This window comes from Mesorhizobium kowhaii (genome assembly GCF_003253745.1).
Lineage (GTDB): Bacteria > Pseudomonadota > Alphaproteobacteria > Rhizobiales > Rhizobiaceae > Mesorhizobium > Mesorhizobium kowhaii.
Genome location: NZ_MZXV01000051.1, coordinates 56862 through 114060, shown reverse-complemented (window position 1 = coordinate 114060; position 57199 = coordinate 56862). Strand labels below are relative to the sequence as shown.

The window sequence follows — 57199 nt, the reverse complement described above, 5'->3', positions numbered from 1 at the left end:
TCTCATACCCGCCCCAACTGACGCCGATGCGGAAATATTTGAGCGCATCGACGAAGACGGGGATGTCGATATCGTCCGTCACCTCGAACGAGAACAGCCCGGCATAGCCGGCCAGCGTCGCCTTGCCCGGGTGGTTCGAATAGGCGGGATGATTGACGCGCTCGACATTGGCATGCGCCTTCAGCCGTTCGGCGATGGTCAGGCCGCTCTTCATGTGGTGCGGCAGGCGCAGCGGTAGCGTGCGCAGGCCGCGCAGCAGCAGCCAGGCCTCGAACGGCGACAGCTTGCCGCCGAGATAGGAGTAGGTCTGCTCGTTGATGTGCTTGATGTGAGCGGCAGAACCCGCGACCACGCCGGCGACGGTGTCGCTGTGACCACCGAGATATTTCGAAGCCGAATGCAGCACCAGGTCGACGCCGTGCGCGATCGGCTTCTGGAACACCGGCGTCGCCCAGGAATTGTCGATGCTGGTGACAATGCCCTGCTCTTTGGCCAACCGCGTCAGATGCGCGATGTCCTGCAGCTCGAACATCATCGAGGTCGGGCTTTCCAGGTAGAGCAGCTTGGCGCCGGGAAGTGCCGCCGCGACCGCATCCGGATCGGAGCCATCGACGTAGTCGACCTTGATGTTGAGCCGCGGAAAAAGCCGCTCGAACAGCCGGTAGGCATCGCCGTAGCAGTTGCGCACCGCCACGATGCGCTCGCCGGCACCGACGAAAGCAAGCACGGTGGCGCTGATCGCAGCCATGCCGCTGGAAAAGCCGCGCGCGGCCTCAGCGCCCTCGAGCGCCGCCACCCGCGCCTCGAACTCCATCACGGTCGGATTGTCGCCGCGCGAATAGATCGGCTGCTTTCGTTTGCCAGCAAAGGTGTCGGCCATCTCGGCGTAGTTGGCGAAGGTGAACAGCGAGGTCTGGTAGATCGGCGGCACCACCGCGCCGCCCGGGAACGGCTCGTCATGGGCCAGCAGCGTTGCCGCCTCAGCGAGATAATCGTGATCGAAACCGGATGGATGCTCGTTCATGTCTGGCTCGAGAGTTTGAGTTTGGCCGCACCGCGCTTCAGATCGTCCTCGACAGTGGCGATCAGCTTGAGCGCCTCGGCGCGGGCGCCCTGCGGGTCGCGCGCGGCGATGCATTCGTAGATGGTGCGGTGATAGGGAAAGCTGGCATGGCCGAAGTCGCGCACGCCGAGCGGATGCTCCCAGAAGCGGTGGAACAACTCGTGCATGGCGGCGATGATTTGCTCGAACAGCGGGTTGCCCGAGACCCGGTAGATCGCCTGGTGGAACTCCCAGTCCTCTTCCGACGACATGCCATCGCGCGTGCGAAACGCCTGCTCCATGATGTCGAGCTTGCGCGCGATCTCGGCGATGTCGGTCTGGCTTGCACGCTCGGCACAGAGTGCGGCGGCCTCTGCTTCCAGCGCGCGGCGGATTTCCAGCGTCTGCATCAGGCTGGTGAAATCATTGCCGCCCGCCAGTGTCAGCGGCATATGCAGCATGTCAGGTGAAACGGCCGCCTTGAGATAGGTACCGCTGCCTTGCCGACGCTCGACGAGACCCAGCCCTTCCCAGCGCGTCAGCGCCTCGCGCACGGTGTTGCGGCTGACCTTCAGCCGCTCAGCCAGAATACGCTCGGTTGGCAGTCTCTCGCCGGGCTGCAAGGCTTCGGCACGAACAAACCCCACCAACGCCTTCAGCACGGCGTCATCGCGCGCCGTCGTCTGAATGGGTGGCAGGCTGTTCTGGTCCACGCTCTCTCCAAGTGGTCCAATGGTCCAACCAATTTCTGCACATGAGAGACATCCTGTCAATCGGTTGTCAGCAGACTGTCCCGCCGCAAGTTGCGGAGGGACGCTTTTCAAGTGGTTACGTGAGCCGCCTCATTGTGTCCGCGGCCCCGCGGCAGGCGGTCCGAACCAGACGGTCAGCGCCTCGGCAAGTCCCAGCTGGGTTCCCTCCCCAACCAGGCCACATAGCCGTCGGGCCGGATCAGAACGGCGGTCGGCGCGGCGACGGAACCAAGCGCAGGAAGCTCCCATGGACCGGGATATGTCGCGTCGATCAGTTGGACCCGATCCGCCCACGGAGCGATGTCGAAGTCGCCAGGTTCTCCGAAGTTGAGGAGCACCGGCCCGGCATCGTGAAGCAGGGCAAAGACCCGCAGCGGGCCATTGGCGGTGAGCAGGTCGAGGTCTGGCATTCGCCGCCCAAACAGAGGATGCCCCTCGCCAAGATCGTAGTGAACGCCCAGACCGGACATCTCCGCGGCCATTCGTCTTCGCGGTTCATCCATGCCGAGCAGTTCAGAGAAGATGTTGCCCATGGCCTTGCTGCGGTCGTCCATGCGCCGAAGGGCAACTTGCGCCATCGTGTTCTGCAAGACACGGGCAGCGACCGGGTAGCGCTCGGCGTGGTACGTGTCGAGCAGCCTTTCCGGTGATATCCGCTTGACCACCTGAGCCAGCTTCCATCCCAGGTTCAGCGCGTCCTGCACGCCGATGTTGAGGCCCTGCCCGCCTATCGGCGGGTGGATGTGCGCGGCGTCACACGCCAGCAGCACGCGCCTGTCGCGGTAAGTCGCGGCTTGCCGCGTCATGTCGGTGAAGCGCGAGAGCCAGGTTGGACTGTGGACCCCGTAGTCCGTGCCGTAGATGGCAATCAGCGCCTCGCTGAGCTCGCGCAGGGTCGGTTCGCCGCGGGCCTCCAGGCGCGGCTCCGTCAGCACGACGCCAACTTTTTTGCCGTCCTCGATCTTACCCAGGGCATGAATTCCAAAGGTGTTGCTGCGAAAGCCCCATTCCGGCTCTTCCGACATCTCGACCTCGGCAATCATCCAGCTCATCGTCAGATCCCATCCGGTGAACTCGATACCAGCTGCCTTACGGATGGTGCTGCGGCCTCCGTCGCAGCCGACCAGATATGTCGTCTTCAGACGGGGGCCGTTGGACAGTTCGACATCGACGCCACTGTCGTCCTGGGCAAACCCCGCAACCTCGTGTCCATGATAGATCGGCACCTTCAACTCGCTGACCCATTCGGCCATGATGCGCTCGATGTGGTTTTGCCGCAGCGCCAACAGATAATTGTGCCGGGTTGGGAAGTCGCTGATGTCCAGGCGGATCATGTGAAAGCCCACGGCTGGGCCCACCTGGCCCTGCGCGAGGAACCGATCGGCAATCCCGCGCTGATCGAGCACCTCGATGGTCCGTGCATGCAGGCCGCCCGCGCGCGCGCCAACAAGCTCCTGGTTGTCGCGCCGCTCGACAATGGCGACGTCAACGCCCGCCAGCGCCAGTTCACCCGCCAGCATCAACTCCGTCGGCCCGCCTCCGGCGATCACCACCGCATGATCGGTCATTACAGGCACTCCCGTCCCGTACCTTTGGTTAGGCCGACGGTTTTACGGGAGGAGCCGGGTCTTGCCGCAAGCCCCTTGTGCGCCATATGTATGAACTGGAGAGAGTACTCTTCCCTTCAGGTCGCCAGCCACGAACAAAGCTTCTCGTGCAGTGGCAGTGTGCGCCATATGACCATCGCCGTTGATCCAAGAGAACGGGATCCGGATTTCAAACGCAAAAAAGCAGAGTCTTCCGTGCCTTGGCACGGAGCTCTGATGTTCTGTCTGGAGAAGGGGGCCGGTCGGCGTTTGGCAGCGGTACGAGGAGGCCACTATGTGCCAGCGCCGGCCGGCCGACCCCACGGACCCAGGAGATGCGGCGGACCTGAGCATCATGGGGTATTTCTAGGGATCGAGCCGGATGTCTGTCCTCGTGCCGGCTTCGTCTTGGCCTGCACACTTGCGCAAGAGCTTATGAAAATCAACCATTTCTTAACCAAAGCTCGGGAATCGCTTGGATTAAGGTAAACGGGTAACCCTGTCGGGTTGACTGGATAATCGGGGCTGGACGGTCACGCCGCCTTGGCGACGACGCGGTTGCGGCCGCCGCTCTTGGCTTCGTAGAGCGCGAGGTCGGCGCGTTTCATCAGCGCCGCCACCGTATCCATCCCCTTTAGCACCGACGACACGCCGACGCTGACCGTGACTTCGATCGTCTTGCCGTCCGGGCCGATGGCAAAAGGCGCCTGGGCGATTTCGGCGCGAATGCGTTCTGCCACCTTCTCGGCCACCGAACCCTCAGTGTCCGGCATCACCACGACGAACTCCTCGCCGCCAAAGCGGCAGGCAAGGTCGATACCGCGGACGTTCTTGCGCAGCCGTCGCGCAAATTCCCGCAACACCTCGTCGCCGCCGTCATGGCCGTGCGCGTCGTTGATCGACTTGAAACGGTCGAGATCGGTGATCATCACCGACAGCGGCCGCCGCCGCGCCACGGCGCGATCGAACAGCGTCTGCAGATGGCTGTCGAGATAGCGGCGGTTGTGCAGCCCGGTCAGCCCGTCGGTCACCGCCATTTCGATGGTTTGGGTGACGCTGGCGCGCAGCTGGTCGTTGTAGCGCTTGCGGCGCACCTGGGTGCGCAACCGTGCCGTCAGTTCCTGCTGGTCGATCGGCCGCATCAGATAGTCGTTGATGCCGAGCTCGAGGCCACGGATGATGCGCTCCTCCTCGCCCGCCTCCGCGAGCAGGATGATCGGGACGAAACGGGTGCGGTCGAGAGACCGCAACTGCGAACAGAGCCGGAGCGGATCGAAATTGGCAAAGGCCGTCGAGATCATCACGCATTCGTAGGACGTCTCGGCGGCCTGGAAGAAGCCGGCATGCGGATCGCTGGTGACGTCGAGGTCGGCGCGGTCGCGCAGCATCTTCTGGATGCGCTCGACCGAGGATATGCGCTCGTCGATCAAAAGCACTTTCGGCGCTGTGTCCTCGGAGGCGAAATTGCGGCTCAGCAGTTCTTCGATGCCGATGTTACGCGTCGTCGAGGCGCGCAGCCGCAACTCATCGGTCAGCGACTTCAGCCGGACCAGGCTCTTGACGCGCGTCATCAACTGCAGGTCGTTGACCGGCTTGGTCAGGAAGTCGTCGGCGCCGGCTTCGAGCCCGCGCACGCGGTCGGAGACCTGGTCGAGCGCGGTGATCATCACCACCGGAATGTGCGACGTTGCCGGGTCGCTCTTCAGCCGCCGGCAGACCTCGAACCCGTCCATGTCGGGCATCATCGCGTCGAGCAGCACGACATCGACCTTGCCATTCTCGCAGGTCTCGATGGCATCCGGCCCGTTGGTGGCGGTCAGCACCTCGAAATATTCGGCCAGCAGCCGGACCTCCAGCAGCCGCACATTGGCAGGGATGTCGTCGACGACGAGGATCCGTGCAGTCATTTCACAAGGCTCCGGCTCGGCTGAGAGGGCACATTACGCATCGCCCAAATAGGATTTGATGGTTTCGATGAAACGCGGCACCGAGATCGGCTTCGAAATATAGGCCTCGCAGCCACCCTGGCGGATGCGTTCCTCGTCACCCTTCATTGCGAAGGCGGTGACCGCGATGACTGGGATGACGTGCAGCTCGTCGTCCTCCTTCAGCCATTTGGTCACCTCCAACCCCGACACTTCAGGCAACTGGATATCCATCAGGATGAGATCCGGCCGGTGCTGGCGCGCCAGATCGAGCGCTTCCAGACCGTTGCGGGTGCGCACGGTCTCGTAGCCGCTCGCTTCGATGAGGTCCCGAAAGAGCTTCATGTTGAGCTCATTGTCCTCGACGATCATGACCTTCTTCGGCATCGATATCCCGTCCCGGCCGTCCTTCCGCTCGAAGGCGACCGTCATGCGTCCATCTCAAAACGCACCAAACCCTGCTTCACTCTACGGCAATATGATTGACGAAACGGAAATCCGTGGGGCAAAAAGCTGTCTGGATTCCACCTCGGGCGCCGCTCTAATGGCTTGCCGCAAGCATCTCTTGCCATTACTGCGGGAGAGACTCATTCCACACACCGAAGGTAGTGATGGCAAACGCAGCGTCAATGCGCGAAGAAGCGGAAAACATTGCCGTGAAGGCTCTGGGCTTCGTCGCTTCCGATCCAGAACTGTTGCCGCGCTTTCTGGCGATCACCGGCATAGAGGCGCATTCGATCCGCAAGGCCGCCGGCGAACCGGGATTCCTGGCCGGTGTCCTGCAGTTCATTCTCGCCCACGAGCCGACGCTGATGCGCTTTGCCGAGGAAACCGGCACGCCACCGGCAGCGGTCGGTAAGGCCTTGCGGGCGCTGCCGCTGGGCGACGACAACCATGAGCATTCCATATGAGCGATGATCCCGAAACCGCACGCCAGATCGAGGAACTGGCGGCCGACGGCCGTCCGCTGCTGGTGCTCGACGTCGACGATGTGGTGCTCGAATTCATCCGCCCCTTCCCGAATTTCCTCAAGGCGCGCGGTTTCGGCCTGACGCTGGCCTCGTTCCGCCTGACCGGCAACATTGCCGAGACGGCGAGCGGTCGCCTGATCGAACAGCCCGAAGTCACAGCACTTCTGGGCGATTTCTTTGATGCCCAAGCCGACTGGCAGAGCATCACCGACGGCGCCGCGGATGCCTTGGCGGGACTGGGCGATCGCGCCGAGATCATTTTGCTGACGGCCATGCCGCACAAGCACCGTGCCGCACGTCGTGCCCATCTCGATGCCCTCGGGCTGAGCTACCCGCTCCTGACCACTGAAATGGCCAAGGGACCGGCAGTGGCCAGGCTTCGCGGCAAGACCGGCCGGCCAGTGGTCTTCGTCGACGACCAGCCGCACAATCTGGCATCGGTGCGGGTATCCGTCGCCGACGCCAGTCTGTTCCATCTAATGGCCGACAATTCGCTGCGCGCATTCCTGCCGCCGGTGCCGGACGACATCATCGTCGTGCAGGATTGGCACGAAGCCGCGCCGAAGATTGCGATCGCGCTGGGGCTCTGAAAGCTAGCCTATCAAGGGCTAAGTTTCGCGCCCGCCCCGCCGTTGGCATTTCCGCCGCTGTCGTCCCCGCTGTCATCGTCGCCGCTGTCACCATCATCGACGCTGTCGTCCACGGCCGGATCGGCCGGCTTGACCATGACACCGTTGACAATAACCGAACCGTCGGCCTTGGCGTTGACGACCCATTCGATGCGTCCATCGGGCAGCGTCTTGCCAAAACCCTTCACCATGAGAGCGGCAGGTACGTACTGCGCCACCTCCGGTTCCGACTTTGCCGCCGTCTGCAGGCCCTCGACGAGCTTGTCGAAACCGGTGACGTCGACCGTCATGTTTGCCTCCGGCTTCTCGCCGGGGAAGGTCATCTCGCCTTCCAGAGCGATCTCCGTATCCTTGTTCTTCACGGTGCTGTGGCCGATGACGACCTTCGGCGTCTTGGCCATGAAGTCGGCTTTAAGCTTGTCGCCGAAATCAGCCGACAGCGGCGGATCCTGATTGAGATCAAAGGCTTCGATCGCCTTCTTCGCCATGCTGTCGAGATCGATGTTGGCGCCGCCGAAGTTCAGGTCGACATCGGTGGGCAGCAGCGCCACGCTCCAGCTTGGCAGAAGCTGTTGCGGCACGGTCAGCCCCGACGCCTTGATGGCATAGGTGATCTTGCCGTTCTGGGCGACGCCGTCGGACCCGAACGCAGTGCTGAGCTGCGTCGCGCCGAAATTGCCGACCGGGCTTTCCACCGTGAAATCCTTGAAGCCGTAGGTTCCCTCGACATGCTCCCAAACCGGCAAGGCTGCGAGTAGAAGCGATTTGAGTTGCGCCTGGTTTGCCTTCAGCTTCGCCTCGTCTCCATTGGCCACGGCAAATGCCTGGAGATCGAGCAGCGGCTTTGTCCGCACCCCCGTGCCGCTGGCCTCGACCGACAGTTCCGGCGATTTGACGTTGACCGGGAATTTCAGCCCGCTTTCGGGATCGTCGAAATTGATCGTTTCGACGAAATCAGACACCTTTTGCGAGGTTGTGAAATCGACGCCGCCGGTCGCGGACTTGGTCGCCGCGATCGTCGCAGTACCGGCGCCGGTGCTCGCTTCCATGTGCTGCTTGGCATCCTTCGATGCCATCGTCATGCCGGCCATCGAGCTGGTGCCGCTGGTGAAGGCCGCCAGGTTGGGGTCATAGACGCCCGAACCCTTGCCGTCCTTGATCGAAAACTGCGTGCTTTGCAGACCCTCAGGCCCGTTGAACTCGAAGGAGGCGCTCTGCGAAAAATCCATCGAGACATCCCAGGATCCGTCGCTGCGCGGCTTGACCATCAGGGCATAGGGCGCAACGTCTAATTTCAGCAGCTTCTGATCGAGCAATGATGCGGCAAGCGCCTTGAAATCAAACGCGATCTTGTAGGCGTCGCCCTCGAGCGAAATCTTCAGAATGCCTTTGTCGAGCGCCTGTTTGCCGACATAGCGGGACAGATCCTCCGACAATTGCTTCGCGCCCTGGCTGTCGACGGTCTGGCCGAAAGCAGGCGCGCTCAATGCAAGAAGGAAAACGAATGGCAGGGCACGGTTCACGCGAATTCTCCGTTTGACCTAATGCATGTCGCCCAAAAGTGGGCCCCGTTTTGGGAGAACGACATGCATAAAAACAAAAACCTAAAGCGCATGCGCTTTTAGAAGGAGCGCCTCGTACGTCTGGTATGAAATTACCGCTACAACCGCAAGGTAAGATCAACAACGCTGCCAAGGCGGAAAGGCTGGTTATAGCACAAGCCGCATCAACGGCCTGCCGGCCTTGCGCTCGACAAGCCGCTCGAAACCGGCCTTCTCGAAGACCCGCGACGAGCCGACGAACAGGCCGATCGAACGCGAATCCCGGGACAGGTCTATCGGACAGGCTTCGACCAGCCGGGCGCCGTTCCTGCGGGCGAAATCGACACCCCCTTCGACCAGGCGATGCGTGATGCCCCTGCCACGCGCCTTGGTGCGGATGAAGAAACAGGAGATCGCCCAGACGGCCGGATCCATGGCGTCAGCGGGATCGACGGGTGCCGAGCCCCTGCCCTGATTGTTCCATTCGGGCACGTCGGCGCGGGGTCCGATCTGCATCCAGCCGACCGCCTTGCCGTCTTCGAATGCCACCAGGCCAGGCGGCGGGCCGGCTTCAATGCGCGCCTTGATGTGGTCCTTGTTGCGTTCCCGGCTGCTTTCGCGGCGCACCGCCGGCGCCAGCCGGAAATGCGTGCACCAGCAGCCATAACAGGCGCCCTGCTTGCCGAAGAGGTCCTCGAAATCCGCCCAGAGTTCGGGCGCCAGCGGCGCTATGGTCGTGCTCATGAGTTCTCCCCAGGCCAGCCTTGTCGCAGGCCCTGCACTGTCGTACCATTGCTTCTGTTCTCTTTATGTTCGCAGCGATGGCGGCCCCTGTCAACAATCCCGATCACGGTTTTTGCCGCGACTGCCTGACGTTTCAGCGCAGCCAGACGCGCCGCTGCGAACGCTGCGGCAGCCCCCGGCTGGCGCGCCATCCCGAGCTCTACCGGCTGCATCTGGCCCATATCGATTGCGACGCCTTCTATGCGGCGATCGAAAAGCGCGACAACCCGGCGCTCAAGGACAAGCCGTTGATCATCGGCGGCGGCAAGCGCGGCGTCGTCTCCACCGCTTGCTACATCGCCCGCATCCAGGGCGTGCGCTCGGCAATGCCGATGTTCAAGGCGCTCGAAGCCTGTCCCGAGGCGGTCGTCATCAGCCCCAATATGGAAAAATACGTACGCGTCGGCCGCGAGGTGCGCGCCATGATGCAGGCGCTGACGCCGCTGGTCGAGCCGCTGTCGATCGACGAGGCGTTTCTCGACCTCGCCGGCACCGAACGGCTGCACGGTCTGCCGCCGGCAGTGGTGCTCGCGCGTTTCGCGCTGGCGGTCGAGAAGGAGATCGGCATCACTGTTTCGGCTGGCCTGTCCTACTGCAAGTTCCTCGCCAAGATGGCGTCGGATTTCCGCAAGCCGCGCGGCTTCTCGATCATCGGCGAGGCCGAGGCGGTCGGCTTCCTGGCAGCGCAGCCGGTGACCATGATCTGGGGTGTCGGCAAGGCGTTCAACGCCACGCTGGAGCGCGACGGTATCCGCACCATCGGTCAGCTGCAGCAGATGGATCGTGGCGACCTGATGCGCCGTTACGGCACGATGGGCGACCGGCTCTACCACCTTTCGCGCGGCGAGGACGTTCGCCGCGTCGATCCCGACCAGGATGCCAAGAGCGTATCGGCCGAAACCACCTTCGACACCGACATCGCCTCGCTCGATGAGCTCGTCGCGGTACTGAGGGGGCTGTCGGAGAAGGTCTCGGCACGGCTGAAGAAATCCGGCATCGCCGGGCGCACCGTGGTGCTGAAGCTGAAGACCCAGGATTTCAAGCTGCGCACGCGCAACCGCCAGCTCGGCGACCCGACCCGGCTCGCCGATCGCATCTTTCAGACCGGGGTGGAGCTTCTGCGCAAGGAAACCGACGGCACGAAATATCGGCTGCTCGGCATCGGCGTCAGCGACCTCTCGGACGACCACAAGGCCGACCCGCCCGATCTTGTCGACGTCCAGTCGCGCAAACGCGCCATGGCCGAAGGCGCCATCGATGCCCTGCGCGACAAGTTCGGCCGCAGGGCGGTGGAAACCGGCTATACATTCGGCAAGGGCCGCGACGCCCACCCGCCGGAGCCTCTCGAGGACTGACCTTGCTGGCCTTGCATATCGGGTGTGTTGAGATTCAGGTCAGGCCGAGCCGAGAATGGCGGTTTTCGAGAACCGGAGCGGAGCGTACTTAAAGTACGTGAACACCGGAAGCGCAGGAAATCACCGTTCGCAGGCCGGCATCACCTGAATATCAACATACCTGTCAGGTGCGCTGCAGATCGATCCGGCTCGTCACCACGCTCTTGCCGGTTTTCGGGTCGGTGTCGGTGACCGTCAGCCGGATGCCGTTCTCGCCCCTCTTCTCGACCGTCATCCGCGCCTTTCGATCACCGTTGACCTCCTTGGCCCAGCCAATGCCGAGATTGATCGCGTTGCCGGAGCGGCTGCCATTCAGCTGTGCCGGCCCGGTGCGAGACCCGACATAGATGCCGTTGTACTTCGCACCTGTGACCTTCAAGTTGGCGCTGATGGCCCGGGTTACCAAGACGAGACCGCGGCAATTGCCATCCAGCGAGAGTGAGGTTGAGGTCGCATTCGACTTGAAGCTGCAGGACACACTAGCGTTCGGCACATCGGTGGTCACCTGGACAGTACCCTTGCCAGCGAAATTGCCATTGAACGACTGGAGAAACTTGGCCTCATCGGCATGTGCGGTGCCTGCTGCAAACAACAGACAGCCGGCAAGCGCGAACTGCGCGAATGGTTTCATGAAACTCTCCTTGTCGATGTTGCAAAGGCAGTTCCGCAGATAGAATATCGGGACTCAACGCCCGTTGCCGTATCAGGTTCCGCCTCGAACAGGACGTTCTGCAACATCCAGCCGTTACGGCTGGCCCAGAAGAATGCAGCGGCTAGCGATTGCGGCAATGGCCCCGGCCTGCGAGATAGCGGGCATGGTACCTACCCCCTCCATCCCCAAGGCCGCGTTCTGGATGGCGCTGTCGATCGCCTCGTTCCTGGCGATGTCGGTCGCCGGCCGCGCCACGACAGCCGAGCTCAACGTCTTCCAGGTGCTGGAACTGCGCTCGGTGATCGGCTTTTTCATCCTTCTGCCGCTGGTGATGATGAGCGGTGGCTTTGCAGCCATGCTCACGCAGCGCCCCGTCGCCCACATCGCCCGCAACGTCATCCATTATACCGGCCAGGCGGCCTGGCTCTACGCGCTGACGCTGATCCCGCTGGCCGTGCTGATCTCGATCGAATTCACCACACCGATCTGGACGGCTATCCTGGCGGTGACTTTTCTTGGCGAAAGGCTGTCCCGGCCACGGCTTGCAGCGATCGTGCTGGGGCTGATCGGCGTCGTGATCATCGTGCGCCCCGGTGTCGGCGCCGTCGATCCGGGACATCTCGTCGTGCTCGGTGCCGCCGTCTGTTTCGGCGTATCGCTGGTGCTGGTCAAGTCGCTGACGCGCACGGACAGCGTCGTGCGCATCATCTTCTGGATGCTGATCATCCAGTCGGCACTCGGCCTCATCCCGGCGCTCTATGAGTGGCGCAACCCGCCGCTGGAGCTGTGGCCCTGGATCCTGCTGATCGCCTTCACTGGCATGTCGTCGCATTTCTGCATGGCCCGTGCGCTTGCCTATGCCGATGCCACCGTCATTTCGCCGATGGATTTCCTGCGCGTGCCGCTGTCGGCGCTGATCGGCTGGCTGCTCTATCAGGAGCAGATCGACGCCTTCACCGCCGGCGGCGCACTGCTGATCCTGATGGGCAATCTGCTCAATCTGCAGCGAAAAGCGCCACAACCGGCGAAGATCGCCGCGTCCTAGACCATGATCCGCTCTGGTAGAGATTGAGTCTAAGAGAATTTCGTGTCCTGATTGGAGGTTGCCGCCTACTAGCTGGGGCGGTGGGATGAGACACTCCTGGAAGATGGTGCAACGATGCCTCTTATGATCGTCGCTGTTTTGCTGATATCGGTGCTGGTAGCCACCGGCGAAGCGAAAGCCGAAGCGGGAACGCATCTTCTCGAGTCGGAGAATCCTATGGCTTCCTACTATAGCCCGACGGTTGTGGCCGACTATTCTGCGTCCATGGCGCATTATCGAACAAGCTTGAGCGCGCATTCCAGGAATGATGGCTTTGTCGGCGATTTCGTTTCCTCGTTGCGCATTCCATGGACCTGGCGTTCCGATGACGGAAGCACGGTTCGGCGCGTCGGGAACAGCTTGTTCTTGCTCACCGAGGGCGATTGCCTGAGCCGAATGTGCCGCGAGATATCCTGCCGACAGACGGAGTGGCCGGTGTTCGACTGCCGCGATGGCCATAAGCGCAAGATGGCAGCTCCCGGCCTGTTGGGCATCAGCTTCGGCGGCATCAACTACAGCCAGATAGGCAGCCCGCAGTTTTGAGCCTCCGGATCGTGGTGCCACGCGGCGGCCGTTCGGGTTAATCTCTCGATTCTGGCGGGATGAACTCCAGCCCGTCAATTGCCGTCGTCGGGTATCTTGAGGAGGTGACCGCAGGCCTTGCAATAGACGGCGTCGGGCTCGTGTCGCTGCAGCCCGCATTGCGGACAGGGAAAGAATACCTTGGTGGGACGGAACAGCGCCTGCGCCAGCCTGACGAACAGCGAAATGCCGATGATCATGGTGGCGATCGCCGTCAACTTGCCTGCTATCCCGGGCAGGACGATGTCGCCGAAGCCGGTCGTGGTCACGGTGGCGACGGTAAAATAGAGCGCGTCGATGTAGCCTTCCAGACCTGCCGCGGTGCGGAAGAAGAAGGTGTAGACGAAGCCGGTGATGACAAACAGGAAGGTCAAGAGATTGATGACCGCCTGGCTCGCTTCGCGCCATTTCTTGACGCCGCGCATCTCGAAATGCCGCCACAGCGAACCGCTACGCGACAGCGACCAGAGCCGCAGGATGCGCAGGAAACCGAGATTGGCGAGTGCCGTCGGCATCAGCAGCGTCAAGAGGATGAAGGCATCGACCCACGATGTCGGCTGCTTCATCAGCCGCAGCATGTCGTTGGAAGCGAGCAACCGGGCAATCATGTCGACGGCGACCAGTGCCGCCACCGCATAGTCGAGCCAGAGGAATGACGGCGTGTCCTGAAGAACCGGCGTCGCGATGAAGAAGGCAATGATGGCGAGGTCGATGACGACAGCCACCAGCTGGAACCGGAAAGCCGCCGGGGTGCGTCCGTGATAGAGCTTGCGCAGCCTGTCGCGCAGCTGCGCCATTGCTGACCTGTCTGGCAATCCGTCCTTGTCCGCCGCATTCATGATTGCGGTGGCGTTCGCGGCAAAAGCCGCCCGGCGGACTGCCGCCAGCCCGCAAGAGCAGGGGTCACACCAGCTCCACTTCGACCACGCCCGGCACGGCACGCATCGCCGAGGCGATCTGCGGCGAGATCCGGTAGCGATTGGGCAGTTCGATCTCGATTTCCCCCTCGCCATCTTCCTTGATCAGCACGAAGCTGACCTGGCCTTCGCCCCTCACCGAAAGCTGGCCGGCCAGCGTGCCGATCGGCGCCGCATTGCGTACGAAAATGCGCAATGCTTTCTGGATGCGGCTTGCCTCGTCCTCCAGCGACTGCACCGTCTGGATGCGCAAATTGACGCCTTCCGGCCTGTCCTCGGCCGCGACGGTGATGACGACGGAACGGCCGGGCTCGAGCAGGTCGCGATACTGCGCCAGGCCTTCGGAAAACAGCACGGCTTCATACTGGCCGGACGTGTCGGAAAACGCGACGACGCCCATCTTGTTGCCGGTGCGCGTCTTGCGCTCCTGCTTGGTGGTGACCGTGCCGGCCAGCCGTCCGGCGGCAGCGCCGCGCTTGACGGCCGCCGAAAACTCAGCCCAGTTCTGCACCCGCATCTTCTGCAAGGCCGCTTTGTACTCGTCGAGCGGATGGGCGGAGAGGTAGAAGCCGACCACCTGGAATTCACGGTGCAGCCGGTCGGCGGCAAGCCATGGATCCGTCGCCGGCAGATTGAGCGCCTGCGACTGGGCGCCGAGCGAGGCGCCGAAGATATCGTGCTGGCCGGAGACCGCGTTCTGCTGCGCCAGCGACGCCAGCCCCATCATGCGCTCGACGCCTGCCATCATCGAAGCACGGTCATGGCCAAAGCAATCGAGCGCGCCGGCCATGATCAGGCTTTCGAAGACGCGCTTGCCGACAATCTTGGGATCGACCCTCTCGCAGAAATCGGCGAGGTTCTTGAACGGCTTTTCGCCACGCTGGGCAACGATATGTTCGACCGCCGCGTCGCCGACGCCTTTGAGCGCGGCCAGCGAATAATAGATACGGTTTTCACCGACTTCGAAGGGACGAAAGCTTGATATCACCGACGGCGCCAGAACCTCGATGCCGAGGCGCAATGCATCCTGGCGGAAATCGGCAAGCTTGTCGGTGTTGCCCATGTCGAGCGTCATCGACGCCGCCAGGAACTCGACCGGATAATGCGCCTTGAGATAGGCGGTCTGGTACGAGACCACCGCGTAGGCGGCGGCGTGCGACTTGTTGAAACCATAGTCGGCGAACTTGGCCAGAAGGTCGAAAATGAAGTCGGCTTGCGGCTTGCCGACGCCTCGCTCGACCGCGCCCGAGACGAAGCGCTCGCGCTGCTTATCCATCTCGGCGCGGATCTTCTTGCCCATGGCGCGGCGCAACAGATCGGCTTCGCCGAGCGAATAACCGGCAAGCTCCTGCGCGATCTGCATCACCTGTTCCTGGTAGACGATGACGCCTTGCGTCTCCTTCACCAGATGGTCGATCTTGGGATGGATCGACGCCATCTCCTCCTCGCCATGCTTTCTGGCGTTGTAGGTCGGGATGTTCTCCATCGGCCCCGGCCGGTACAGCGCGACCAGCGCGATGATGTCCTCGATGCAGTCGGGCCGCATGCCGATCAGCGCCTTGCGCATGCCAGCACTTTCCACCTGGAACACGCCGACCACCTCGCCGCGCGACAGCATGGCGTAGGTCTCGGGATCGTCGAGCGGGATCGTCGCCAGGTCGATTTCGATGCCACGGCGGCGGATCAGTTTGACCGCTGTTTCGAGCACGGTCAGCGTCTTCAGGCCAAGAAAGTCGAACTTCACCAGCCCGGCCTGTTCGACATATTTCATGTTGAACTGGGTGACTGGCATGTCCGAGCGCGGATCGCGGTACATCGGCACCAGCTCCGACAGCGGCCGGTCGCCGATGACGATGCCGGCGGCATGGGTCGAGGCGTGGCGATAAAGGCCCTCCAGCTTCTGCGCCATGTCGAGCAGCGTCTGGACGATCGGTTCCTTCTCGGCCTCTTCGGCAAAGCGCGGCTCGTTGGCGATGGCGTCGGCGAGCTTGACCGGATTGGCCGGGTTCTGCGGCACCATCTTGGAGAGCTTGTCGACCTGGCCGTAGGGCATCTGTAGCACGCGGCCGACGTCGCGCAGCACGGCGCGGGCCTGCAGCGTACCGAAGGTGATGATCTGGCCGACCTGGTCGCGACCGTACTTCTGCTGAACGTAGCGGATCACCTCCTCGCGGCGATCCTGGCAGAAGTCGATGTCGAAGTCGGGCATCGATACGCGGTCGGGGTTGAGGAAGCGCTCGAACAGCAGGGAGAAGCGCAACGGGTCGATGTCGGTGATGGTCGTCGAATAGGCGACCAGCGAGCCTGCGCCCGAACCACGGCCCGGCCCGACCGGAATGCCTTGCGCCTTGGCCCATTTGATGAAGTCGGCAACGATCAGGAAGTAGCCGGGAAACTTCATCTTGGTGATGATGCCAAGCTCGAAATTCAACCGCTCGCGATATTGCTCGACCGTGTAGCCTGGTGTCGGGCCGTGCGCCGCCAGCCGCGCGTTGAGCCCCTCATGCGCCTGGCGAGCCAGCTCGTCGGCTTCCGCCTGCACGGCGGCATCATTGTCGGCGACGTCGCCGCCGGTGAAGCGCGGCAGGATCGGGTTGCGATTCTTCGGATAGTAGGAACAGCGCAGCGCGATCTCGACCGTGTTGTCGATCGCCTCCGGCAGGTCGGCGAACAGCCTGGCCATATCGGCCTGGCTGCGCAGGAAATTGTCCGGCGACAGCCGGCGGCGGTTGTCGGCGGCGACGACCGAGCCCTCGGCAATGGCGATCAGCGCGTCATGCGCGTCATAATCGTCACGCGCCGAGAAGAACGCCTCGTTGGTGGCAACCAGCGGCAGTTCATGGGCATAGGCGAGATCGATCGAGGATTTCTCGATCATGCGATCATAACCGGAAACCCGGTCCAGCTCGACATAGAGTCGGTCGCCGAACATCGTATTGAGGGTCAAAAGCCGTGCCTCGGCCAGATCGCGGCGATCTTCCTTGAGCGCAATACCGATCGGGCCGCGCGGCCCACCACTGAGGCAGATCAGCCCGTCACAATAGCCCGCCATCATTTCGGTGGTCAGGTGCACCGCCTCGCCGGGCGGTGTTTCCAGATAGACGCGGCTGACCAGCCTGACCAGATTGGAATAGCCGGCCTCGGTCGCGGCGATCAGAACCACCGGCCGCATGTCCGGACCTTGCCGCCTGCGGTCGCGCTGGCCGTCGCTGTTCTCGCCGGAAAAGGCGAGCGCGACCTGGCAGCCGATGATCGGCTGGATGCCGTCCTTTACCGCCTTCTGCGCAAATTCCAGCGCGCCGAACAGATTGTTGGTATCGGTGACCGCAATCGCCGGGACTTCGTCCTTGACCGCGTGAGCCACCACCTTGCCGATCTGCAAGGCGCCTTCCAGCAGCGAATAGGCCGAATGCACGCGCAGATGGACGAAGGGCCGCGCCGGCGCCTCAGGCCGCGCAGCCGCTATCGCGGCTTCGCGCATCAGGGGATCGCGTGGAAGTTTTTCGTCGGCCATAATGCTGCGTGAAGGTCCTGAGTCGATGGAGATGTATTGTCCGGGACCCGGCGATGCCAGTCCAGCAGAAACGATCGCCGACCACAGGCTTGCCGTACCCTGCCTGGCTCGCCTTACGCAAACTCCATGATCACCGCATCGACCGCCAGGCTGTCACCCGGCTTGGCGTTGAGTTTCGCCACGATAAGATCGCGTTCGGCGCGCAGCACGTTTTCCATCTTCATCGCCTCGACGACGGCCAGCGTCTCACCGGCCTTGACCTCCTGGCCCTCGGCAACGGCGATCGACACGACAAGGCCGGGCATCGGGCAAAGCAGCAGGTTCGACGTGTCCGGCGCCACTTTCTCCGGCATCAGCCTTTCCAGCTCGGCGGTGCGTGGCAGCATGGCGCGCGCGGTCACCGACATGCCCTTCCAGGCGATGCGAAAGCCATTGGCAACCGGCCTGATCTGAGCGACGACCTTGTGCGTGCCGATCGTGCCACGCCAGATCAGGTCGCCCGGCCCCCAGTCGGAGGCAACGGTCAGCGCCTCGCCGCCCTCGATCGACAGATCGATTTCGATCGGAATGGAAATCATGCCTTCGAGGATGGACGCCGACAGATAATCTTCACCGATCTTCACCACCCAGTCGCGCTTCAGCGCCCCCGAATGCGGCGCCAGGCGCCCGCCCAGCCGGTCGAGCCGGTCGCGGCGCAGCAGTTCCACCGCGGTCGCAATCGACGCCAGCACGGCTTTCTCATCGTTGTTCGGTACGACAGGCGCAAAGCCGTCGGGATATTCCTCGGCGATGAAACCGGTCGATATCAGCCCTTCCCGCCAGCGCGGATGCTGCATCAAGGCAGCCAGGAACGGAATATTGTGCTCGATGCCGTCGACAACAAAGCTGTCGAGCGCTTCCGACATGGCGTCGATGGCTGCGAGCCGCGTTGGCGCCCAGGTGCACAGCTTGGCGAGCATCGGATCGTAGAACATCGAAATCTCGGAGCCTTCGGTGACGCCGGTGTCGTTACGGATGACGACATCGCCGAATTGTCCTTCTTCCGGCGGCCGGTAGCGCGTCAGCCGGCCGATCGAAGGCAGGAAATTGCGGTACGGATCCTCGGCATAGAGCCGGCTTTCCACGGCCCAGCCGTTCAGCTTCACATCGCTTTGCTTCAAGGCGAGCTTTTCGCCGGCGGCGACGCGGATCATTTGTTCGACCAGGTCGATGCCGGTGACGAGCTCTGTCACCGGGTGCTCGACCTGCAATCGTGTATTCATTTCAAGGAAATAGAAGTTCTTGTCCTTGTCGACGATGAACTCGACCGTGCCGGCGCTCTGGTAGTCGACAGCCCTGGCCAGCGCCACCGACTGCTCGCCCATGGCCTTGCGCGTCTTGGCGTCGAGGAATGGCGATGGCGCCTCCTCGACGACCTTCTGGTTGCGGCGCTGGATCGAGCATTCGCGCTCGCCGAGATAGAGCGCGTTGCCATGCGCATCAGCCAGCACCTGGATTTCGATATGACGCGGATCGACGACGAATTTCTCGATGAAGACGCGGTCGTCGCCGAACGAGCTCTTGGCTTCCGAGCGCGCCCGGTCGAAACCGTCGCGCACTTCCGACTGGCTCCAGGCGATGCGCATGCCCTTGCCGCCGCCGCCGGCCGAGGCCTTGATCATCACGGGATAGCCGATCTCACCGGCGATCTTTTCGGCATGGTCGGCATTCTCGATGACGCCGAGCCAGCCGGGCACGGTGGAAACCTTGGCGGCTTTGGCGAATTTCTTCGATTCGATCTTATCGCCCATCGCCTTGATCGCCCTGGGCTTCGGGCCGATGAAGATGATGCCTTCCGCTTCCAGCGCCTCGCAGAAGGCCGCCCGCTCGGACAGAAAGCCGTAACCGGGATGCACCGCCTGCGCACCCGTCTCCTTGCAGGCGGCGATGATCTTCTCCGGCACGAGATAGCTCTGCGCGGCGGGCGAAGGCCCGATATGCACCGCCTCATCGGCCATCTCGACATGCACGGCATCGCGATCGGCATCGGAGTAGACGGCAACCGTGGCGATGCCCATCTTGCGCGCCGTCTTGATGACACGGCAGGCAATCTCGCCACGATTGGCGATGAGGATTTTTGTGAACATGCGGAATGTCATCCCTCGGGTCGGCCGTTCCTTTTATGGCCTGTGCTGGCGCGGTCAAGCCGGCCGGGTCAATCGCGACCTTTCAATCGATTTGGGATTAGAATTCTTCGTATTGGCCCAAGCCTGGAACCAGCTAGCGGTTGATCGGCAAGGCAAAACCTGAAAGCGTGCGCAAAAATCGCCTTTGGAGGAATTGCCCGATGAAAACCCGCGCCGCTGTCGCTGTCGCCGCCGGAAAGCCGCTGGAGATCATGGAGGTCGACCTCGATGGTCCGCGCGATGGCGAGGTGCTGGTCGAGATCAAGGCGACCGGCATCTGCCACACCGACGAGTTCACGCTTTCGGGCGCCGATCCCGAAGGTCTGTTTCCGGCCATCCTCGGCCATGAAGGCGCCGGCGTCGTCATCGATGTCGGCAAGGGCGTCACCTCGGTCAAGAAGGGCGACCACGTCATTCCGCTCTACACGCCGGAATGCCGCCAGTGCCCGTCCTGCCTGTCCAGAAAAACCAATCTGTGCACGGCGATCCGCGCCACGCAGGGCCAGGGCCTGATGCCGGACGGTTCGTCGCGCTTCTCGATCGGCAAGGACAAGATTTTTCACTATATGGGCTGCTCGACCTTCTCCAACTTCACCGTTCTGCCCGAGATCGCGCTGGCCAAGGTCAACCCGGACGCGCCCTTCGACAAGATCTGCTACATCGGCTGCGGCGTCACCACCGGCATCGGTGCGGTCATCAACACCGCCAAGGTCGAGCAAGGCGCCACCGCCGTCGTGTTCGGCCTCGGCGGCATCGGCCTCAATGTCATCCAGGGCCTGAAGCTTGCCGGCGCCGACATGATCATCGGCGTTGATCTCAACAACGACAAGAAGGCCTGGGGCGAGAAGTTCGGCATGACGCATTTCGTCAACCCGAAGGAGATCGACGGCGATGTGGTGCCGCATCTGGTCAACATGACCAAGCGCGGCGCCGACCAGATCGGCGGCGCCGACTACACCTTCGACTGCACCGGTAGCACCAAGGTGATGCGCCAGGCGCTGGAAGCCTCACACCGCGGCTGGGGCAAGTCGGTCGTCATCGGCGTTGCCGGCGCCGGCCAGGAGATCTCGACGCGGCCGTTCCAGTTGGTCACCGGCCGCACCTGGATGGGCACTGCCTTCGGCGGCGCGCGCGGCCGCACCGACGTGCCAAAAATCGTCGATTGGTACATGGACGGCAAGATCCAGATCGACCCGATGATTACCCACACGCTGAAGCTCGAGGACATCAACAAGGGGTTCGACCTCATGCATGCAGGTGAGAGCATTCGTAGCGTCGTGGTTTACTGAGGAGAAAAAGCCGCCGACCAGCAGGCCTGCGACTGCGTTGCAAGGGTTCAACAAGGGAGGAATGAAATGCCTGAGAAATTGCATCCAAAGATCGACAATGGCTTGCCCAAGGAAAGCGCAAGCTTTGCCGGCGGCACGCTAGTCTGCGCCTGCACCAGCAAGCCGGTGAAAGTGAAGGTCAAGGGCCAGATCGCCCACAACCACGCCTGCGGCTGCACCAAATGCTGGAAGCCTGAAGGCGCGATATTCTCAGTCGTTGCCGTGGCCGGCACGGCCGATGTCACCGTCACCGAGAACGGCGACAAGCTCAAGGTCGTCGACCCGAGCGCGCTGATCCAGCGCCACGCCTGCACCGGCTGCGGCGTCCACATGCACGGGCCGGTCGAGCGCGACCATCCGTTCAAGGGCCTGTCCTTCATCCATCCCGAGCGCTTCGAGGAGGACGGCTGGTCGCCGCCGGGCTTCACCGCCTTCGTCTCGTCGATCATCGAGTCCGGTGTCGACCCGAAGCGGATGGACGGCATCCGCGCGCAGCTGAGGACCATCGGGCTGGAACCCTATGACTGCCTCAATCCCGGCCTGATGGATTATATCGCGACCTGGACCGCGAAGAAGTCCGGCGCCTTGCCGGCTTGATCAGTTGCGGGCCGGTCCTTCCAGGCCAGCCCGCACCAACGGCCCGAAAGCTTGCAACGTCATGGTCACGATCCACATCAGATTTCGCGACTGGCAAGCGTCCGGTATCCACCGTATTCGCAACTTCGGCGAAGACCTCTGGCGAACATTTCGCGACAACAAGCGCGTCAGCATCGATCTCGGCGAAATCGATAGATGTGTCGACGAAATCACGTTCAGCGCCCGAGGGTCCTATGTAAGAAGAGCGGTGAAGGAAGCCGAGGTGGTGATGCGCGAACACATGGTCGACAAGGAATCCGAGATCGTGGTCGAAGACGGCACCGCGCAAGCATGAGTGAACTCCCCGCCATCCTCGTCGACGCCGACGCCTGCCCCGTGAAAGCCGAGGTCGAAAAGGTCGCCGAGCGCCATGGCGTCGTCGTCACCTACGTCTCCAACGGCGGCCTGCGGCCATCGCGCGATCCGATGATCCGCAATGTCGTGGTGTCCAAGGGTGCCGACGCCGCCGACGACTGGATCGTCGACAACGCGCGGACCAACGACATCGTGATCACCGCAGACATTCCGCTCGCCGCCCGCGCGGTGGCGCTCGGCGCCCATGTGCTTGGGCCCACCGGGCGCCCGTTCACGCCGGAAACGATCGGCATGGCGGTGGCGATGCGCGATCTCAAGCAGCATCTGCGCGAGACCGGCGAAAGCAAGGGCTACAATGCCAGCTTCGCGCCGCAGGACCGTTCGCGGTTTCTCGGCGAACTCGACCGCATCTTGCGGCGCGCCCTCAAATCCGCCACACCGCAGTAGAAACCGAGCGCCATCCAAGGTTGGAAACGCCATGGCTGCCGAAACCCCGATGAAGAGCCCTATGCAGCGCCACATGCTGTTCGCGATGTCGTTCGGCTTCGGCGTTCTGGCGCTTGTCGTGGCGTTGCTGCTGCACGCCCCGCTTGCCTATTCGATTGGCGCCAACGCATTCTTTGCCGCCTACGTCATTCTCGTCGTCGCCCAGATGCCGAAGTTCACCGGCAGGTACCTGAGCAAGAATGCGCGCGCCACCGACCAGCCGGTGCTGGTCATCTTCGCCGTCACGCTTGTTGTCGTCGGCTTTGCCACCTTCTCGTTGTTTCAACTGATCAACCAGAAAGACAGCGCTCACCCTGTCGAGCTTGGCTTCGCGCTTTTATCGATCCCGCTCGGCTGGTTCACCCTCCATGCCATGGCGGCGCTCCACTATGCCCATGTCTATTGGATGGACGGCGATGCGGTCGACGCCGAAACCAAGAAGAAAATCCCGGTCGGCGGACTGCTGTTCCCCGGCGACAAGCGGCCGGAAGGCTGGGATTTCCTCTACTTCTCGACCGTCATCGGCATGACCGCGCAGACCGCCGACACCAACATCTCGACGACCCATATGCGGTGTGTCGTGCTTGTCCATTCCATCCTGTCGTTTTTCTTCAACACGGTCATCGTCGCTGCGGCCGTCAATCTCGCCGTTAGCCTGGGCAGCCCATAATAATTCCGTGATCGGATGAAACATCGGTTTGGTTGGCAACGTATCAGGAGGACAATGAGCGCGCACGCCACGCCGCGAGGCCGGGAGACGAGACAAGATGGAATCGGTTGCCAGAAGCCAACCCACCGCCGGGGCGGACACTGCCGCGCCGAAGGATGAGACGCTGATCTACCGCCAGTCGCGCTGGACGCGGCTCACGCACTGGATCTGGGCCATCTCGCTGTTCTTCATGCTGCTTTCCGGCCTGCAGATCTTCAATGCCCGCCCGCAGCTCTATATCGGCAAGCAGTCGGGCTTCGACTACAACAACACCGTCTTCGCTATCGGCGCCGAGAACACCGACGCCGGTGCACGTGGCTACACCGAAATCTTCGGGCATCGCTTCGACACCACAGGCGTGCTCGGCTGGTCGGGGCCGGCAGGCCAGGAAACGGCACGCGGCTTCCCGTCATGGGCGACCATCCCGTCCTACTATGATCTGGGCACCGCTCGCGTCATCCACTTCTTCTTTGCCTGGATACTGACGACGACCTTGATCGTCTGGCTGGTCGCCAGCGCTGTGAATGGCCATCTGCGCCGCGATCTCGCGCCGCGCCTCGACGATCTCAAGCGACTGCCGCAAGACATCATCGACCACGCCAAGCTCAAATTTCACCACACGCGGGAATACAACACGCTGCAGAAGATGGCCTATGGCGGCGTGCTGTTCGTGCTGCTGCCGCTGATGATCATCACCGGCCTGGCGATGTCGCCCAGCATGAACTCGGTGCTGCCGTTCCTCAACGATCTGCTCGGTGGCCGGCAGACGGCACGCACCATCCATTTCACCGTGATGGTGCTGCTGGTCGCCTTCTTCGTCGTCCACATCCTGATGATCCTCGCCGCCGGTCCGATCAACGAACTGCGCTCGATCATCACCGGCTGGTACCGCACCGATCCTCCCGCACAGGACGACAATTCCACCGAGAGGAGCGAGTGATATGGCGAAGTTAGAGATCAGCCGCCGGAAGTTCCTGACGGGTGCCAGCCTTGGCGCCTCCGGCATCATGCTGTCGGGCTGCGACGCCTTCGACAGCCAGCTGAGCATTGGCAGCGGCCTGCGCAGCTTCCTCGAAAACGCCAATGGCCTGACATACCGGGCGCAACGCCTGCTCGCCGGACGCGATGCGCTGGCGCCGGAATTCACCGAGGCCGACATCCGCCAGCCGCAGCGGCCGAACGGCGTCACGGCGCCAGATGACGACGTCTACAAGGGCTTGCTTGCCAACAATTTCGCCGATTGGCGGCTGGAGGTTTCGGGCCTTGTCGAAAAGCCGCTATCGCTCAGCCGCGAGCAGTTGATGAACATGCCGAGCCGCACCCAGATCACCCGCCATGACTGCGTCGAAGGCTGGAGCTGCATCGCCAAATGGACCGGCACGCCGCTGTCGCTGGTGCTCGACCAGGCGGTGGTCAAGCCGCAGGCGCGCTACGTCATGTTCCATTGTCTCGACACGATCGACCGCAGCCTCTCCGGCGACATCAAATATTACGGCACCATCGACCTGATCGATGCCCGCCACCCGCAGACGATCCTCGCCTATGGCGTCAACGGCAAGCCGCTGCCAGTCGAGAACGGCGCGCCGCTGCGCGTCCGCGTCGAGCGTCAGCTTGGCTACAAGATGCCGAAATATCTCTACAAGATCGAGCTGGTCGACGGCTTCGCCAATGTCGGCGGCGGCAGGGGCGGCTATTGGGAAGACAATGGCTACGACTGGTACGGTGGAATCTGAACCGCACCGCAAAATGATGATCGGCCGGGGGGCTAGCGAGCGCCGCCGCCCGGTTCAGGCAACCTTGTCGAGCAGCGGCTTGAGCGCCGGATGGATTTCCGGCGACGCATGCTTGATCAGGGTCAGCAGTGCGCGCTCGTTCTCGTACAACGGCCTGTCTACCCCGATGTGCTCGATCAGCCAGCTGGCTTCGCCGGCATCGATCGTTTCGGCGCGGCGGGCCAGGGCTTCAGCCGCCCTGTTCTTGGCTTCCCACTCGGCCTCGATGTCGTCGGGTGAGCGGTAGGCCTCCATGATGCCGGCGAGGCCACCGGCGACCATGCGGCTGAAGAAACCGCCGATTTCCGGATCGGCATGTTCGAGGAAGGCATCACGGCGCAGCGCCACATCGCGTGTCGGCGCCTCGTAGCCGGCCGAGCACATGACGAAATTGGCGATCGCCTTGACGAACAGATCGTTCCAGGACGGATCGTTGTTGGCCTGGGCTGTCTGCTCATTGATCTTGAACAGCACCTCGGCCTCGGCGCGCGTGATGGCGATGTTGCCGTCGCCGCCATGGGCATGGAGGATCCGGCGCAGCAGCTCGACCTCCGCCTTGGCGATCAGTCCGGGAACCAGCGCACCACCGAGCATCAGCGGTCCCTTGCCGTCGATGACGGCGTGGGCGACCTGCTCCAGCGCATAGACGCAAAGCTGGCTCGGCGACGATCTTGCTTCTTCCAGCACATGGACCAGCAATTCGAGTTCGGTTCGGCTGTCGACCATGCCGTCACGCGAGATCGTGCGGATCAGCCAGTCGGCATTGTCCTGCGAGATGTAGCCCGACGGCTTTTCCTGGTGGACGATGTAGTCGGTGACCGCCTCGACAAAGAACTGCGGCCATTCCTGGCACTTGTCCTTGGCCGTGGCGTCGAGCGCGAACAGCGCCTCGGCCTCGCCGCGCGTCACCACGCCATCGCCGAACACTTCATGGCGCAACATGGCCACGTCTTCCCTGGTGATGCGGCTTTTCGAGGTCAGCCCCGTCACCGGCGCGCTCATGATCAATTCGCCCATTTGTCGTCCCCCCGTCCGCCGCCGGCAAGCGCCGGCCCAAAGCCTCACAGCCGCCAACATATCAGCAGTGTCTTGAAAAACCGGCAAACGGCGTGGTTAGCGAAGACTTGTCAGCAAGACGTCGCTGGCAGGTGACAATGTGTCGTTGACGGGCTATGGATGATGAGTCGAGGACTTTTGCGAGTCCTACCTGTTTGCGGGAGAGAACAGCGAAAGCTGTCGCCGAAGGGGAAATCGCCCGAAATCTCTCAGGCAAAAGAACCGTAGACGGGAAAGACACTCTGGAAAGTCGGGGCTTGCCCCCGCGCCGAAGGTGTAAGCGCCGCTGACAGAGTTCCGGCTGCGCGAGTCTCTCAGGCTTCAGACAGAGGGGCACGGACTGGTCGCCATTCGCGGCCGATTGCGTGCGACTCTGGAGATGACATGACGGGCGACGACACCAAACACCTTCCCCTCGAAGATATCCACGTGGCCGCTGGTGCACGCTTTGGCGCCTTTGCCGGCTGGTCGATGCCGCTGACCTATCCGGCCGGCGTCATGAAGGAGCATCTCCACACCCGAGAGCATGCCGGCCTGTTCGACATCTCGCATATGAAGCTGTTCGAGGTCAGTGGGCCTGAGGCGGTTTCGCTACTCAACCGCGCTTGTCCCCTGGATGCCGGCGCGCTCGAAATCTCGCAGTCCAAACTGTCCTTCTTCCTCAATGAGGCAGGCGGCATTCTGGACGATCTGATCGTCACCAGGCTCGGCGACCAGCGTTTCATGGTGGTCGCCAACGCCGGCAATGCCGTGGCCGACGAAAAGCATTTGCGTGCGCTTGCCGCGGATTTCGACGCCAAGGTCGAACCGCTCGAGCGCGTCTTCCTGGCTATCCAGGGCCCTGAAGCCTGGGCCGCCCTTTCCCGCGCCGGCATCGAGACCGGCTCGCTTTTGTTCATGCATGGTGTCGAGCCACGGCAGAACTGGTTCATGAGCCGCTCCGGCTATACCGGCGAGGATGGTTTCGAGATCGGCCTGCCGGAGACCGATGCGCGCGACCTCGTCGCGAAACTGCTCGGCGATGAACGCGTGCTGTGGATCGGCCTTGCCGCTCGCGACAGCCTGCGGCTGGAGGCTGGGCTGTGCCTGCACGGCCAGGACATCACGCCGGAGACCGACCCGGCCAGCGCCGGACTGATGTGGGCGATCCCGAAAGAGATCCGCGCTTCCGGCGCTTTCATCGGCGCTGACGCCCTGCGCGCCGCCCTTGAGCGAGGCCCCGCGCAAAAGCGGGTCGGCCTGAAGCCCGAGGGCCGCCAGCCGGTGCGCGCCGGTGCCGCGCTCTTTGATGCCGACGGCAAGCCCGCCGGCCATGTCACATCAGGCGGCTTCGGCCCCTCGGCCGGCCATCCGGTCGCAATGGGTTATGTCGCAACGCCGCTGGCCAAGCCCGGCACACGGGTTTTCGCCGATGTGCGCGGCACGAAAATCCCTGTCGATATCAGCTCCCTGCCCTTCACACCGCATCGCTACCGCAAAGGATAATCTTCATGGCAAAGACCTATTTCACCGAAGATCACGAATGGCTCCGCGTCGAGGGCGGCATCGCCACTGTCGGCATCACCAACTACGCGCAGGAGCAGCTCGGCGATCTCGTCTTCGTCGAACTGCCCGAGACGGGAAAGAAGCTGGCCAAGGGCGACACCGCCGTGGTGGTCGAATCCGTCAAGGCGGCCTCAGACGTCTACGCACCGGCCGACGGCGAGATCACCGAAGCCAACGGCACGCTGTCGTCGGACCCGTCGCTGGTCAACTCGGCGGCAACCGGCGCCGGTTGGCTGTGGAAGATGAAACTGGCCAATGAGAGCCAGTTGGAAGGCCTCATGGATGAGGCCGCTTACCTGGCCCACATCGGCTGATAGCAGGACCAAAAAAGATGACCGCAGCACCCACCCCCTTCTCGGCCCGCCACATTGGCCCCGGCCTTAACGATGTCAGAGCCATGCTGGCCGTGATCGGCGTTCCCTCGGTTGAGACACTGATCAGCCAGGCCGTGCCGAGATCGATCCGCCTCGACTTGCCGCTGAACCTGCCCGCGCCGGCCAGCGAAGCTGAAGCCCTGGCCGAGCTGTCAGCGACCATGGCAAAGAACACGGTGTTGAAGAGCTTCATCGGCGCCGGCTATCACGGCGTCGACGTGCCGCCGGTCATCCAGCGCAATCTGTTCGAGAACCCGGCCTGGTACACGGCCTACACGCCCTACCAGGCCGAGATCAGCCAGGGCCGGCTCGAAATGCTGTTCAATTTCCAGACCCTGGTCGCAGAGCTGACCGGTCTGCCGGTGGCCTCGGCCTCGCTGCTCGATGAAGCCACCGCCGTCGCGGAGGCGGTCGGCATTGCGCTGCGCCACCATCGCGACAAGCGCACCAAGGTGGCGCTTGCCGGCACGCCGCATCCGCAGACGCTGGATGTCGTGCGCACCCGCGCCGAACCGCTCGGCACCGAGGTCGACGGCGAGACGATCGACGACAACACCGCCGCCTTGCTCGTCTCCTGGCCGGACACGTTCGGCGTCTATGGCGACCACAAGGCGGCGATCGAGAAGGCTCGCGCCACCGGCGCGCTGGTCATCTTCATTGCCGATCCACTTGGCCTGACACTGACCGACGCACCGGCGAAACTCGGCGCCGACATCGCCGTCGGCCCGATGCAGCGCTTTGGCGTGCCGATGGGCTTTGGCGGCCCGCACGCCGCCTATTGCGCCGTCTCCGACAAACTGACCCGGCTGATGCCCGGCCGCCTCGTCGGCCAATCGACCGACAGCAAGGGCCGCCCGGGCTATCGTCTTGCGCTTCAGACGCGCGAGCAGCACATCCGCCGCGACAAGGCCACCTCCAACATCTGCACCGCCCAGGCGCTGCTCGCCAATATGGCGACGGCCTATGCCATCTGGCACGGCCCCGCCGGGCTGCAGGCGATCGCCGGACGCATCCATGCGCTGGCCACCCGTCTGGCGAGCGGCCTCGAGGCGGCCGGCGTGTCGGTGCTCGGTGCCAGCCGCTTCGACGCGGTGACGGCGGAGGTCAAAGGCAAGGCCGCGGCAATCGCATCTGCCGCTGAAAAGACCGGCCGGCTGTTGCGGATCATCGACGTCGACCATGTCGCCGTCTGCTTCGACGAGACCTCAACCGATGCCGATGTGGAGGCGATCGCCGCGCTGTTCGGCGCCAAGGCTGGGACCGCCGTTGCCAGCACCGTGCCTGGCAGGCCGCGTGGCAAGGAGTTCCTCACCCAACCCGTCTTCCGCGACAACCACTCGGAAACCGAGATGATGCGCTTCCTGCGCCGGCTGGCCGACAAGGACCTGGCGCTCGACCGCGCCATGATCCCGCTCGGATCCTGCACCATGAAGCTCAACGCCGCCGCCGAGATGATGCCGGTCAGTTGGCCAAGCATTGCCAATCTGCATCCTTTCGCACCGGCCGCGCACTCGGCCGGCTATCGCGCCATGATCGGCGAGCTGGAGGGCTGGCTGTCGGAGATCACCGGCTTCGACGCCGTCACCTTGCAGCCCAATGCCGGCAGCCAGGGCGAATATGCCGGCCTGCTCGCCATTCGCGGCTACCACCGCTCTCGCGGCGACAATCACCGCACCGTCTGCCTGATCCCGTCCTCGGCGCATGGCACCAATCCGGCGAGTGCGGCGATGGCGGGCATGAGCGTTGTCGTCGTGCGCTGCAGCGAGGATGGCAATATCGACATGGACGATATGAGGGCCAAGGCCAATGAGCATTCCAAAAATCTCGCGGCGCTGATGTTCACCTATCCCTCGACGCATGGCGTCTACGAGGAAGGCGCGCGCCACCTCTGCGCCCTCATTCACGAGCATGGCGGCCAGGTCTATTTCGACGGTGCCAACCTCAACGCCTTGGTCGGTCTCGCCCGCCCCGGCGACATCGGCGCCGACGTCTGCCATATGAACCTGCACAAGACCTTCTGCATCCCGCATGGCGGCGGCGGCCCGGGCGTCGGCCCGGTCGGCGTCAAGGCGCATCTGCAGCCCTATCTGCCGGGCCACGTCACCGAAGGCTCGGGCCATGCGGTGTCGGCCGCCCCTTTCGGCAGCGCCTCGATCCTGCCGATCACCTGGATGTACATCCGCATGATGGGCGCTTCCGGCCTGAAGCAGGCTACGGAAACCGCCATCATCTCGGCCAACTATGTGGCGACGCGGCTCGCGCCGCACTTCCCGCTCCTCTACAAGGGCAGGCACGATCGCATCGCGCATGAATGCATCCTCGACACCCGCGTGCTCAAGGACAGCGCCGGCATCAGCGTCGATGACATCGCCAAGCGCCTGATCGACTATGGTTTCCATGCGCCGACCATGTCGTTCCCGGTCGCCGGCACGCTGATGGTGGAGCCAACCGAATCCGAGCCCAAGCGGGAACTCGATCGCTTCTGCGAGGCGATGATCGCCATCGCCGGAGAGGCGGCGAAAGTTGCCAGGGGCGACTGGCCCTTGGCCGACAACCCGCTGGTCAATGCACCGCACACAGCGGCTGAGGCACTGGCCGGCCAGTGGACCCATCCCTACTCGCGCTTGGAGGCGGCCTATCCCGCCGGCGATGCCGACACGGCGGCCAAGTACTGGCCACCGGTGTCGCGCATCGACAATGTCGCCGGCGACCGCAACCTGGTCTGCTCCTGCCCGCCGCTGTCGGATTATCTGGGCGCGGCGGAATAGCTAATGCATGTCGCTCAAAAGTGGCCCCGGTTTTGAGACAACGACATGCATACAAACAAAGACTTAAAGCGCGTCGCATGAATCCGTTTCGACGCGACGCGCTTTAGAGCATGATCCCGAAAGTGGGCACCGGTTTTCTCGGACAAGAGGAAACCGTTTGTCCAGAGATCATGCTCAAACAAACAAATGGAGGCCCATCCCGATCCCATCGGGATGGGACAGGTTCTACGCCGAGCGCAAGGCAGGCTTGACCGGTTCGGCCTTGGCCGTGCTTTTGCGGCTGATGACGCAATTTCTCCCGGCGCGCTTGGCGGCATAGAGCGCCGTGTCGGCCTCGGCCAGCACGTCGTCGAGTCTGCGGCCGTCGGTCTCGCCAAAGCCGATGCCGCCGCTGACCGTGCTGCGCAACGGACCGAGCTGGGTGGCAACGATTTCGGTGCCGAAGGCGACGCCGATCTTGCTGGCGAGATCGTAGGCCCTTTCATCCGTCATCCGCGATATGACGACGGCGAATTCCTCGCCGCCGAGGCGAAAGGCGTCGACGCCGGTCCGGGCATATTTCTTGATGACCGCGGCGAAGCGGCACAGGACCTGGTCGCCGACCGGGTGACCGTAGACGTCGTTCGTCCGCTTGAAGTGGTCGAGGTCGAACATGACGACGGACATGAACGGACCGAAACTCCGCTCGCCATAGAGCGATGTCAGCGCCCGGCGGTTCATCAACCCCGTCAGCGGGTCGGTCATGGTTTCGGCCTTCAGCTCGATCTGCGCCTGCAGGTGGTGGAGGGAAAGCGTCAATGCGCCGAGCCCGGTCATGCAGGCCACCGCGACGACGGAGTTCAGTCGTTCGGCCCAATTGTCGGGCGCGGCCGCGAGCGCCCACTGCCCCCGGCCCAGCAGAACCATGCCACAGAGCGCAAACGACACCGCACAGGTGCCGCTCAGAAACGAAACCACCAGCAGGATCCGGCGATCATGGCTGCCGTTGATCCAGAACATGACGCCGATCGCCGACAGCAGTGCCGTTACCGTCGCGTAGGTGATGATGAAGCCTACACCATCAAGGCCGATGAAGGTCACGGCCGCGCAAATAGCCATGGCGGCAAGCGTCGGAGCAACGGCACGCCTGTAGCCGGGCACGCCGAGATACTGCATGGACGACAGGCAAATGATCAGGAACCCCAGGCTGAGCAGAGCAAGCACGATCTGGCAGAGCAACGGGTCGGGCTCTTTGGTGTATCGCCAGAACAGGATCACATGCGCGACAAGCACCAGAATGCCGCACGCCACAGTCAGCACGAAACCTGCCTTTGGCGCGGTGCACCAAATCGCAAACATGGTAACGCTGAGGCAGATGCCCGACAGCGCGGCTGCGAGCAGGAGCGAACTGAAGTCCAGCATGTCGGGCGAAGGCCTCTCGAGCGTCGGCGGATGCGCTGCATTCTAGGTCAGCGGCAGCCCTCAGATACGGTTTTCAGCCGATCTTTCGACGCAACCTGCGGATACGGTTTACAAAGCGTCGATGCCCTGTGTCCCGAAACCGCACCCTTGGATGCGCCGACCAGATCAACCCTTGTTCAGCAGAGCGAGATTGGCGTTGACGACCGTGGGATCGGCCATGCCGGCCCTCGCTTCGAGCAGCAGCGCCTTGGCCTTCTTGCGATTGCCACGCAACAGTTGCGAATAGCCCATGTTGTTGACGATCTGCGGCTTGCGGCCGGCGACTCTCAAAAGCTGGTTGTAGGCACGGTCGGCGAAGTCGAAGCGGCCAAGTTCATCATAGGAAGCGGCGAGCCCCATCCAGGCTTCGGCATTGTCGGCCTTCAACTCGACGGCCTTGCGGAAATGCTGTTCGGCGAGGCCGTAATTGGCGTCGCGAAACTGCGCCTTGCCTTGCGCCAGATCGGAAGTGTCGATGTCCTTTGCCGCCGGTTGGATGGCGGTGGTCTTGGTGGTGTCGACGCCGCTTGTCGTACAACCAGACATCATCAAGACGGCCGCCATCGCGGCCATTGCCGTGAAGTTACTGTGACGCATGCCCCTGCCTCATCGCCCGATTTGCCGGGTCGTTCTTCAGGAAACACACTACATCCGAGCGATTAAACTTCGGTGCCAAAACGCTCTTAAAATTAAGCTTCGGGCACACCAGCCATTAACCATCCAGTGCAGGCCAGAGGACTTTGACCACGGCAACCGAAGTTCGGGTTGCCTGGCCTGGCCCGCCCCGCGGGCTAGAAAAAATCGTTGAGAAACGCCGCCGCGCCGTCCGAGATGCCGACGACCTTGTTCGTTGCCTGACGATAGAATTTGAAATTGAGCTCGGTGCCAGGCTGGCCGTCATTCCAGTCGTTGAGACGTTTGAGCTCGCTGCGTCCCAGTGGCCGCTTGGCCAGCGCGGTGCGTTCGATGGCAAGGCTGACGCGCGGCGTTTGCCGGGCAATGCCGGGCTTCCTCAGGATCGCTTCAGTGGAGGTGACAAGGCCGCGCGCGACAAGACCTTGGCCGCCCTCGTTCTCACTGGCAAACAGGAAAACCGTATCGCCTTTGGCGATATGTTTGCCGCCATACATGGTCTTTTGCGCCGTGAATACGAACGTATTCGCCCGTGGATCGGCAATTTCGGCCTTGATCGCGAACGCCATGTTTGTCCTGGCTTGGGCTGGCTTTCGTGGCGCGCGCGCCTAGTGCGCCATCGTCATTTTGACGATGACCGGAATGGCCGCAATCATCAGCACCACCGGCAGGATGCACACCACCACCGGCACCGACATCTTGGCCGGCAGGGCGTGCGCTTTTTCCTCGGCCAGCGACATGCGCTTGTGGCGCATGTCGTCGGAAAAGACGCGTAGCGCTCCCGACAGGCTCGTGCCGAGTTCCTTGGACTGCTGCAGCAGCGTGGCGAAGGAACGCACCTCGTCCAGGCTGAGGCGGTCGGCGAGCGCCTTCAGCGCATCGTCAAGGCTGCGCCCGGCCCTCAGCTCCAGCGACACCAGCTGCAGGTTCTGGCTGAGCGCGGGATAGGTCTTGGCGAGTTCCTTCGACACGCGCTCGATGCCGGCCTCCATGCTCATGCCGGCATCCGAGCAGACGATCATCAGGTCCATGAAATCGGGAAAGCCGTTGCGGTACTCACGCCTGCGTTCCCGGACTTTCTGGCTCAGCACCAGGCCGGGCACGAAATAGCCGGCCGCTCCTGACAGAATGACGAATGTCCAGCGGCTGGCCATCGTCGCGTCCGGGCTGGCCATCCACCGGTTAAGCACAAAGACACCGATTGCCGTGCCGATCATCGCGGTGAACCGGATCAGGAAGAACATGCCGACAGCGCGCGGCTCCATATATCCCGCCTGGATGAGCTTCATGCGCAGCCGGGCGACATTTTCCGGATCGCTCTTGGCGTAGAATTCCTGCGCCCGCTTCACCGCCCTCTCGCGCACGACGCCGGTATTCTTCTTCTGCACCGGCTCTGGTTTCGCGGCCACGGGACCGTAGTCGACCTTGAGCCGGCGCTTGACCTCGTTACGATCGCCCTTCGCCGCCATCATCGGCCATGCAACAGCGGCAGCCCCCGCAGCCAGCAGCAGGACGGCCACCGGCATCAACGAGGTCGGCGCAAGCGAGGCGAGGAATTCGATGAAGCCCTGCATGTCAGAACTTGAAATTCGACATCTTGAACATCATCAGATTGCCCAGCATGAGCCAGGTAATCGAGCCGCCAAGCAGGTACCAGGTCTTCGCCTCGCCCCAGACGTCGCGGTAGAAGCCCGGCATCAGCGCCATGATGGCGGTAAACAGCAACGCCGGCACCGCCGTCAGGATGTAGGCCGACATGCGGCCTTCGGTTGCAATGGCGCGCACCTTGCGGCGCAGCTTGCCGCGCTCGCGGATCGTCGTCGCCAGGCCGTCGAGGATCTCGCGCAGATTGCCGCCCGAGGTGCTCTGGATCGAGACGGCGGTGACGAACAGCGGCAGATCCTCCTGGCCGACCCGGTCGAACAGCGAGTTCAACGCCGAAACCAGATCGGAGCCATAGGTCACTTCGTCGGCGATGACGCCGAACTCTGTACCGATCGGATCGGGCATCTCGCGAGCCACCATAGCGATCGCCACCGGCACCGGATGGCCGGCCTTCAGACCGCGCGTGATCAGTTCCAGCGCCTCCGGCAACTGCATGCCGAACCGCTTCACCCGGCGCTTGCGCTTGAAACGCAACGTTATCACCGGCAGCACCGGCACAAGCACAACAAACAGGACAAGCCCCATCAGCGGCGGCAAGCCGTACCAGACGGCGACCAAGGCCATGGCCATCGCCACGCCGCAGGTGATCATCAGGAATTTCGGCAGCGGCATGATCATGCCCGACTGGGTCCGCAGAGCGCGAAACCGGTCCGGCGAAAACAGCGACGTACCCGCGTCAAGGCCGCGCTCCTTGCGCAACTGGACAAGCACCTGCTCCTGGCTGATCCTGCCTTCCTGCAGTTTCATGCGCCGGTTGATGGCGGCGCGCTTGTCACTGCGGCCGGCAAAAAGCAGGTAGCAGGCCTCGGCGATCAGGATGCCGGTAAGTGCTGCCGCGGCATAGACGACATAGATCGCGCTGAATCCGTCGAACACTTTGGCTACTCCTGCGGCCGGCCGGGTTCGAAATATCGTCCGGGGAACTCGATGCCCATGGCGCGCAGATCCTCGAGGAAGCGCGGCCGGATGCCGGTCGCCTCGTAGTGGCCGAGGATCTTGCCGTCGGCCTCCATGCCGGTGCGCACGAAGCGGAATATCTCCTGCATCTGGATGACATCGCCTTCCATGCCGGTCACCTCGGCGACGCTGGTCACCTTGCGCTTGCCGTCGGACAGGCGTGTCAACTGCACGATAAGGTCGAGCGCGCTGGCGATCTGGCTGCGGATCGACTGCACCGTCATCGGCATGCCGGTCATGCCAAGCATCTGCTCCAGGCGCGAAATGGCGTCGCGCGGCGTGTTGGCATGGATGGTCGCCATCGATCCTTCGTGGCCGGTGTTCATCGCCTGCAGCATGTCGAAGGCTTCCTCGCCGCGGCACTCACCGAGGATGACGCGGTCGGGGCGCATGCGCAGCGCGTTCTTGACCAGATCGCGCTGCTTCAGTTCGCCATGGCCTTCAATGTTGGCTGGACGCGTCTCCATGCGCGCCACATGCGGCTGCTGCAGCTGGAGCTCTGCCGCGTCCTCGATGGTGATCAACCGCTCGTCTTCCGGGATGAAAGCCGACAGCGCGTTGAGCATAGTCGTCTTGCCGGTGCCGGTGCCGCCCGAAATGATCGTCGTCTTGCGGGCATGCACGGCGGCCGCCAGCACTTCGGCCATGTTCTGGGTGATGGCGCCAAATTCGACCAGCTTGTGCAGGCCGAGCTTGTTCTTGGAGAATTTGCGGATCGACACCAGTGGCCCGTCAACCGCAACCGGGCGGATGGCCGCGTTGAAACGCGAGCCGTCCAGCATGCGCGCATCGACCATCGGCTGCGATTCGTCGACACGGCGGCCGACCGCGGCGACGATCTTGTTGATGATGCGCAGCAGATGCGCCTCGTCCTTGAACGGAATATGGACCGGCGTCAGCTTGCCCCTCTTTTCGACAAAGCAGTTCTGGTGGCCGTTGATCAGGATGTCGTTGATATCGGGATCCTTGAGCAACGGCTCCAGCGGGCCGAGGCCGACCATCTCGTCGACGATGTCGTCGACCAGCGCGTCGAGCTCGACGGTGTTGATCGCCATCCGCTCCTGCTTGGTCTTTTCCGACACGAAATCATGTACTTGCCGGCGCATCTCATCCTTGGGCAAACGCTCCAGCGCGACAAGGTTGATCTCCTCGAGCAGCAGCCGGTGGATACGCACGCGCGCATCGAGCACCTTGTTGGCATTCTTTGCCGGTGCTGCGTCCGGCTTTGCCGGCAAAGCCTTTCGGTTCGTCGGAATGACGACGGCATGATGCGCGACCGGCATCGTCTCGGCAGCGCGCTGCGGACGCGCATCGCGGTTCTGCAGGGTGGAAAAGCGACTGGTCATCCGGCCTTCCTCTTCAGCAATCCCCGGCCCATGCCAAACAGCGAGCGCGATTTCGCCCGGGGTTGGACCGCTTCCTCCGGCAGGATGATCTTCTTCAGATCGTTGACGACATTGGCGTTCGGGTCGATCTCGTGCAGCGGCACGCCGCGATCGACCGCCTCGCGCACCAGTCGGTAGTTGTTGGCAATGCCGCCGACGAAATGCTCGCCGAGGATTTCCTGGACGTCCGCCTGCTTGATGCCGTTATCGAACATCTTTTGCTCGAAACGGTTGACGATGACGTTCGGCTTCACTTCCTTGCCGGCGGTCTCGTAGACCGCCTGGATCAGACGCTGCGTGTGGCGCAGGCACGGCACCGTCATTTCGGCGACGATGTAGAGCTTGTTGGAACCGAGCAACACCGTCTCCGTCCACGGAAACCAGGTGCGCGGCATGTCGATGACGACATTGTCGAAATAGGCCGAAACGAGGTCCAGCATGCGCACCACGACATCGGTCTTGAACGAGCGCATTTCCGCCGGATGCGTCGGCGCCGCCAGTACGCAAAGCCCGCTGGCATGCTTCGACAGCATCACGTCGAGCAGTTGCCGGTCGAGACGTTCGGGCTGGTTCTCGATCTCGGTGATGTCGAAACGCGGTTCGAGGTCGAGGTATTCGGCACAGGCGCCCTGCTGGAAATTGAGGTCGACCACGCAAGTCGACGCGCCGCGCGTCACCGAGTGATGCAGCTGGAAGGCGGTCTGCAGGGCCAGCGTCGTGGTGCCGACGCCGCCGGCGGCCGGCATGAAGGTGTAGATCTGCGACTCGGTGTTTTCCTCGCGCCCGGGGCCCTGCAGCGTCCGCACCACGGAGCGCACCAGGTCGGCGGTGGTGATCGGCTTGACCAGGAAGTCCGCGACCTTGAGCTGCACCAGGATACGCACGGCGGCGGCATTGAACTCCTGGGTGACGACGACGACCGGCACCTTGTCCTCCAGCCGGCGCATGATGCGCTGCAGCGACTCGACCTCCTCCAGCCTTGCCGCATCCATGTCGACAATGATGGCGCCGAAGTCGGCTTCCTGGATTTCGCCGCGCAGCTCGGTGACATTCTTTTCCACTGTCGACAGCTGGATGATCTCGGAGGCGGCGAATGCAGTCCGCGTGTCCTGAACAAAGGTCCTGTCGGTCGATACGAGCAGGATCTTCCTGGTCTTGATGCCGTTTGCCATTCTGTCAGCCTGTCCGGTCGCCGCCTGTTGGATCAGTTGCCTGTCGTGGATTGCGACGCCTTCGCACCGGCCGCCTGATCGGGAGTGATGGCCACCGCCTCGCCGCGCTGGGCTGGAACGAGAAGCTTTGTGTTCTGGACGCCGTATTTCCACGGATCGACCATCTGCATGGCGGTGTTGGCGGCTTGCGCATTGCCAGCGGCGGTCGTCAGCCCCTCGGTGCGCACATAGTCGTCGCTGGTGCAGCCGGCAGCGAAGCCGGACAGCAGCAAGGCGATGCTCGATCTCAAGATCAGACGCATGGCTTCAATCCTTCGGCAGGTCGAGGAAATGCCCGACCGTGGTAACGGCAGCCGGCTGCGCGACACTGCCGCCGGCCATTGCCAGCGCGCGATTGGTGTCGGACGTCTTCACTTCCTCAGTGTTGTTGAGAAAATAGTCGACGTTGCTCGGCGGCTGCGTGCCATCGGTCGGTTCGACGAGCTTCTTTGACGGGTCGACCGGTTTGACCAGATAGGGCGTGACGATGATGACCAGGTCGGTCTCGCGCCGCTGATAGGATTTCGACGAAAACAGCGCCCCAAGCACCGGCATTTTGCCAAGGCCGGGAATGCGCGACGTGGTGATGTCGTTTTGCGACTGCAGCAATCCGGCGATCATGAAGCTCTGGCCGTTCTTCAGGTCGACCGACGTCCTGGCGCGACGCACGATGAAGCCGGGCACCGAGATGGTGCCGATATTGTAGGAGGCCGACGGGTCGATCGACGAGACTTCCGGCGCGATGTCCAGGCTGACCAAGCCGTCCTTCAGCACCGTCGGCGTGAAATCCAGGCTGACGCCGTATTTCTTGTAGCTGACGGAGATCTTGCCGTTGTCCTCGGAAACCGGGATCGGAAATTCGCCACCAGCGAGGAAGCTTGCCGTCTGCCCGGAACGGGCAATCAGGTTCGGCTCGGCCAGCCTTCGGGCCAGGCCGCGCTCTTCCAGCGCCTTGATGGCGATATCGATCGACACACCGTTCGACAGCAGCCGGCCGATGATCTCGCCGGTCCCGGCTGCCGGCACGGTGCCCGGTTCGAGGGTGACATCGCGTCCGCCGAGGCCGTAGGCGAAATTGGCGCTGTATTTGGCGCCGAGATCCTGACCCGCCTGGCGGTTGATCTCGACAAAGCGGACGTTGAGCTGGACCTGCTGCGACGACGAGATGTTGACCGAGTTGATCACCTCCTCGGTGCCGGAAAAGCGCGTCGCGATCTTGTTTGCCTTTTCGGCGGCGACCGCGTCATCGGCCTCGCCCGACAGCACGACACGGCCATTGGCCGAGCCGACCTTGATCCTGGCGTCCGGCACGCTGGCGCGGATGGTGCTGGCCAGCTGGTCGGTGTCGAGCGTCACCTCGATGTCGACGGTGCCGACAAGCTGCTTTTTCTCATCGAACAGCGCGATGCCGGTGGTGCCGAGGTTGTTGCCGAGCACGTAGAAGGATTTGTCGGTCAGCGGATTGACGTTGGCGATCTCCGGATCGCCGATGACGATCTGGTAGAAGGCGGCGTTCGTCATGATCGTCTTCGGTTTGCCCTTGGCCACCTTGATCGACGCATTCTTGGTCGACGACACATAGACGATGTCGTTGTCGGCCCTGGCCGAGGTGCCGAAAGCCGGCATCCCTGCAGCAGCCAGCGAAGCCGCGACAGCCACGGTGCGCAAAATGCGCAACCGCCCCATGACCCGATATGTGATCAGCCCCAACATTGTCCCGTCCCTCACCCAGTCCCCACTGGCTTCTATTTCTGGTCCGGCGAAGGAACCTGGTATTCCTCGGCCTTTGTGCCGCGCGTCACGATGACCGTCTTGAATTTCGGTTTCTCCGGCTCCTTCGCCATGGCTTCGAACAACGAACTGGCCGCGGCCTGCACGTTGGAAGCGACCGATCCGCCGAACGAAGAGATGGTGGTGACGCCGTTCTTGCCGTCACCGCCTTCGCTAGCGGAGCGAAGCGACAGCGACAGCGTGCCGACGGTGCGGGCCAGCGCCACTTTCTGCGCGCCTTCGGTGGTCACCTCGATGGTCACGGAATTGGCAATCTGCGGCGTGGTCTGGCGCGAGTCGGCGCCCTGCCCGACGCTCAGCACCTTGGCATCTGAGACGACGATCTCTGAGGTGATGGTCGAACCGGCAGCGCCTTGCGCGTTCTTGGCCACTTCCTGGATTTCGCCGGCATCGCGTGTCAGCACGACATCGACCCGGTCGCCAGGTGTGACGAAGCCGCCGACACCGGCAATCTCGTCGGTGCGGATCGTCACCGCCCGCATTCCGGGCGTCAGCATATTGGCGAGCGTCGCGCGGCCATTTGGCCCGGACAGCTTGGTGAGCAGCACCGGTTCGTTGACCTCGATCGGCGTCAGCACCACGCGATTGCCGTCGCCAAGCAACCCATCGATGGTCGGGAAGGCGCCCTGTGGCAGGGAATCCTGCGGCCAGGGGATTTCGCTGAGCTTCGTGCGGTCGAGTTCCATGCCATACCGCAACGGGGCATTGGCCACCACGATGGTCTTGAACTCGATTTTGGGTGCGGCTGGCGCGGCGATCGACGCCGTCTTCTCTTCGCTATCTGCCTTGGCCTGGCTCTTGACCCAGAAATCCGCGGCAAAGATCGATATCGCGCCGAAAACGGCGGCGATGCCGATCATCGATATGGCCTTGCCCCTCACGCCCGAAACCCCTGATGCCCGCAGTTTCTTGTTTTGTTGGGCTCACACTAGGTGGCATTGTTAAAGAATCAGGAATCCAGCGCGGTGGCATTTGACCTATTTCCGCCGGCTTGGTTATCGAATGGTTTTGGGTTAAGACGGGGCAATTCCCCGAACGGAACAGGAACCTCGGTCGCTTGGCGCTGAAAAGCGTGGCAGTATCGCGAGGTGATTCGCAGCATCGGATGCTATGGCAGGCATGGACGACAACAACGATCTTTTCGGCAATCTGGACAAGCAGCCGCAGCCGGTGCGCACACCGGCGCGCCCGGCGGATCCGCTGGTGCAGGCCACCAAGCGCCCTGCCGCGACCAAGGATGGCAGCGAAGGCTATAGCGCCGCCGACATCGAGGTGCTGGAAGGGCTGGAGCCGGTGCGCCGCCGGCCAGGCATGTATATCGGCGGCACCGACGACAAGGCGATGCACCACCTGTTCGCCGAGGTCATCGACAATTCGATGGACGAGGCGGTTGCCGGCCATGCCACCTTCATCGATGTCGAGCTCTCTGCCGACGGCTATCTTGCCGTCACCGACAATGGCCGCGGCATCCCGGTCGATCCGCATCCGAAATTCAAGAAGCCGGCGCTCGAAGTGATCATGACGACACTGCATTCGGGCGGCAAGTTCGACTCCAAGGTCTACGAGACATCAGGCGGCCTGCATGGCGTCGGCGTCTCGGTGGTCAACGCGCTGTCGGACCATCTCGAGGTCGAGGTCGCGCGCGGCCGCCAGCTTTATCGCCAGCGCTTTTCGCGCGGCGTCCCGGTAACCGGCCTGGAACAACTGGGCGAGGTTCACAACAGGCGCGGAACAAAAATCCGCTTCCACCCCGACGAGCAGATTTTCGGCAAGGGCGCTGCGTTCGAGCCGGCGCGGCTCTACCGCATGACGCGCTCGAAAGCCTATCTGTTCGGTGGCGTCGAAATCCGCTGGACCTGCGATCCGTCGCTGATCAAGGAAAAGGACACGACTCCGGCCAAGGCCGAGTTCCACTTTCCCGGCGGCCTGAAGGACTATCTCAAGGCATCGCTCGGCGACGAGTTCCAGGTGACGCGCGAAATCTTCGCCGGCAAGAGCGACAAGCAAGGCGGCCATGGCTCGCTCGAATGGGCGGTGACCTGGTTCGGCGGCGACGGCTTCATCAATTCCTACTGCAACACCATCCCGACCGCCGAAGGCGGCACCCACGAGGCCGGCTTCCGCAACGTGCTGACGCGCGGCCTGCGCGCCTATGCCGATCTCGTCGGCAACAAGCGCGCCTCGATCGTCACCTCGGAAGACGTCATGATCTCGGCGGCGGGCATGCTGTCGGTGTTCATCCGCGAGCCGGAATTCGTCGGCCAGACCAAGGACCGGCTGGCAACCATCGAGGCAATTCGCATTGTCGAGACTGCGATTCGCGACCCGTTCGACCATTGGCTGGCCGACAACCCGCAGGAAGCCTCGAAGCTGCTCGAATGGGTGATCGCGCGCGCCGACGAGCGGGTGCGCCGGCGCCAGGAAAAAGAGGTGTCGCGCAAGAGTGCGGTGCGCAAATTGCGGCTGCCGGGCAAGCTCGCCGACTGCACGCAGAATGCCGCTGCCGGCGCCGAACTGTTCATCGTCGAAGGTGACTCGGCCGGCGGCTCGGCCAAGCAGGCACGCGACCGTGCCAGCCAGGCCGTGTTGCCGCTGCGCGGAAAAATCCTCAACGTTGCCAGCGCCGGCAACGACAAGCTTGCCGGCAACCAGCAGATTTCAGACCTGATCCAGGCGCTCGGCTGCGGCACGCGGTCGAAATATCGCGACGAGGATTTGCGCTACGACCGCGTCATCATCATGACCGACGCCGACGTCGACGGCGCCCACATCGCCTCGCTGCTGATCACCTTCTTCTACCAGGAGATGCCGGCCCTAGTGCGTGGCGGCCATCTCTATCTGGCAGTGCCACCGCTCTATTCGATCCGGCAAGGCGGCAAAGTCGCCTATGCCCGCGACGATGCGCACAAGGACGAGCTTCTGCGCACCGAGTTCACCGGGCGCGGCAAGGTCGAACTTGGCCGCTTCAAGGGACTGGGCGAGATGATGGCCGCTCAGCTCAAGGAAACCACCATGGATCCGAAGAAGCGCACACTGCTTCGGATCGATGTGATCGACGCCGAGGCCGCCACCAAGGACGCCGTCGACGCGCTGATGGGCACCAAGCCGGAAGCCCGCTTCCGCTTCATCCAGGAACGCGCCGAATTCGCCGCAACGGAAGTGCTGGATATCTGAGCCGCACCCGGTCTAGCTTGCGCTTCTGATACGGAGACCAGCGTGTGATCTGGGCGCGGCTGAAGGGCTATTTCGAGACCAGTTTGGCCGGGCTGACGCAGCCGACGCGTTCGGACTGGATTTTCTCGCTGCGCACCGTTTCGGCCGGCCTGATCGCGCTTCTGGTCGCCTACGCCCTCGAGCTCGACCACCCGCAATGGGCCATGATGACGGTGTTCATCGTCGCCCAGCCCGTCGCCGGCATGGTGCTGGCGAAAGGCTTCTACCGGCTGCTCGGCACGCTTGCCGGCGGCATAGCTGCGATCGGCATCACCACGGTGTTCGGCACCGGCCCCTGGGTGCTGGTGACGGTGCTTGCCGTCTGGATCGGCATCTGTACCTTCGTCTCGTCGCTGCTGCGCAATCCCGAAGCCTATGGCGCCGCCCTTGCCGGCTACACCGCGATGATCATCGGCTTGCCTGCCTTCGGACAGCCACACCTCGTCGTCGACCTCGCGGTCGCACGCTGCGCCGAGATCGTACTCGGCATTGTCTGCGCCGGCCTGACCAGCCGGCTGATCCTGCCCAAACTGGCCAGCGACGCCATCGTCTCGCGGTTGAAACGCTGCATCCTCGATCTCGCCACCTATGCCGGCGGCGCATTCTCCGGCGGCGATCCGGCAACGCTGTCGGGCCTGCATCGAAAGCTGGTCGCCGACACCCAGACGCTTGGCGAGATGCGTGCCTATGCCAGGCTCGAAGCGCCGAGCTTCGCGCCGCGCGCCCATCCGGTCCGGCGCACCATCGGGCAACTGCTCTCGGCCCTGTCGGCGGCGCGCGCGCTGCATTCGCACGCGGCCCCGAAGAACGCGGCGCTCATTCCGGTGCGCTCGGAGCTGCAAGCCCTTGTCAGCGAACTGGCGGCCAAACCCGGCGCGCTGGATGACACCGCACCCTGGGTGGCCCGGCTCGACGCGATCTCGGCCAAGGCCCGGCAAATGCCCGATGCCTCAGCCGATCAGGGCGATGACAGGGTCGGCACCATCACCCGCCTCACCATCGCCGCCGATTTCGCCGAAGCGCTCAGGCAGGTGCTGCGCGGCCTCGACGCCTTGCGCGCGCCTGTCACGCGCCCAGCCCGGGGCAGCAGGCAGCCCGCGCTGGTGGTGCATCGCGACTATGCCGGCGCATCGCGCAATGCCGTGCGCGCCGCCCTTGCCACCTTGCTGGTCGCGGCCTTCTGGCTGACGACGAAATGGTCGGAAGCCGCCGGTACCGTCATTCTCGTTGCCGTCGTGTCGAGCCTGTTTGCCGCTCGCCCCGATCCCGTGCAAGTCGCATGGGGCTTCTTCAAGGGAACGCTGCTCGCTTTGCCCTTTGCCTTTCTCGTCGGCCAGATCGCGCTGCCCGCTTTGCCCGGCTTCGGCTGGTTCATGCTGTTTGTCGTGCCGATCCTGGTGCCGACGGCGCTCGCCATGGCCAACCCACGCTATGTCGGCGTGGCGACGGCCTTCGCCATCAACTTCCTCGCCTTCCTCAGCCCGCATCAGGCGATGACCTACGATCCCGGCCCGTTCTTCGCCGGCTCGGCGTCGATCCTGGTCGGCATTCTGCTGGCGATCGGCGTCTTCATCCTCGTACTGCCCGCCGATCCGTGGCTCGCGGCCAACCGCATCGTACGCGCCATGCGGGAAGATCTTGCGCGGCTTTGCCTGCATGAGCGCGTGCCGAGACGTTCCGCCTTCGAGAGCCTCGCCTATGACCGCATCAACCAGCTGATGCCGCTGGTGCAGAATGCTGGCAGGAAGGGCGATGCGGTTTTGGGCGGCAGCGTCGCCGCCGTCACCGTCGGCCTGGAAGTCCTGCGGCTGCGCGACGCAAGCCAAGGCCATGCCATCCCGTCCGAGACCGCGCTGTCGATCGCCAACTTTCTGAGGGGGCTGGCGCGCGAACTGCTCTTCCGCGCTCCCGGCGATCCGCAAACGTCAACCATCGCCGTCGCCCGGCAGTATGCGACGAACATCGCCCAACGGAACGGCACCGGCGAGATGCTGCAGATCGCGGCATCGCTGCGCATCATTGCCGCCGCGATGGAAGATTTTCCGGATTTTTTTGCCAAGGATCGGAGCTAGAGCGGCTACGCGTGTCGAGATTCAGGTCAGGCCGGACCGCCATTCGCAGGCCGGCATCACCTTAATATCGATACACGTCAGGCCGCAGCGATCGCCAGTGCGTGACCCCGTGCGTTCTCGCGCAGCGCATCGAGATGGATCGACTTGACCAGCGCTGCGAGATCGCCTTCCACGGACTGTCCGCCCAACTCTTTCAGCATCAGCCAGCTGACCTCCTGCACCCCGGCGACACGCTTGCCATTGGCCACCTCGCGCCAGATTTTCAGCGCGCGCAGGATGATGGCATGCGTGGCGGCGGCGAGACCGGCGCTGCGAAACAGCGCCTGCAGAGCCACATCGTGCCCGCCGGCCAGCAGCGCCCTCACCCTTTGTTCGGATTGTCGGCTAAGCGCAACCAGCGCCGAGCCGAAGAAATCGACCTTGCCATGCGCGATGGTGCGGATGAGGAAGCTCGCGGTGAGATCGCCGCGCAGCCTGAGATGCTCGATCAGCGCCGCATGTTCTTCCTGTCGCGTGCCTTCGATCAGCGTCACCGAAGCCTTGACGCAGGCGTCGCGCATCACGCGGTCGGCTCGCGCCGCGCCCATCAACGCCATGACCAGCGGCGACGTTTTCAGCATCTCGCCGAGCTTGACGAGCAGCATATGCCGGCAGTCGGCAGGCAGGCGGGCGTCTGATATCAGCGCCTCGCGCACCAGGTGCAGATGGCCGTGGCGTTCGGCCATGCGGCGGAAGCTGAGCGAAGCGATGTCGGCGCCGCTGTTGGCGAGCAACACGGCGCAGGCTTCCGCCTCGCCGATCTCAGCGATGGCCGCCGACAGCGCCATCGAAACGAACGGCCGGTCAGCGATCAATTTTTGCGTCACCTTCGGACTGCTGGCCACGCGATTGATCAGGTCGGCGTCGGTGAGCAGCGGCGAGCGCGCCAGCACCACGCCGGCGACTTCCGGCTGGTCCGAGGCCAGCGCGCTGATGATCTGCAACGGCGCGTGTTGGCTCATCGACAGCGCTTCGGCCATCGCCAGCCGCACTTTCGACGAAGCGTCGTCGAGCAGCAGCGTCAGCGCCGCCTCGGCAGCACAGCGATCTTCGAAAGGCAGGTCGGAATTGACGTAGGCCCGGGCCAGTGCATTGGCCGCAGCAGCGCGCTCCGAGACCCTGGCGGTGCAAATCCATCTCAAAAAATGCGAAACAACCATACCGCCTGCTTACGCCCCCTGCCAGAACGCTCCTGGCCCCGTGCAGACGGTAGGCAAAAAAGGTTTACGAACGGTTCACCATGTTCATTAACTGGCTTGCGAGCCCTGAATGCAGCGCCTATCAACCCCATAGGCAGGTGAGGAGCAGGATATGGCCGGGCTTTATTTCGAAGAGTTCGTCGTCGGCCATGTCTTCCAGCACACGTTGCGCAAGACCGTCACCGAAAGCGACAACATGCTGTTTTCGGTGATGACGCTGAACCCGCAGCCGCTGCATATCGACTTCGATTTTGCCGCCAAGAGCGAATGGGGCAAGCCGCTCGTCAATTCGCTGTTCACACTCGGCCTGATGATCGGCATTTCGGTCAACGACATCACCGTCGGCACCACGGTCGCCAATCTCGGCATGAAGGAAACCGTGTTTCCGCACCCGGTCTTCCATGGCGACACCATCCGTGTCGAAACGACGGTGATCTCGGTGCGCGAGTCCAGGTCGAAACCCGACCGCGGCATCGTCGAATTCGAGCATCGCGCCTACAACCAGAACGGCGATCTCGTCGCCAAATGCACGAGGCAAGCGATGATGCTGAAGAAGGCGGCCTGATGCGTTCCCTGCTGTTCGTCCCCGGTGATTCCGAGAGGAAGCTGGAAAAGGGTTTTGGCGCCGGCGCCGATGTGGTCATCGTCGATCTTGAAGATTCCGTGGCGCCGCAGAACAAGGCGCTGGCGCGCGAAATCGCGGCGCGCTTCATCGCCGAACGCAGGGCGCAAACCAGTTCGGCGATCTATGTCAGGGTCAACGATCTATCGACCGGACTGACGGATGACGATCTCGCGGCTCTTGTTTCAGCCAAACCCGACGGCATCATGCTGCCAAAATCGAACAGCGGCCAGGATGTGCAGCATCTCTCGGTAAAGCTCAGGGTTCGCGAGGCCGAAAACGGCCTCGCCGACGGCGCGATCAAAATCCTGCCGATCATTACCGAAACCCCGGCAGGCGTGCTGGCGGCGGCCAGCTATGCCGGGGCGAGCGCGCGGCTTGCCGGGCTCACGTGGGGGGCTGAGGATCTGTCGGCGGCGATCGGCGCGCGCACGGCTCGCAACGAGCGTGGCGGCTACACCGACGTGTTCCGCTTCGCCCGCACTATGACCATCCTTGCCGCGGGTGCGGCGGAGGTCGCGGCGATCGACACCGTCTTTCCGAATTTTCGCGACATGGCGGCCTTTGAAGCGGAATGCGCCGAGGCCGAGCGCGACGGCTTCACCGGCAAGATGGCGATCCATCCTGACCAGGTGTCCGTCATCAACGCCGCTTTCACGCCGTCGGTCGAGGCCGTCAAACAATCGGCGGCAATCGTCGCGGCGTTCGCGGCAGCGGGAAATCCCGGCGTCGTCGGCATCGACGGCAAGATGTACGACCGCCCGCATTTGCGGCTGGCTGAACGGCTTCTGGCGCGGGCCAAAGCGGCGGGGATCTCGGCTTAATCCTTGTCCCAGCGCGGCCGGCGCATCGAAAATATCTCGTTGACACTGGCATAGTCCATGTAGCCGAGACGAGCGACATTGCCGGCCTTGGTGATGTCGAACAGACCATCCTTCAGGAATGCATCGTCGATGTGCACGCCGATCACTTCGCCGGCGACGACGACAGCGCTCGTCGGCGATCCGTCCAGCGCCTTTGGCCGAAAGACTTCCGTCACTCGGCATTCGAGCGCAGCCGGTGCTGCCGCCACGCGCGGTGGCGCGACGAGGCGTGACGGCGCCATGGCAAGGTCTGCATAGGCGAACTCATTGACGCCGCGCGGCGCGCTGACCGACGTGCGGTTCATCTTTTCGGCGAGATCACGGCTGACCAGATTGGCGACAAACTCGCCGGTTTCCTGCGCGAAGGTGGCGCTGTCCTTGTCGCCTTCGGAGGAAAACCAGACGATGAAGGGCCGTGTCGAAACGGCATTGAAGAACGAGTATGGCGCGAGATTGATCTCGCCTGCCCGGTTCAGCGTCGATATCCAGCCGATCGGGCGCGGCGCCACGATCGCCTTGGAAGGATCGTGCGGCAGCCCGTGGCCCTTTGAAGGCTCGTAGAACATTCAGCCCACCCACGGCCCCGAATAATCGGCATAGAGCTTCGCCGGATCGGGTCGCGGCCGCTCCGGCGCCGGGCCGGCGTAGGAGCCGATATGGACGAAGCCAATGACGCGCTCCTGCGGTGCCAGCCCCAGCAGCGCCCTGCCCTCCGCTACGTCGGAATACCAGTTGCTGATCATGTTGGTACCATAACCCAAAGCATTGGCTGAGATCATCAGGTTCATCGCCGCCATGCCGCCCGACAGGAACATTTCCCATTGCGGGATCTTTGGATTCTCCCTGGGGATCGATACCACGCCGATCACCAGCGGCGCGCGCGAGAACCGCGCCAGTTCCTGGTTGCGTCGGCCTTCCGGCAATGGCCCCTCCCGCTGCTCGGCAAGTGCCGCCAGTTGTCTTCCGATCTCGACGCGGGCATCGCCGCGGTAGAGGATGAAGCGCCAGGGTTCGAGCCGGCCATGGTCGGGCACGCGCGAGGCGGCGGTGATCATCGTCGCGATCTCCGCATCGCTCGGCACCGGCTCCTTCAAATCGGGGATCGGTGCGGAGTTTCGGGTCAGCAGGAAGTCAATGATCGGCGACGCCATGGGCGCAAGTCTCCTAAAACAATCTGTTTTGAGCTGAAGCGCACCATCGGGAATTCGGGCGGCTCGGGCAATGGCGGCGCGCGCGCCGGACGGAAGAGTCGTATCGCTGGACTCTTAAGCCTTGAAATTGCCACCGCCATGGGCTTCAACGCAAGGCATGTTTGAGGGGACACTGCGTCTTTTCCTGGTCTGGTTGGTCGCCCTGCTGTTCACGGCGCCGGTTTCGCTCGCCGTGGCGCAGAACGCGGACGGTGTTGGCGATCTGAAGCTTCCCGGAATTTCGAGCTACGCGACGCCGAAAAGCGAGAGGTCGCTGGCGCTCGGCAGCGGCGGCGCCATCACCCTGTCCGCCCAGTTGACCGACAAGGGCGCCGACATCACCCGCGGCATCGTCTGGCGCGTCTTCAAGCCCGAGGCCGTCAACGGCAAATTGCCGATGGTCGCCTCCGCGCATGGCGGCACCGCCGTCTTCCAGCTCGAACCCGGCAGTTATCTGGTTCATGCCTCCTACGGCCGGGCCGGCGCCACCAAGCGCATCACCGTTGTCGGCAAGGACGCCAAGCGCGAAAGCCTTGTGCTCGACGCCGGCGGCCTCAAGCTCGACGCCGTTCTGTCCGGCGGGGTGCGCATTCCGCCGAAGAACCTGCGCTTCTCGATCTACGAAGGCACCGCCGAGCCGAATGGCGAGCAAGCGCTGATCATACCCGATGTCGAACCCAACACTGTCGTGCGGCTCAACGCCGGCACCTACCACGTCGTCTCGACCTATGGCGCGGTCAACGCGGTCATCCGCTCCGACATCCGCGTCGAGGCCGGCAAGCTGACCGAAGCCACCGTCGAGCATCACGCCGCCGAGATAACCATGAAGCTGGTGCGCGAAACAGGTGGCGAGGCGATCGCCGACACGTCCTGGTCGCTGCTTAACGAATCCGGCGATCCGATCAAGGAAAGCGTCGGCGCTTTTGCCTCGATGGTGCTCGCCGAGGGCGACTACACCATCATCGCCAAGAACCGCGACCGCATCTACCAGAAGGATTTTACGGTCGTGGCCGGGCAGAACCAGGAAATCGAGGTTCTGGCCACCGAAGCCGCGGCGATGGATCCCGAGGAAGGTGCCGATTAACCTTCCACCGCAGGCTTGCCGACTTCAGGCCGCCAGCTTGGTCCGCGCCGGCAGGAACGGAAGCCGGCGACGCGCCACGATTGGCGCCAGGTCGAACACGCCGCGATAGAGACGGTCGAGCAATGCCTTGCGGTCGCGTAGCGGCTCCAGCTCGCTCCATCTCAGCACATTGCCAACGCGCACCTCGATCGCCTTGCCGGACAGCCGCGCGAATTCGCGGATGAGCAGCGACGTGCGCAGCGCCAGCGAGGCCTTGCCGACGAATTTCGCCAGGCGGCCATCGCTCTCGGCCATGTTCATCGGGCCGCTGACCAGATGGAACAGCCGGCCGTTTTGTCCGGAAAAATGCATAGGAATGACAGACGCCTTGGCGTCCTGGACGAGACGAGCCGGAAACATCTTCCACGGCAGGTCGCGCGCCAAGCCAAAGCCCTTCGGCGCGGTGGCGACGCCGCCGGCCGGAAACACCACGATGGTGACGCCCTCTTTCAGCAGCCGCACCGCCTCGTGGCGCACGGCCATATTATTCTTCAGCGCGTCCTTGGTCTCGGAAAAGTCGATCGGCAGCGAATAAGGCTCCATCTCGCGGATCTTGAGCAGATCCTTGTGGATCATCACCCGGAACGGCCGCCCAAGCTGCTCTACCAATGAAAGCACGGCAATGCCGTCGCCGATGCCGAACGGATGGTTGGCGACGATCACCAGCGGTGTGTCCGGCAATTGCGCGGGCGGCCATTGATCCGCTGTCCGCACTCGGACGTCGATCAGGTCGAGCATGCGGCTGAACACACGCTCGCCGGTTGGCACGACCTGGCGGCGCCAGAAATCGTAAAGCGCGGTGTAACGGTCGCGGCCCGACAGGCCTTCGACCGAATGAATGAACCAGCGCGTCAGCGCCGGCTGGCGCGGATTGGCATAGGAAAGCTCGGGAAAGGACCGTTCGCGCAATTTCAGCTTGAGCATGAGGCTCGTTACAAGGTTGGCGTGACAGGGATATGAAAATGGCGGTGGATCGCTCCACCGCCATGTCGTCGGGACCATGCAGATCAGGCAGCGCGTTTGCGCCTGCGGTCGGGCGTGACCGCTTCTTCGGTCAATTGCGCGATCGCCTGGGCAAGGTCGAGCGATTCCTGGTCGCGCGAGCCCAGCCGGCGCATGTTGACCGTCTGCTCTTCCGCCTCGCGCTTGCCGCAGACGAGGATGACCGGAACCTTGGCCAGCGAGTGCTCGCGGACCTTGTAATTGATCTTCTCGTTGCGCAGATCCGCTTCCGCCAACAGTCCGGCGGCCTTGAGTTTTGCCACCACCTCGGTCGCATACGCGTCGGCGTCCGACGTGATCGTCGCCACCACCACCTGCAGCGGCGCGAACCACAGCGGGAAATGACCGGAATAGTTCTCGATCAGGATGCCGAGAAAACGCTCCATCGAACCGCAGATGGCACGGTGCACCATGACAGGCTGCTTCTTCTCGGAATCCGACCCGATGTAGAAGGCGCCAAACCGCTCCGGCAGGTTAAAGTCGACCTGCGTCGTGCCGCACTGCCACTCGCGGCCGATGGCATCCTTCAGCACATACTCGAATTTCGGCCCGTAGAAGGCGCCCTCGCCCGGATTGATCGAGGTTTTGATGCGATTGCCGGACCGCGTCCTGATCGTCTCCAGCACGCTGCCCATGATCGCCTCGGCATGGTCCCACGCCTCGTCGGTGCCGACGCGCTTGTCCGGCCGCGTCGATAGCTTGACGCTGATCTCGTCGAAGCCGAAATCGGCATAGGTCGACAGGATCAAATCGTTGATGCGCAGGCACTCCGACGCCAGCTGCTCCTCGGTGCAGAAGATATGCGCATCATCCTGCGTGAAGCCGCGCACGCGCATCAGCCCATGCAGCGCGCCCGATGGTTCGTAGCGATGCACATTGCCGAATTCCGCAAGCTTTACGGGAAGATCGCGATAAGACTTCAACCCATGCTTGAAAATCTGCACATGGCCCGGACAGTTCATCGGCTTCAGCGCAAACACACGATCATCGTCGGTATCGTCGCCGGCGACCGTCACCTTGAACATGGCGTCGCGGTACCAACCCCAATGGCCTGAGGTCTCCCACAAGCTCTTGTCGAGCACCTGTGGCGCGTTGACCTCCTGATAGCCCTGCTCGTCGAGCCGGCGGCGCATGTAGTTGACCAGGTTCTGGAACATCTTCCAGCCCTTGGCGTGCCAGAAGACGACGCCCGGTCCTTCTTCCTGGAAATGGAACAGGTCCATCTCGCGGCCGAGTTTCCGGTGGTCGCGCTTCTCCGCCTCCTCCAGCATCGTCTGGTAGGCTTCAAGCTGCGCCTGGTCGGCCCAGGCGGTGCCATAGATGCGCGTCAGCATCGGGTTGTTGCTGTCGCCGCGCCAATAGGCGCCGGCCACCTTCATCAGCTTGAAGGCATTGCCGATCTGCCCGGTCGAGGCCATGTGCGGGCCACGGCAGAGGTCGAACCAGTCGCCCTGCGCATAGATCTTGAGGTCCTGATCCTCGGGAATGGCGTCGATCAGTTCCAGCTTGTAGCGCTCGCCCTTGTCGGCAAACACTTTTTTCGCCTTGTCGCGCGACCAGACTTCCTTGGTGAACGGCTTGTTGCGCGCGATGATCTCGCGCATCTTCTTCTCGATCACCGGGAAATCGTCAGGCGTGAACGGCTCGTTGCGGGCGAAATCATAATAGAAGCCGTTCTCGATCACCGGCCCGATGGTCACCTGCGTTCCCGGCCACAGTTCCTGCACGGCTTCCGCCAGCACGTGTGCGGCATCGTGACGGATGAGTTCCAGGGCGCGCGGGTCTTCGCGGGTGACGATCTCGACCTTGCCGGACTTGCCGAGTGGATCACCGAGGTCGCGCACGACGCCGTCGATGCTGTAGGCGACCGCCTTCTTGGCCAGCGACTTCGAGATCGATTCGGCCAGGCCGGCACCGGTCATCGCCGCATCATAGTCGCGGACGGAGCCATCGGGAAATGTCAGGGAAACGGCATTCAACATGGGTATCTCCTATCCAGTCCCGCAAACGAGCGCGGGTGGTCGTCGGGTAAAGCCGGATGCGTCCGGCAGCGGGCGGGTTTTAGAGGCAGCGCCGCGCCAGGTAAAGAGCACTGATTGGCCTGGCCGTCAGGAAATGTCGGCAGAGATGTCGCAGGCCGTTGTCAAGGCTTGCGAATATCGCCGGCATGGCTTTGGAATCATCGACATGGAAGACGCATCCCCAAGCAAAACCGCCCTGGGCGTCGCGCGCCTGAGAGCTCTCCATCAGATTTCACCTGAGGCGGCGCTGTTTCGTGACCCTTACGCGATCGCGATTCTGGGTGAAAGTACTCCCGCCGAGCAACAGCTTGCGCAAGAGGACACCCGCAGCCGGCGTATGCGCCTGTTCGTGGCGGCGCGCGCCCGCTTTGCCGAGGATTGGCTGGCAGCAGCGGTGCGTCGTGGCGTCCGCCAGCTCGTCGTGCTTGGCGCCGGCCTCGACACGTTTTCGCTGCGCAATCCATACCCAGGCCTCGCAGTGTTCGAAGTCGATCACCCGGCAACCCAAGCCTGGAAACGCAAATCTATCGCCGATGCCGGTCTTGCCGAACCGCCGGCCACCACATTCGTGCCGGTCAATTTCGAGCGGCAGCGTCTGCCCGAGGAACTGGCATCGGCCGGTTTGAAATCGACCGAGCCGAGCTTCTTCATGTGGCTGGGGGTCGTGCCTTACCTGACGAAAGACGCGATCTTCACCACACTCTCCTACATCTCCGGCACCCTCGGTTCGGAAGTCGTATTCGACTACAGCGAACCGTCTGAGAATCGCGACGCGGCGGGACAAGCCGCTTTGGCTTTCCACGCGGCGCGCGTCGCAGCAGTCGGCGAGCCATGGATCAGCTTCTTCATCCCTGGCGAACTGGCGAAATCGCTCCGCGACCTCGGATTCGATGAGATCGAAGATCTTGAGAGCGGCGATATCGCCGCCCGCCTTTCCGGGACACCGAAGGGAGAGACGACCAACGCCGGTGGCCACCTCATCCGTGCGCGCCGATCGGCGACAGCGGCACCTTGAACGTCGAAGCCGGGCTGAACCTCTGGTCGCACACTCCATCCTGGTAAAGCGTCTTGTAGCTCGCGGCGTCGAGGATCAGCGTGCCCTGCACATCCCCAAGCGGCGCTGATTGCGCGCGCAGCGGAAATCCCAGCAGCCAGGCGAGCAGGAACAGGATCCCGGCAAAGATGAAGGGAAGACGGTCGAAATTACGCATTTGATGCTCGCTCCAGAGGAGTTCGCGAGCGGCTTAGCGAGGTCTCTTGTCTCGATTTTGTCTCAAATGCGTAGTCTTTGTGCAGGCTGGCGTTAACCCTACCAGATCGTAAACGACAAGCTTGGCAGGCCGATCAGCTTTGCGCTTCGCCGCGCTTGCCGCCGATCCGCCAGTACCGCCACGGCGCGAACCAGACATAACGATCCGCCAGCACCTCCGGCACGCGGTCAATGCCATGCGTGCCGAACGGCCCGCAGCGCAGCACCCGGAAAAATCCCATCCACCCGCCGGCCCACAGGCCATGACGGGCGATCGCCTCATGCGCATATTCGGAACAGGTCGGCAGGTGCCGGCAGGAATTGCCGACAAAGCCCGACAGCGTCAGCTGATAGAGCCTGACGAACGAAGTACCCAGGACCCGACCCGGCGTCTTGCGCCACGGGCCCGGCCAGTTGCGGCCGCGCTTTGGCGGTCCGGCAATACGCCCATGCTGGTGGCCCACCGTTTTCTCCGTATCGCGTTCCAAAGCGATAGATGTGAGCTTCTCCCTGAGAACGCAATCCCCACACTTACCCTCCCTGTCGTCACGGACGGGAGCGGCGAAACGGCTGCCTGTCAACCGAAGGTGCCCAGCGGCCAGGACTGACCGGCCCTTCGCGGCGCCTTGCATGCCCTCTGTCGTCATGCCATTGAAACGTTACGATCCGCATGACATCGCCAAAGATGTTCAGGATCTGGATCATGGCCGTGTCTCCTTTGACATGGATTAGACCGCCGCTGGCCTTCGCCTTCAAACGAGTATAATTTCCACTTCGGATAATCCTGGGTTATGCGAAATGAAGCGCGGACGCCTGCCGCTGACGGCATTGAGGAGCTTCGAGGCGGCGGGCCGGCATCTGAGCTTCAGCAAGGCCGCCGAGGAGCTTTTCGTCTCGCAGGCAGCGATCAGCCGGCAGATCCGTGAGCTCGAAATCTTCCTGCGCCGGCCCTTGTTCGAACGTCACCATCGCCGCGTCGAGCTGACCGACACCGGCCGGCGTCTGCTGGACCAGCTCGTCAAGAGTTTCGACGCCATCGACACCTTGCTTGGGGAACTGGTGGCAACGCCGGCGCCGTCCGTGGTTCGCGTCAGTGTCGAGCCATCACTTGCATCGATGTGGTTGGTACCCCGGCTCAATCGGTTTCGCGAATTGCGGCCCGATATCGACGTTTCTCTCGAAGTGGATATAAGGCCCATCGAGTTCCGCAGCGATCAGCCCGAACTGGCCTTGCGCTTCAGCGCGCATGCCACTTCGTGGCCACGAAGCGAAGCCGAGCGACTTGCCTCGACAGCCGATTCACCGGTGCTGTCGCCGGCATTGCTCGCCTCTGGCCCTGCCCTCGAGAAGCCGATTGACCTTGGCCGCTACACGCTTTTGCACGAGGAGAACCGCCAGGGTTGGGCGCGCTGGTTCGAAGCGGCTGGCGTTCCCGCCGATGCTGTGCCCGCGCGCGGCCCTATCCTGGCGGATACGTCGCTCTCAAGGCAGGCTGCCCTGCTCGGGCACGGCGTGGCGCTGGGCGATCTCTTGCAGATCGGTGAGGAAATCGCATCCGGCGCGCTGATCAAGCCATTCGACATCGACGTCGCATCCGGCGCCTACTGGCTGGTGGCCAGGAGCTTGCGCGATCTCTCGGAGCCAGCCGCGGCCTTCGCCGACTGGCTAAGAAGCGAATTTGCCGAAAGCAGACGGGCGCTGGAAGCGCAGGCTTAAGGCGGGCTTTCTAGGCGGCACTCTCGCTACTTTGCCTTCAGGCCGCTTGTTCGGCGCGCTTCTTCTCGATCTGACCGATCGCGTCGACCACGGCGTCGAAAGTCAGCATGGTCGAGGCATGGCGCGCCTTGTAGTCGCGCACCGGTTCCAGATATTTCAGGTCCGCGAAGCGGCCGTCGGGCGGGGCGCCATTTTCCTTCAGCATCTTCAGCATGGTCTCGCGTACCGCGCGCAATTCCGCGGCACTCGCGCCGACGACATGCTGCGCCATGATCGAGGATGACGCCTGGCCGAGCGCACAGGCCTTCACGTCATGGGCGAAGTCGGTGACCACGCCGTCCTCCATCTTGAGGTCGACGGTGACGGTCGAGCCGCACAGCTTGGAATGCGCCTTTGCGGTCGCGTCAGGATGGTCGAGGTGGCCGATGCGGGCGATGTTTCCGGCAAAACCGAGAATTTTCGCATTGTAGACGTCGTTGATCATTATTTTCCAATCTGTCGCCGCCAAGCGAACAGCGATTGCCGCTGTCGTGTCTTCCTTTCGCTCGTCATGACCATATATAATGCTGGCAGTCCGGTATCGACAAGACAACGAAAGCCAGTGTCCTTGCCGGGAAGTTCACGCCACTTGCGGGGCTGGAAACGAGGCGAGTTTCCGACACCGAAAGGTCGTGGTCCGTTCAACTCGTTCCTCCGTCGAGAGGAACTACGGGAGACGCCTTTTATGGATGCCGTCATCAAGAAACTCATGCCCCAGTCAGCCTATATGGAGAAGCCGGTTACCGACCGGCCGAGCGAAGCCGAAGTCGAGGCCGCCGTGCGCACGCTTTTGCGCTGGACCGGCGACAATCCGGACCGCGAAGGGCTGGTCGACACGCCGATGCGGGTGGCCAAGGCCTTTCGCGAAATGTTCGGCGGCTATGACATGTGCCCGGCCGAAGAGCTGGGCCGCACCTTCGAGGAGGTCGCCGGCTATGACGACCTGGTCATCGTCAAGGACATCCAGTTCCACTCGCATTGCGAACACCATATGGTGCCGATCATCGGCAAGGCGCATGTCGGCTACCTGCCGGACGGTAAGGTCGTCGGCCTGTCCAAGATCGCGCGCGTAGTCGATATCTTTGCCCACCGCCTGCAGACCCAGGAGGCGCTGACGGCGCAGATCGCGGGCGTCATCCAGGATGTGCTCAATCCGCGCGGCGTCGCCGTCATGATCGAGGCCGAGCACATGTGCATGGCCATGCGCGGCATCCGCAAGCAGGGCTCAACCACCCTCACCTCG

Annotated in this window: 51 protein-coding genes, 2 pseudogenes and 1 riboswitch (2 of these 54 only partly in view); of the genes and pseudogenes, 23 read left to right on the top strand and 30 right to left on the bottom strand. The window is 63.1% G+C overall.

The genetic code is table 11. The features are described 5' to 3' along the window. The 5 genes and pseudogenes from B5V02_RS23055 to B5V02_RS23030 all read right to left on the bottom strand — a co-directional run. A protein-coding gene (locus B5V02_RS23055) for a PLP-dependent transferase (protein WP_111546383.1) crosses the window boundary here: on the bottom strand, positions 1–1024 show its 5' portion. 164 nt of this gene lie to the left of the window's left edge; only the first 1024 of its 1188 coding nucleotides appear in the window; it begins with the start codon at positions 1022–1024; its stop codon lies beyond the left edge, outside the window. After that, entirely contained in the window at positions 1021–1755 is a 735-nt protein-coding gene (locus B5V02_RS23050; RefSeq protein ID WP_111546382.1) for a FadR/GntR family transcriptional regulator, read from the bottom strand. The genes B5V02_RS23055 and B5V02_RS23050 overlap by 4 nt, the downstream gene beginning before the upstream one ends. A gap of 129 nt (positions 1756–1884) precedes the next feature. Next, positions 1885–3362 (bottom strand): annotated as a pseudogene (locus B5V02_RS23045) (FAD-dependent monooxygenase). Positions 3363–3913: 551 nt separating this feature from the next. Further along, on the bottom strand, positions 3914–5287 hold the full coding sequence (locus tag B5V02_RS23035) for a PleD family two-component system response regulator (protein WP_111546381.1): 1374 nt from the start codon (positions 5285–5287) through the stop codon (positions 3914–3916). A gap of 33 nt (positions 5288–5320) precedes the next feature. Continuing rightward, positions 5321–5737: a response regulator gene (locus B5V02_RS23030; protein ID WP_281004968.1), complete on the bottom strand. Its 417-nt coding sequence runs from the start codon at positions 5735–5737 to the stop codon at positions 5321–5323. 179 nt (positions 5738–5916) lie between these two features. On the opposite strand from B5V02_RS23030, the gene B5V02_RS23025 reads away from it, so the two are divergent. Together B5V02_RS23025 and B5V02_RS23020 are read left to right on the top strand one after the other, a co-directional pair. Beyond that, positions 5917–6216, top strand: coding sequence for a DUF3572 domain-containing protein (locus B5V02_RS23025; protein ID WP_111546380.1), 300 nt, complete (start codon positions 5917–5919; stop codon positions 6214–6216). Further along, the gene (locus tag B5V02_RS23020; protein ID WP_111546379.1) at positions 6213–6866 is read left to right on the top strand and encodes a hypothetical protein; all 654 of its coding nucleotides are present in this window, start codon (positions 6213–6215) and stop codon (positions 6864–6866) included. Before B5V02_RS23025 ends, B5V02_RS23020 begins: the two co-directional genes overlap by 4 nt. A gap of 11 nt (positions 6867–6877) precedes the next feature. Here the strand turns inward: B5V02_RS23020 and B5V02_RS23015 are convergent, their stop codons facing one another. After that, positions 6878–8428: a hypothetical protein gene (locus B5V02_RS23015; RefSeq protein WP_111546378.1), complete on the bottom strand. Its 1551-nt coding sequence runs from the start codon at positions 8426–8428 to the stop codon at positions 6878–6880. A gap of 186 nt (positions 8429–8614) precedes the next feature. Then, entirely contained in the window at positions 8615–9190 is a 576-nt protein-coding gene (locus B5V02_RS23010; RefSeq protein ID WP_111546377.1) for a GNAT family N-acetyltransferase, read from the bottom strand. A gap of 65 nt (positions 9191–9255) precedes the next feature. Here B5V02_RS23010 and B5V02_RS23005 point away from each other — a divergent pair, with 65 nt between their 5' ends. Then, a complete protein-coding gene (locus B5V02_RS23005) occupies positions 9256–10584 on the top strand; it encodes a DNA polymerase IV (protein WP_111546376.1) in 1329 nt (442 codons plus the stop codon). A 163-nt stretch (positions 10585–10747) separates the two neighbouring features. Here the strand turns inward: B5V02_RS23005 and B5V02_RS23000 are convergent, their stop codons facing one another. After that, positions 10748–11254, bottom strand: a complete 507-nt coding sequence (locus B5V02_RS23000; protein ID WP_111546375.1) for a hypothetical protein — start codon at positions 11252–11254, stop codon at positions 10748–10750. A 184-nt stretch (positions 11255–11438) separates the two neighbouring features. On the opposite strand from B5V02_RS23000, the gene B5V02_RS22995 reads away from it, so the two are divergent. Continuing rightward, positions 11439–12320: a DMT family transporter gene (locus B5V02_RS22995; protein ID WP_111546654.1), complete on the top strand. Its 882-nt coding sequence runs from the start codon at positions 11439–11441 to the stop codon at positions 12318–12320. 123 nt (positions 12321–12443) lie between these two features. Continuing rightward, the gene (locus B5V02_RS22990; RefSeq protein ID WP_111546374.1) at positions 12444–12902 is read left to right on the top strand and encodes a hypothetical protein; all 459 of its coding nucleotides are present in this window, start codon (positions 12444–12446) and stop codon (positions 12900–12902) included. Positions 12903–12976: 74 nt separating this feature from the next. On the opposite strand, the gene B5V02_RS22985 is transcribed toward B5V02_RS22990, so the two are convergent. The 3 genes from B5V02_RS22985 to B5V02_RS22975 form a co-directional block, all read right to left on the bottom strand. Beyond that, a complete protein-coding gene (locus B5V02_RS22985) occupies positions 12977–13780 on the bottom strand; it encodes an ion channel (RefSeq protein ID WP_111546373.1) in 804 nt (267 codons plus the stop codon). 64 nt (positions 13781–13844) lie between these two features. Continuing rightward, the gene (dnaE, locus tag B5V02_RS22980; protein ID WP_208647133.1) at positions 13845–17339 is read right to left on the bottom strand and encodes a DNA polymerase III subunit alpha; all 3495 of its coding nucleotides are present in this window, start codon (positions 17337–17339) and stop codon (positions 13845–13847) included. A 146-nt stretch (positions 17340–17485) separates the two neighbouring features. Continuing rightward, entirely contained in the window at positions 17486–19498 is a 2013-nt protein-coding gene (locus B5V02_RS22975; RefSeq protein WP_111546371.1) for an acetyl-CoA carboxylase biotin carboxylase subunit, read from the bottom strand. A 200-nt stretch (positions 19499–19698) separates the two neighbouring features. On the opposite strand from B5V02_RS22975, the gene B5V02_RS22970 reads away from it, so the two are divergent. From B5V02_RS22970 to B5V02_RS22940, 7 genes are all read left to right on the top strand, one after another. Then, positions 19699–20826: an S-(hydroxymethyl)glutathione dehydrogenase/class III alcohol dehydrogenase gene (locus B5V02_RS22970; protein WP_111546370.1), complete on the top strand. Its 1128-nt coding sequence runs from the start codon at positions 19699–19701 to the stop codon at positions 20824–20826. Between the two features lie 66 nt (positions 20827–20892). Next, complete coding sequence (gene gfa, locus B5V02_RS22965) at positions 20893–21462, top strand: S-(hydroxymethyl)glutathione synthase (protein WP_111546369.1); 570 nt, start codon at positions 20893–20895, stop codon at positions 21460–21462. Positions 21463–21523: 61 nt separating this feature from the next. After that, a complete protein-coding gene (locus B5V02_RS22960) occupies positions 21524–21796 on the top strand; it encodes a hypothetical protein (RefSeq protein WP_111546368.1) in 273 nt (90 codons plus the stop codon). Further along, positions 21793–22263 carry a YaiI/YqxD family protein gene (locus B5V02_RS22955; protein ID WP_111546367.1) on the top strand — a complete coding sequence of 157 codons (471 nt, stop codon included), beginning with the start codon at positions 21793–21795 and terminating at the stop codon, positions 22261–22263. The genes B5V02_RS22960 and B5V02_RS22955 overlap by 4 nt, the downstream gene beginning before the upstream one ends. 31 nt (positions 22264–22294) lie before the next feature. Then, complete coding sequence (locus tag B5V02_RS22950) at positions 22295–22972, top strand: DUF1345 domain-containing protein (RefSeq protein WP_111546366.1); 678 nt, start codon at positions 22295–22297, stop codon at positions 22970–22972. A gap of 97 nt (positions 22973–23069) precedes the next feature. Then, complete coding sequence (locus B5V02_RS22945; protein WP_111546365.1) at positions 23070–23951, top strand: cytochrome b/b6 domain-containing protein; 882 nt, start codon at positions 23070–23072, stop codon at positions 23949–23951. Position 23952: 1 nt separating this feature from the next. Beyond that, positions 23953–24744, top strand: a complete 792-nt coding sequence (locus B5V02_RS22940; RefSeq protein ID WP_111546364.1) for a molybdopterin-binding protein — start codon at positions 23953–23955, stop codon at positions 24742–24744. Between the two features lie 54 nt (positions 24745–24798). On the opposite strand, the gene B5V02_RS22935 is transcribed toward B5V02_RS22940, so the two are convergent. Continuing rightward, a complete protein-coding gene (locus B5V02_RS22935) occupies positions 24799–25800 on the bottom strand; it encodes a hypothetical protein (protein ID WP_111546363.1) in 1002 nt (333 codons plus the stop codon). 187 nt (positions 25801–25987) lie between these two features. Beyond that, positions 25988–26074: riboswitch (glycine riboswitch) on the top strand. Between the two features lie 149 nt (positions 26075–26223). Between B5V02_RS22935 and gcvT the strand changes: the two genes are divergently transcribed. Genes gcvT through gcvP form a run of 3 tightly spaced genes read left to right on the top strand, consistent with a single transcriptional unit; the run spans position 26224 to position 30526 of the window. Further along, positions 26224–27324 (top strand): glycine cleavage system aminomethyltransferase GcvT, encoded by a 1101-nt coding sequence (gcvT, locus tag B5V02_RS22930; RefSeq protein WP_111546362.1) that lies wholly within the window; start codon positions 26224–26226, stop codon positions 27322–27324. A gap of 5 nt (positions 27325–27329) precedes the next feature. Continuing rightward, positions 27330–27698 (top strand): glycine cleavage system protein GcvH, encoded by a 369-nt coding sequence (gcvH, locus tag B5V02_RS22925; protein ID WP_111546361.1) that lies wholly within the window; start codon positions 27330–27332, stop codon positions 27696–27698. 17 nt (positions 27699–27715) lie between these two features. Beyond that, on the top strand, positions 27716–30526 hold the full coding sequence (gene gcvP, locus B5V02_RS22920) for an aminomethyl-transferring glycine dehydrogenase (protein ID WP_111546360.1): 2811 nt from the start codon (positions 27716–27718) through the stop codon (positions 30524–30526). 225 nt (positions 30527–30751) lie between these two features. Here the strand turns inward: gcvP and B5V02_RS22910 are convergent, their stop codons facing one another. From B5V02_RS22910 to cpaB, 10 genes are all read right to left on the bottom strand, one after another. Continuing rightward, positions 30752–31927: a GGDEF domain-containing protein gene (locus B5V02_RS22910; RefSeq protein WP_111546359.1), complete on the bottom strand. Its 1176-nt coding sequence runs from the start codon at positions 31925–31927 to the stop codon at positions 30752–30754. 165 nt (positions 31928–32092) lie between these two features. After that, positions 32093–32563: a tetratricopeptide repeat protein gene (locus tag B5V02_RS22905; protein ID WP_111546358.1), complete on the bottom strand. Its 471-nt coding sequence runs from the start codon at positions 32561–32563 to the stop codon at positions 32093–32095. 194 nt (positions 32564–32757) lie between these two features. Then, positions 32758–33168 carry a hypothetical protein gene (locus B5V02_RS22900; protein ID WP_111546357.1) on the bottom strand — a complete coding sequence of 137 codons (411 nt, stop codon included), beginning with the start codon at positions 33166–33168 and terminating at the stop codon, positions 32758–32760. Between the two features lie 39 nt (positions 33169–33207). Next, positions 33208–34173: a type II secretion system F family protein gene (locus B5V02_RS22895; protein WP_111546356.1), complete on the bottom strand. Its 966-nt coding sequence runs from the start codon at positions 34171–34173 to the stop codon at positions 33208–33210. 1 nt (position 34174) lies between these two features. Next, the gene (locus tag B5V02_RS22890) at positions 34175–35140 is read right to left on the bottom strand and encodes a type II secretion system F family protein (protein ID WP_111546355.1); all 966 of its coding nucleotides are present in this window, start codon (positions 35138–35140) and stop codon (positions 34175–34177) included. Between the two features lie 5 nt (positions 35141–35145). Further along, positions 35146–36567 carry a TadA family conjugal transfer-associated ATPase gene (locus B5V02_RS22885; RefSeq protein ID WP_111546354.1) on the bottom strand — a complete coding sequence of 474 codons (1422 nt, stop codon included), beginning with the start codon at positions 36565–36567 and terminating at the stop codon, positions 35146–35148. Then, positions 36564–37778: a CpaE/TadZ family protein gene (locus B5V02_RS22880; RefSeq protein ID WP_111546353.1), complete on the bottom strand. Its 1215-nt coding sequence runs from the start codon at positions 37776–37778 to the stop codon at positions 36564–36566. Before B5V02_RS22880 ends, B5V02_RS22885 begins: the two co-directional genes overlap by 4 nt. A 32-nt stretch (positions 37779–37810) precedes the next feature. Next, positions 37811–38080 carry a hypothetical protein gene (locus B5V02_RS22875; protein WP_111546352.1) on the bottom strand — a complete coding sequence of 90 codons (270 nt, stop codon included), beginning with the start codon at positions 38078–38080 and terminating at the stop codon, positions 37811–37813. A 4-nt stretch (positions 38081–38084) separates the two neighbouring features. Next, on the bottom strand, positions 38085–39530 hold the full coding sequence (locus tag B5V02_RS22870) for a type II and III secretion system protein family protein (protein WP_111546351.1): 1446 nt from the start codon (positions 39528–39530) through the stop codon (positions 38085–38087). Between the two features lie 32 nt (positions 39531–39562). Then, on the bottom strand, positions 39563–40489 hold the full coding sequence (cpaB, locus tag B5V02_RS22865) for a Flp pilus assembly protein CpaB (protein ID WP_245446122.1): 927 nt from the start codon (positions 40487–40489) through the stop codon (positions 39563–39565). 238 nt (positions 40490–40727) lie between these two features. On the opposite strand from cpaB, the gene parE reads away from it, so the two are divergent. Both parE and B5V02_RS22855 read left to right on the top strand, forming a co-directional pair. Beyond that, entirely contained in the window at positions 40728–42782 is a 2055-nt protein-coding gene (parE, locus tag B5V02_RS22860; RefSeq protein ID WP_111546653.1) for a DNA topoisomerase IV subunit B, read from the top strand. Between the two features lie 44 nt (positions 42783–42826). Continuing rightward, positions 42827–44893, top strand: coding sequence for an FUSC family protein (locus B5V02_RS22855; RefSeq protein ID WP_111546349.1), 2067 nt, complete (start codon positions 42827–42829; stop codon positions 44891–44893). Between the two features lie 77 nt (positions 44894–44970). On the opposite strand, the gene B5V02_RS22850 is transcribed toward B5V02_RS22855, so the two are convergent. Beyond that, entirely contained in the window at positions 44971–46092 is a 1122-nt protein-coding gene (locus tag B5V02_RS22850; protein WP_111546348.1) for a DUF2336 domain-containing protein, read from the bottom strand. Between the two features lie 151 nt (positions 46093–46243). Between B5V02_RS22850 and B5V02_RS22845 the strand changes: the two genes are divergently transcribed. Beyond that, a complete protein-coding gene (locus B5V02_RS22845) occupies positions 46244–46696 on the top strand; it encodes a MaoC family dehydratase (protein WP_111546347.1) in 453 nt (150 codons plus the stop codon). After that, positions 46696–47577, top strand: a complete 882-nt coding sequence (locus B5V02_RS22840) for an HpcH/HpaI aldolase/citrate lyase family protein (protein WP_111546652.1) — start codon at positions 46696–46698, stop codon at positions 47575–47577. Before B5V02_RS22845 ends, B5V02_RS22840 begins: the two co-directional genes overlap by 1 nt. Here the strand turns inward: B5V02_RS22840 and B5V02_RS22835 are convergent. Next, entirely contained in the window at positions 47574–48182 is a 609-nt protein-coding gene (locus B5V02_RS22835) for a flavin reductase family protein (protein ID WP_111546346.1), read from the bottom strand. The genes B5V02_RS22840 and B5V02_RS22835 overlap by 4 nt on opposite strands. Then, the gene (locus B5V02_RS22830) at positions 48183–48767 is read right to left on the bottom strand and encodes a nitroreductase family protein (protein WP_111546345.1); all 585 of its coding nucleotides are present in this window, start codon (positions 48765–48767) and stop codon (positions 48183–48185) included. It abuts the gene before it with no gap. A 157-nt stretch (positions 48768–48924) separates the two neighbouring features. Between B5V02_RS22830 and B5V02_RS22825 the strand changes: the two genes are divergently transcribed. Further along, complete coding sequence (locus B5V02_RS22825) at positions 48925–49890, top strand: hypothetical protein (protein ID WP_111546344.1); 966 nt, start codon at positions 48925–48927, stop codon at positions 49888–49890. 24 nt (positions 49891–49914) lie between these two features. Here B5V02_RS22825 and B5V02_RS22820 read toward each other — a convergent pair whose 3' ends face one another. Together B5V02_RS22820 and thrS are read right to left on the bottom strand one after the other, a co-directional pair. Then, the gene (locus B5V02_RS22820) at positions 49915–50853 is read right to left on the bottom strand and encodes a lysophospholipid acyltransferase family protein (RefSeq protein ID WP_111546343.1); all 939 of its coding nucleotides are present in this window, start codon (positions 50851–50853) and stop codon (positions 49915–49917) included. A gap of 83 nt (positions 50854–50936) precedes the next feature. Beyond that, positions 50937–52913: a threonine--tRNA ligase gene (thrS, locus tag B5V02_RS22815; protein WP_111546342.1), complete on the bottom strand. Its 1977-nt coding sequence runs from the start codon at positions 52911–52913 to the stop codon at positions 50937–50939. Here thrS and B5V02_RS22810 point away from each other — a divergent pair. Continuing rightward, positions 52912–53967 carry an SAM-dependent methyltransferase gene (locus B5V02_RS22810; RefSeq protein ID WP_245446121.1) on the top strand — a complete coding sequence of 352 codons (1056 nt, stop codon included), beginning with the start codon at positions 52912–52914 and terminating at the stop codon, positions 53965–53967. The genes thrS and B5V02_RS22810 overlap by 2 nt on opposite strands. Here B5V02_RS22810 and B5V02_RS22805 read toward each other — a convergent pair. Together B5V02_RS22805 and yidD are read right to left on the bottom strand one after the other, a co-directional pair. Beyond that, positions 53942–54163: pseudogene (locus B5V02_RS22805) on the bottom strand (class D beta-lactamase); the annotation flags it as partial. The gene B5V02_RS22810 and the pseudogene B5V02_RS22805 sit on opposite strands and share 26 nt — an antisense overlap. 133 nt (positions 54164–54296) lie before the next feature. Next, positions 54297–54665, bottom strand: a complete 369-nt coding sequence (gene yidD, locus B5V02_RS22800) for a membrane protein insertion efficiency factor YidD (protein WP_111546650.1) — start codon at positions 54663–54665, stop codon at positions 54297–54299. Positions 54666–54999: 334 nt separating this feature from the next. Here yidD and B5V02_RS22790 point away from each other — a divergent pair, with 334 nt between their 5' ends. Continuing rightward, entirely contained in the window at positions 55000–55917 is a 918-nt protein-coding gene (locus B5V02_RS22790; RefSeq protein ID WP_111546341.1) for a LysR substrate-binding domain-containing protein, read from the top strand. 37 nt (positions 55918–55954) lie between these two features. Here B5V02_RS22790 and B5V02_RS22785 read toward each other — a convergent pair whose 3' ends face one another. Next, the gene (locus B5V02_RS22785; RefSeq protein ID WP_111546340.1) at positions 55955–56401 is read right to left on the bottom strand and encodes an iron-sulfur cluster assembly scaffold protein; all 447 of its coding nucleotides are present in this window, start codon (positions 56399–56401) and stop codon (positions 55955–55957) included. Between the two features lie 240 nt (positions 56402–56641). Here B5V02_RS22785 and folE point away from each other — a divergent pair, with 240 nt between their 5' ends. Continuing rightward, positions 56642–57199, top strand: the 5' portion of a protein-coding gene (gene folE / locus B5V02_RS22780) for a GTP cyclohydrolase I FolE (RefSeq protein ID WP_111546339.1). 78 nt of this gene lie beyond the right edge of the window; the window shows 558 of its 636 coding nt (coding positions 1–558); the start codon lies at positions 56642–56644; the stop codon falls past the right edge of the window.

Bases quoted from the DNA above. Each gene is read 5' to 3' on its own strand.
- B5V02_RS23035 (WP_111546381.1), bottom strand. From the start codon at position 5,287: ATGACTGCACGGATCCTCGTCGTCGACGACATCCCTGCCAATGTGCGG.
- B5V02_RS23030 (WP_281004968.1), bottom strand. From the start codon at position 5,737: ATGACGGTCGCCTTCGAGCGGAAGGACGGCCGGGACGGGATATCGATG.
- B5V02_RS23025 (WP_111546380.1), top strand. From the start codon at position 5,917: ATGGCAAACGCAGCGTCAATGCGCGAAGAAGCGGAAAACATTGCCGTG.
- B5V02_RS23020 (WP_111546379.1), top strand. From the start codon at position 6,213: ATGAGCGATGATCCCGAAACCGCACGCCAGATCGAGGAACTGGCGGCC.
- B5V02_RS23010 (WP_111546377.1), bottom strand. From the start codon at position 9,190: ATGAGCACGACCATAGCGCCGCTGGCGCCCGAACTCTGGGCGGATTTC.
- B5V02_RS23005 (WP_111546376.1), top strand. From the start codon at position 9,256: ATGTTCGCAGCGATGGCGGCCCCTGTCAACAATCCCGATCACGGTTTT.
- B5V02_RS23000 (WP_111546375.1), bottom strand. From the start codon at position 11,254: ATGAAACCATTCGCGCAGTTCGCGCTTGCCGGCTGTCTGTTGTTTGCA.
- B5V02_RS22995 (WP_111546654.1), top strand. From the start codon at position 11,439: ATGGTACCTACCCCCTCCATCCCCAAGGCCGCGTTCTGGATGGCGCTG.
- B5V02_RS22990 (WP_111546374.1), top strand. From the start codon at position 12,444: ATGATCGTCGCTGTTTTGCTGATATCGGTGCTGGTAGCCACCGGCGAA.
- B5V02_RS22985 (WP_111546373.1), bottom strand. From the start codon at position 13,780: ATGAATGCGGCGGACAAGGACGGATTGCCAGACAGGTCAGCAATGGCG.
- dnaE (WP_208647133.1), bottom strand. From the start codon at position 17,339: ATGCGCGAAGCCGCGATAGCGGCTGCGCGGCCTGAGGCGCCGGCGCGG.
- B5V02_RS22975 (WP_111546371.1), bottom strand. From the start codon at position 19,498: ATGTTCACAAAAATCCTCATCGCCAATCGTGGCGAGATTGCCTGCCGT.
- B5V02_RS22970 (WP_111546370.1), top strand. From the start codon at position 19,699: ATGAAAACCCGCGCCGCTGTCGCTGTCGCCGCCGGAAAGCCGCTGGAG.
- gfa (WP_111546369.1), top strand. From the start codon at position 20,893: ATGCCTGAGAAATTGCATCCAAAGATCGACAATGGCTTGCCCAAGGAA.
- B5V02_RS22960 (WP_111546368.1), top strand. From the start codon at position 21,524: ATGGTCACGATCCACATCAGATTTCGCGACTGGCAAGCGTCCGGTATC.
- B5V02_RS22955 (WP_111546367.1), top strand. From the start codon at position 21,793: ATGAGTGAACTCCCCGCCATCCTCGTCGACGCCGACGCCTGCCCCGTG.
- B5V02_RS22950 (WP_111546366.1), top strand. From the start codon at position 22,295: ATGGCTGCCGAAACCCCGATGAAGAGCCCTATGCAGCGCCACATGCTG.
- B5V02_RS22945 (WP_111546365.1), top strand. From the start codon at position 23,070: ATGGAATCGGTTGCCAGAAGCCAACCCACCGCCGGGGCGGACACTGCC.
- B5V02_RS22940 (WP_111546364.1), top strand. From the start codon at position 23,953: ATGGCGAAGTTAGAGATCAGCCGCCGGAAGTTCCTGACGGGTGCCAGC.
- B5V02_RS22935 (WP_111546363.1), bottom strand. From the start codon at position 25,800: ATGGGCGAATTGATCATGAGCGCGCCGGTGACGGGGCTGACCTCGAAA.
- gcvT (WP_111546362.1), top strand. From the start codon at position 26,224: ATGACGGGCGACGACACCAAACACCTTCCCCTCGAAGATATCCACGTG.
- gcvH (WP_111546361.1), top strand. From the start codon at position 27,330: ATGGCAAAGACCTATTTCACCGAAGATCACGAATGGCTCCGCGTCGAG.
- gcvP (WP_111546360.1), top strand. From the start codon at position 27,716: ATGACCGCAGCACCCACCCCCTTCTCGGCCCGCCACATTGGCCCCGGC.
- B5V02_RS22910 (WP_111546359.1), bottom strand. From the start codon at position 31,927: ATGCTGGACTTCAGTTCGCTCCTGCTCGCAGCCGCGCTGTCGGGCATC.
- B5V02_RS22905 (WP_111546358.1), bottom strand. From the start codon at position 32,563: ATGCGTCACAGTAACTTCACGGCAATGGCCGCGATGGCGGCCGTCTTG.
- B5V02_RS22900 (WP_111546357.1), bottom strand. From the start codon at position 33,168: ATGGCGTTCGCGATCAAGGCCGAAATTGCCGATCCACGGGCGAATACG.
- B5V02_RS22895 (WP_111546356.1), bottom strand. From the start codon at position 34,173: ATGCAGGGCTTCATCGAATTCCTCGCCTCGCTTGCGCCGACCTCGTTG.
- B5V02_RS22885 (WP_111546354.1), bottom strand. From the start codon at position 36,567: ATGACCAGTCGCTTTTCCACCCTGCAGAACCGCGATGCGCGTCCGCAG.
- B5V02_RS22880 (WP_111546353.1), bottom strand. From the start codon at position 37,778: ATGGCAAACGGCATCAAGACCAGGAAGATCCTGCTCGTATCGACCGAC.
- B5V02_RS22875 (WP_111546352.1), bottom strand. From the start codon at position 38,080: ATGCGTCTGATCTTGAGATCGAGCATCGCCTTGCTGCTGTCCGGCTTC.
- B5V02_RS22870 (WP_111546351.1), bottom strand. From the start codon at position 39,530: ATGTTGGGGCTGATCACATATCGGGTCATGGGGCGGTTGCGCATTTTG.
- parE (WP_111546653.1), top strand. From the start codon at position 40,728: ATGGACGACAACAACGATCTTTTCGGCAATCTGGACAAGCAGCCGCAG.
- B5V02_RS22850 (WP_111546348.1), bottom strand. From the start codon at position 46,092: ATGGTTGTTTCGCATTTTTTGAGATGGATTTGCACCGCCAGGGTCTCG.
- B5V02_RS22845 (WP_111546347.1), top strand. From the start codon at position 46,244: ATGGCCGGGCTTTATTTCGAAGAGTTCGTCGTCGGCCATGTCTTCCAG.
- B5V02_RS22840 (WP_111546652.1), top strand. From the start codon at position 46,696: ATGCGTTCCCTGCTGTTCGTCCCCGGTGATTCCGAGAGGAAGCTGGAA.
- B5V02_RS22835 (WP_111546346.1), bottom strand. From the start codon at position 48,182: ATGTTCTACGAGCCTTCAAAGGGCCACGGGCTGCCGCACGATCCTTCC.
- B5V02_RS22830 (WP_111546345.1), bottom strand. From the start codon at position 48,767: ATGGCGTCGCCGATCATTGACTTCCTGCTGACCCGAAACTCCGCACCG.
- B5V02_RS22825 (WP_111546344.1), top strand. From the start codon at position 48,925: ATGTTTGAGGGGACACTGCGTCTTTTCCTGGTCTGGTTGGTCGCCCTG.
- B5V02_RS22820 (WP_111546343.1), bottom strand. From the start codon at position 50,853: ATGCTCAAGCTGAAATTGCGCGAACGGTCCTTTCCCGAGCTTTCCTAT.
- B5V02_RS22810 (WP_245446121.1), top strand. From the start codon at position 52,912: ATGGGTATCTCCTATCCAGTCCCGCAAACGAGCGCGGGTGGTCGTCGG.
- thrS (WP_111546342.1), bottom strand. From the start codon at position 52,913: ATGTTGAATGCCGTTTCCCTGACATTTCCCGATGGCTCCGTCCGCGAC.
- B5V02_RS22790 (WP_111546341.1), top strand. From the start codon at position 55,000: ATGAAGCGCGGACGCCTGCCGCTGACGGCATTGAGGAGCTTCGAGGCG.
- B5V02_RS22785 (WP_111546340.1), bottom strand. From the start codon at position 56,401: ATGATCAACGACGTCTACAATGCGAAAATTCTCGGTTTTGCCGGAAAC.